This window comes from Gilliamella sp. W8136, assembly GCF_016101285.1.
In the GTDB taxonomy this organism is placed as follows: Bacteria; Pseudomonadota; Gammaproteobacteria; order Enterobacterales; family Orbaceae; genus Gilliamella; species Gilliamella apicola_N.
Genome location: NZ_JACFQU010000005.1, coordinates 1 through 57,671 on the forward strand (window position 1 = coordinate 1; position 57,671 = coordinate 57,671).

49 protein-coding genes and 1 pseudogene are annotated in these 57,671 nt (G+C 33.7%); 19 read left to right on the top strand and 31 right to left on the bottom strand.

The window, feature by feature from the left end; translation table 11 throughout:
* Nucleotides 1–107: 107 nt before the first annotated feature.
* Nucleotides 108–314 carry a hypothetical protein gene (locus H3T96_RS03880; RefSeq protein WP_144091707.1) on the bottom strand — a complete coding sequence of 69 codons (207 nt, stop codon included), beginning with the start codon at nt 312–314 and terminating at the stop codon, nt 108–110.
* A gap of 1,232 nt (nt 315–1,546) precedes the next feature.
* Here H3T96_RS03880 and H3T96_RS03885 point away from each other — a divergent pair.
* Nucleotides 1,547–2,977, top strand: coding sequence for a sodium:proton antiporter (locus H3T96_RS03885; protein ID WP_144091706.1), 1,431 nt, complete (start codon nt 1,547–1,549; stop codon nt 2,975–2,977).
* 22 nt (nt 2,978–2,999) lie between these two features.
* Here H3T96_RS03885 and H3T96_RS03890 read toward each other — a convergent pair.
* From H3T96_RS03890 to H3T96_RS03900, 3 genes and pseudogenes are all read right to left on the bottom strand, one after another.
* Nucleotides 3,000–3,164 (bottom strand): annotated as a pseudogene (locus tag H3T96_RS03890) (carbohydrate porin); the annotation flags it as partial.
* 228 nt (nt 3,165–3,392) lie between these two features.
* Nucleotides 3,393–4,742 carry an MFS transporter gene (locus tag H3T96_RS03895; RefSeq protein WP_144091704.1) on the bottom strand — a complete coding sequence of 450 codons (1,350 nt, stop codon included), beginning with the start codon at nt 4,740–4,742 and terminating at the stop codon, nt 3,393–3,395.
* Between the two features lie 28 nt (nt 4,743–4,770).
* Nucleotides 4,771–6,339, bottom strand: a complete 1,569-nt coding sequence (locus tag H3T96_RS03900; RefSeq protein WP_144091703.1) for a family 78 glycoside hydrolase catalytic domain — start codon at nt 6,337–6,339, stop codon at nt 4,771–4,773.
* Nucleotides 6,340–6,624: 285 nt separating this feature from the next.
* Between H3T96_RS03900 and H3T96_RS03905 the strand changes: the two genes are divergently transcribed.
* The 3 genes from H3T96_RS03905 to H3T96_RS03915 all read left to right on the top strand — a co-directional run bounded on the left by H3T96_RS03905 (nt 6,625) and on the right by H3T96_RS03915 (nt 9,363).
* Nucleotides 6,625–7,449 (top strand): helix-turn-helix domain-containing protein, encoded by an 825-nt coding sequence (locus H3T96_RS03905; RefSeq protein WP_144091702.1) that lies wholly within the window; start codon nt 6,625–6,627, stop codon nt 7,447–7,449.
* Between the two features lie 196 nt (nt 7,450–7,645).
* Entirely contained in the window at nt 7,646–8,470 is an 825-nt protein-coding gene (gene rhaS, locus H3T96_RS03910) for an HTH-type transcriptional activator RhaS (protein WP_186279232.1), read from the top strand.
* A gap of 29 nt (nt 8,471–8,499) precedes the next feature.
* The gene (locus H3T96_RS03915; protein WP_186279231.1) at nt 8,500–9,363 is read left to right on the top strand and encodes a helix-turn-helix domain-containing protein; all 864 of its coding nucleotides are present in this window, start codon (nt 8,500–8,502) and stop codon (nt 9,361–9,363) included.
* Between the two features lie 58 nt (nt 9,364–9,421).
* Here the strand turns inward: H3T96_RS03915 and rhaM are convergent, their stop codons facing one another.
* The 6 genes from rhaM to rhaB all read right to left on the bottom strand — a co-directional run bounded on the left by rhaM (nt 9,422) and on the right by rhaB (nt 15,621).
* Complete coding sequence (gene rhaM, locus H3T96_RS03920; RefSeq protein ID WP_144091699.1) at nt 9,422–9,736, bottom strand: L-rhamnose mutarotase; 315 nt, start codon at nt 9,734–9,736, stop codon at nt 9,422–9,424.
* 90 nt (nt 9,737–9,826) lie between these two features.
* The gene (gene fucO, locus H3T96_RS03925) at nt 9,827–10,981 is read right to left on the bottom strand and encodes a lactaldehyde reductase (RefSeq protein ID WP_144091698.1); all 1,155 of its coding nucleotides are present in this window, start codon (nt 10,979–10,981) and stop codon (nt 9,827–9,829) included.
* A 16-nt stretch (nt 10,982–10,997) separates the two neighbouring features.
* Nucleotides 10,998–12,032: an L-rhamnose/proton symporter RhaT gene (gene rhaT / locus H3T96_RS03930; protein WP_086327531.1), complete on the bottom strand. Its 1,035-nt coding sequence runs from the start codon at nt 12,030–12,032 to the stop codon at nt 10,998–11,000.
* A gap of 54 nt (nt 12,033–12,086) precedes the next feature.
* Complete coding sequence (gene rhaD, locus H3T96_RS03935; protein WP_086326293.1) at nt 12,087–12,911, bottom strand: rhamnulose-1-phosphate aldolase; 825 nt, start codon at nt 12,909–12,911, stop codon at nt 12,087–12,089.
* Nucleotides 12,912–12,925: 14 nt separating this feature from the next.
* The gene (locus H3T96_RS03940; RefSeq protein ID WP_144091697.1) at nt 12,926–14,176 is read right to left on the bottom strand and encodes an L-rhamnose isomerase; all 1,251 of its coding nucleotides are present in this window, start codon (nt 14,174–14,176) and stop codon (nt 12,926–12,928) included.
* Between the two features lie 38 nt (nt 14,177–14,214).
* The gene (gene rhaB, locus H3T96_RS03945) at nt 14,215–15,621 is read right to left on the bottom strand and encodes a rhamnulokinase (protein ID WP_144091696.1); all 1,407 of its coding nucleotides are present in this window, start codon (nt 15,619–15,621) and stop codon (nt 14,215–14,217) included.
* 207 nt (nt 15,622–15,828) lie between these two features.
* Here rhaB and asd point away from each other — a divergent pair, with 207 nt between their 5' ends.
* Both asd and mscM read left to right on the top strand, forming a co-directional pair.
* Entirely contained in the window at nt 15,829–16,677 is an 849-nt protein-coding gene (gene asd, locus H3T96_RS03950; RefSeq protein ID WP_144091695.1) for an archaetidylserine decarboxylase, read from the top strand.
* A gap of 4 nt (nt 16,678–16,681) precedes the next feature.
* The gene (gene mscM / locus H3T96_RS03955; protein ID WP_144091694.1) at nt 16,682–19,300 is read left to right on the top strand and encodes a miniconductance mechanosensitive channel MscM; all 2,619 of its coding nucleotides are present in this window, start codon (nt 16,682–16,684) and stop codon (nt 19,298–19,300) included.
* Here mscM and H3T96_RS03960 read toward each other — a convergent pair.
* Nucleotides 19,297–19,827 carry a DedA family protein gene (locus H3T96_RS03960; protein WP_086326288.1) on the bottom strand — a complete coding sequence of 177 codons (531 nt, stop codon included), beginning with the start codon at nt 19,825–19,827 and terminating at the stop codon, nt 19,297–19,299. The two genes, mscM and H3T96_RS03960, sit on opposite strands and share 4 nt — an antisense overlap.
* A 192-nt stretch (nt 19,828–20,019) precedes the next feature.
* Between H3T96_RS03960 and fdhD the strand changes: the two genes are divergently transcribed.
* The 4 genes from fdhD (at nt 20,020) to H3T96_RS03980 (ending at nt 24,463) form a co-directional block, all read left to right on the top strand.
* A complete protein-coding gene (gene fdhD, locus H3T96_RS03965) occupies nt 20,020–20,829 on the top strand; it encodes a formate dehydrogenase accessory sulfurtransferase FdhD (protein WP_144091693.1) in 810 nt (269 codons plus the stop codon).
* 429 nt (nt 20,830–21,258) lie between these two features.
* On the top strand, nt 21,259–22,077 hold the full coding sequence (locus H3T96_RS03970) for a purine-nucleoside phosphorylase (RefSeq protein WP_144091692.1): 819 nt from the start codon (nt 21,259–21,261) through the stop codon (nt 22,075–22,077).
* A gap of 61 nt (nt 22,078–22,138) precedes the next feature.
* Entirely contained in the window at nt 22,139–23,380 is a 1,242-nt protein-coding gene (locus H3T96_RS03975; RefSeq protein ID WP_144091691.1) for a nucleoside permease, read from the top strand.
* A 183-nt stretch (nt 23,381–23,563) separates the two neighbouring features.
* Nucleotides 23,564–24,463 carry a DMT family transporter gene (locus tag H3T96_RS03980; RefSeq protein ID WP_144091690.1) on the top strand — a complete coding sequence of 300 codons (900 nt, stop codon included), beginning with the start codon at nt 23,564–23,566 and terminating at the stop codon, nt 24,461–24,463.
* Between the two features lie 85 nt (nt 24,464–24,548).
* Here the strand turns inward: H3T96_RS03980 and dsdC are convergent, their stop codons facing one another.
* The gene (dsdC, locus tag H3T96_RS03985; RefSeq protein ID WP_144091689.1) at nt 24,549–25,484 is read right to left on the bottom strand and encodes a DNA-binding transcriptional regulator DsdC; all 936 of its coding nucleotides are present in this window, start codon (nt 25,482–25,484) and stop codon (nt 24,549–24,551) included.
* Nucleotides 25,485–25,717: 233 nt separating this feature from the next.
* Here dsdC and dsdX point away from each other — a divergent pair, with 233 nt between their 5' ends.
* The 3 genes from dsdX (at nt 25,718) to H3T96_RS04000 (ending at nt 29,109) form a co-directional block, all read left to right on the top strand.
* Nucleotides 25,718–27,055 carry a D-serine transporter DsdX gene (dsdX, locus tag H3T96_RS03990; protein ID WP_144091688.1) on the top strand — a complete coding sequence of 446 codons (1,338 nt, stop codon included), beginning with the start codon at nt 25,718–25,720 and terminating at the stop codon, nt 27,053–27,055.
* Nucleotides 27,056–27,076: 21 nt separating this feature from the next.
* Nucleotides 27,077–28,408: a D-serine ammonia-lyase gene (gene dsdA / locus H3T96_RS03995; protein WP_144091687.1), complete on the top strand. Its 1,332-nt coding sequence runs from the start codon at nt 27,077–27,079 to the stop codon at nt 28,406–28,408.
* Between the two features lie 221 nt (nt 28,409–28,629).
* Nucleotides 28,630–29,109 (top strand): hypothetical protein, encoded by a 480-nt coding sequence (locus H3T96_RS04000; RefSeq protein ID WP_039128532.1) that lies wholly within the window; start codon nt 28,630–28,632, stop codon nt 29,107–29,109.
* Nucleotides 29,110–29,402: 293 nt separating this feature from the next.
* Here H3T96_RS04000 and amtB read toward each other — a convergent pair whose 3' ends face one another.
* The 9 genes from amtB to H3T96_RS04045 all read right to left on the bottom strand — a co-directional run bounded on the left by amtB (nt 29,403) and on the right by H3T96_RS04045 (nt 39,865).
* A complete protein-coding gene (amtB, locus tag H3T96_RS04005) occupies nt 29,403–30,686 on the bottom strand; it encodes an ammonium transporter AmtB (RefSeq protein WP_144091686.1) in 1,284 nt (427 codons plus the stop codon).
* A 20-nt stretch (nt 30,687–30,706) separates the two neighbouring features.
* Nucleotides 30,707–31,045, bottom strand: coding sequence for a P-II family nitrogen regulator (gene glnK / locus H3T96_RS04010; protein WP_144091685.1), 339 nt, complete (start codon nt 31,043–31,045; stop codon nt 30,707–30,709).
* Nucleotides 31,046–31,535: 490 nt separating this feature from the next.
* Nucleotides 31,536–33,026: a dGTPase gene (dgt, locus tag H3T96_RS04015; protein ID WP_198248590.1), complete on the bottom strand. Its 1,491-nt coding sequence runs from the start codon at nt 33,024–33,026 to the stop codon at nt 31,536–31,538.
* A 21-nt stretch (nt 33,027–33,047) separates the two neighbouring features.
* Nucleotides 33,048–34,115 (bottom strand): 5-(carboxyamino)imidazole ribonucleotide synthase, encoded by a 1,068-nt coding sequence (gene purK / locus H3T96_RS04020; RefSeq protein WP_144091715.1) that lies wholly within the window; start codon nt 34,113–34,115, stop codon nt 33,048–33,050.
* Nucleotides 34,116–34,122: 7 nt separating this feature from the next.
* The gene (gene purE, locus H3T96_RS04025) at nt 34,123–34,623 is read right to left on the bottom strand and encodes a 5-(carboxyamino)imidazole ribonucleotide mutase (RefSeq protein ID WP_086326574.1); all 501 of its coding nucleotides are present in this window, start codon (nt 34,621–34,623) and stop codon (nt 34,123–34,125) included.
* Nucleotides 34,624–34,834: 211 nt separating this feature from the next.
* Nucleotides 34,835–35,185, bottom strand: a complete 351-nt coding sequence (locus tag H3T96_RS04030) for a RidA family protein (RefSeq protein WP_144091683.1) — start codon at nt 35,183–35,185, stop codon at nt 34,835–34,837.
* 25 nt (nt 35,186–35,210) lie between these two features.
* A complete protein-coding gene (uvrB, locus tag H3T96_RS04035) occupies nt 35,211–37,214 on the bottom strand; it encodes an excinuclease ABC subunit UvrB (RefSeq protein WP_086308959.1) in 2,004 nt (667 codons plus the stop codon).
* Nucleotides 37,215–37,609: 395 nt separating this feature from the next.
* Nucleotides 37,610–39,070: a molybdate ABC transporter ATP-binding protein ModF gene (gene modF / locus H3T96_RS04040; RefSeq protein WP_144091682.1), complete on the bottom strand. Its 1,461-nt coding sequence runs from the start codon at nt 39,068–39,070 to the stop codon at nt 37,610–37,612.
* Between the two features lie 15 nt (nt 39,071–39,085).
* Nucleotides 39,086–39,865 carry a TOBE domain-containing protein gene (locus H3T96_RS04045; protein WP_144091681.1) on the bottom strand — a complete coding sequence of 260 codons (780 nt, stop codon included), beginning with the start codon at nt 39,863–39,865 and terminating at the stop codon, nt 39,086–39,088.
* A gap of 370 nt (nt 39,866–40,235) precedes the next feature.
* Here H3T96_RS04045 and modA point away from each other — a divergent pair, with 370 nt between their 5' ends.
* Genes modA through modC form a run of 3 tightly spaced genes read left to right on the top strand, consistent with a single transcriptional unit; the run spans nt 40,236 to nt 42,389 of the window.
* Nucleotides 40,236–41,000 carry a molybdate ABC transporter substrate-binding protein gene (modA, locus tag H3T96_RS04050; RefSeq protein WP_186279230.1) on the top strand — a complete coding sequence of 255 codons (765 nt, stop codon included), beginning with the start codon at nt 40,236–40,238 and terminating at the stop codon, nt 40,998–41,000.
* Nucleotides 41,001–41,012: 12 nt separating this feature from the next.
* Nucleotides 41,013–41,705 (top strand): molybdate ABC transporter permease subunit, encoded by a 693-nt coding sequence (gene modB / locus H3T96_RS04055; RefSeq protein ID WP_144091679.1) that lies wholly within the window; start codon nt 41,013–41,015, stop codon nt 41,703–41,705.
* On the top strand, nt 41,706–42,389 hold the full coding sequence (gene modC, locus H3T96_RS04060) for a molybdenum ABC transporter ATP-binding protein (protein ID WP_144091678.1): 684 nt from the start codon (nt 41,706–41,708) through the stop codon (nt 42,387–42,389).
* On the opposite strand, the gene H3T96_RS04065 is transcribed toward modC, so the two are convergent.
* The 4 genes from H3T96_RS04065 to H3T96_RS04080 form a co-directional block, all read right to left on the bottom strand.
* Nucleotides 42,368–43,120, bottom strand: a complete 753-nt coding sequence (locus H3T96_RS04065; RefSeq protein ID WP_198248591.1) for a UDP-2,3-diacylglucosamine diphosphatase — start codon at nt 43,118–43,120, stop codon at nt 42,368–42,370. The genes modC and H3T96_RS04065 overlap by 22 nt on opposite strands.
* Nucleotides 43,113–43,604, bottom strand: coding sequence for a peptidylprolyl isomerase B (ppiB, locus tag H3T96_RS04070; RefSeq protein WP_086327286.1), 492 nt, complete (start codon nt 43,602–43,604; stop codon nt 43,113–43,115). The genes H3T96_RS04065 and ppiB overlap by 8 nt, the downstream gene beginning before the upstream one ends.
* Nucleotides 43,605–43,675: 71 nt before the next feature.
* On the bottom strand, nt 43,676–44,527 hold the full coding sequence (gene folD, locus H3T96_RS04075; RefSeq protein ID WP_144091677.1) for a bifunctional methylenetetrahydrofolate dehydrogenase/methenyltetrahydrofolate cyclohydrolase FolD: 852 nt from the start codon (nt 44,525–44,527) through the stop codon (nt 43,676–43,678).
* A gap of 69 nt (nt 44,528–44,596) precedes the next feature.
* Nucleotides 44,597–45,286 carry a DUF2884 family protein gene (locus H3T96_RS04080; protein ID WP_144091676.1) on the bottom strand — a complete coding sequence of 230 codons (690 nt, stop codon included), beginning with the start codon at nt 45,284–45,286 and terminating at the stop codon, nt 44,597–44,599.
* 707 nt (nt 45,287–45,993) lie between these two features.
* Between H3T96_RS04080 and H3T96_RS04085 the strand changes: the two genes are divergently transcribed.
* Entirely contained in the window at nt 45,994–46,260 is a 267-nt protein-coding gene (locus H3T96_RS04085; protein ID WP_025314989.1) for a GrxA family glutaredoxin, read from the top strand.
* 53 nt (nt 46,261–46,313) lie between these two features.
* On the opposite strand, the gene tsaB is transcribed toward H3T96_RS04085, so the two are convergent.
* From tsaB to H3T96_RS04105, 4 genes are all read right to left on the bottom strand, one after another.
* Entirely contained in the window at nt 46,314–46,994 is a 681-nt protein-coding gene (tsaB, locus tag H3T96_RS04090; protein WP_144091675.1) for a tRNA (adenosine(37)-N6)-threonylcarbamoyltransferase complex dimerization subunit type 1 TsaB, read from the bottom strand.
* A 29-nt stretch (nt 46,995–47,023) separates the two neighbouring features.
* Nucleotides 47,024–48,928 (bottom strand): ATP-dependent DNA helicase, encoded by a 1,905-nt coding sequence (locus H3T96_RS04095; RefSeq protein WP_144091674.1) that lies wholly within the window; start codon nt 48,926–48,928, stop codon nt 47,024–47,026.
* Nucleotides 48,929–49,218: 290 nt separating this feature from the next.
* Nucleotides 49,219–50,193, bottom strand: a complete 975-nt coding sequence (locus H3T96_RS04100) for a glycosyltransferase family 8 protein (RefSeq protein WP_186279229.1) — start codon at nt 50,191–50,193, stop codon at nt 49,219–49,221.
* Between the two features lie 47 nt (nt 50,194–50,240).
* Complete coding sequence (locus H3T96_RS04105) at nt 50,241–51,218, bottom strand: glycosyltransferase family 8 protein (protein ID WP_144091672.1); 978 nt, start codon at nt 51,216–51,218, stop codon at nt 50,241–50,243.
* A 153-nt stretch (nt 51,219–51,371) separates the two neighbouring features.
* Here H3T96_RS04105 and H3T96_RS04110 point away from each other — a divergent pair, with 153 nt between their 5' ends.
* Together H3T96_RS04110 and H3T96_RS04115 are read left to right on the top strand one after the other, a co-directional pair.
* Complete coding sequence (locus H3T96_RS04110) at nt 51,372–52,328, top strand: glycosyltransferase family 8 protein (RefSeq protein ID WP_144091671.1); 957 nt, start codon at nt 51,372–51,374, stop codon at nt 52,326–52,328.
* 340 nt (nt 52,329–52,668) lie between these two features.
* Nucleotides 52,669–53,949 carry a phosphoethanolamine transferase gene (locus H3T96_RS04115; protein ID WP_186279228.1) on the top strand — a complete coding sequence of 427 codons (1,281 nt, stop codon included), beginning with the start codon at nt 52,669–52,671 and terminating at the stop codon, nt 53,947–53,949.
* Nucleotides 53,950–54,055: 106 nt separating this feature from the next.
* Here the strand turns inward: H3T96_RS04115 and msbA (H3T96_RS04120) are convergent, their stop codons facing one another.
* Both msbA (H3T96_RS04120) and msbA (H3T96_RS04125) read right to left on the bottom strand, forming a co-directional pair.
* Entirely contained in the window at nt 54,056–55,822 is a 1,767-nt protein-coding gene (msbA, locus tag H3T96_RS04120) for a lipid A ABC transporter ATP-binding protein/permease MsbA (protein ID WP_222102791.1), read from the bottom strand.
* 13 nt (nt 55,823–55,835) lie between these two features.
* Nucleotides 55,836–57,572 (bottom strand): lipid A export permease/ATP-binding protein MsbA, encoded by a 1,737-nt coding sequence (msbA, locus tag H3T96_RS04125; protein WP_144091669.1) that lies wholly within the window; start codon nt 57,570–57,572, stop codon nt 55,836–55,838.
* Between the last annotated feature and the right edge of the window lie 99 nt (nt 57,573–57,671).

Consider the following 57,671-nt stretch of genomic DNA (forward strand, 5'->3'; position numbering starts at 1 on the left):
CTTCGGATAATGCCCTATAATAGGTATCTTGGTTTAATTCTTCATCACCAACCGGAAAAATGAATTTCGTTGTTTTTTTCATGGACATTCTATTATTCCTTTATAGATTATCCTGAAAAATTTGTAGAGCTAAATGAGGTATGCTTTTTTGATAATCGTGCACCTTCTTTATTATTGTGATTTGATTTTGGTGACACTATAAAATGATAACGAGTTTCATCTTTATGAAGGGCTATTTGATTTACACCATTAACTGACTCATGATTTAAACCATCACTCAACTGATTCATCAGTTTTGTTAATCCTTTATGCATGTTATCCTCGATATATTTCATGTTTATAGCAAATACAAATATGTTTTACTTAACTATTTTATTGTTATTAATAATTATTTGGCATTATTCTTACCTAACCAATTTATAATTAATATAAATGTTGCTAATAGGTAGTTGAGTATAAAAGTTATACAGATCTAAAAACAATCTAATGCAGGGTATAAAATACCCTATTTAGGGTATTTTGCAATCTTTTTTTAAAATTATCTAAATTAAAATTAAACGTATAACTTACTGATATAATTAATTAATCAACATAAGATAATTAAAATTTTTTGCCTAACAATTATCAAAGAAGAATTAACAAAATTTTGCTTTTTTAGATTTTTTATTAAGTATTTTGTAAAGAATTTTTATTAAAAGTTATATATACAAAATCATTTTTACTCAAACATACCTATTTTCTGAAAAATTTTGAAAAAATAATTAGCTACACATTAATAAGAATAATTTTTTAAACTGTCGATAGGGTAGTGAATTGGATTTTAGTGTGTTTAAATTATTGAATTGAAATTAATTTAAAAAATCAATTAAGTTAATAAGTTATAATTAATTTTGTAAAAAATATTCAGATGTCTATGTCATTTCATTTTAAAAGTGTATTAAATTTAAATTATAAGTGTGAATTACAATAGCAAAAAGTGAGTAGAACTTTGCTTTTACACATTCTCTATATTTATTTTGTTCAGTGCTTTTTTAAATGATTAGCCTAAAAAAGAAATTTTTTAAACAGTCGATAGGGTAGTGAATTAGATTTTAGTATGTTTAAATTATTGAATTGAAATTAATTTAAAAATAAATCAAATCAATAAATTATAATTAATTTTGTAAAAAATCTTCAGATGTCTATATCATTTCGTTATTAAAAGCGTACTGTGCATAAAAAATGAGTACGAATGCTAGTAAGTAGTGAAAAGGTAAAACTTTGCATAAATTTGATCCGCTTTTGAATATTAAATTCATATAAAAAATTGAAACGGTATAGACTCCTGAATATTTTTTACAAATGCTGAGAGAGTATTTTTCATTATTTTGTCGATAAAACATTCACTAAGGGATTATTACCCTAATAATCCAATTTAGCATACAAATCTATCTAACTTTTTATTTCAACGTTTAACCAGTTGTTGCCTAAAGTTTTATTAATAGCTTGATTGGTAAACGTTGAATATTTCGGCTATAATTCTTTGCTTTAGCGCCTGTAATAGCATATGAAAACCCATTTTAATTTATCATTACTATCATCTATTTTATTAATCTTAATGCCGTTTGATATCTATGCAGCGGATTTTAGTGGTCATGATCTGTCAATTTATTGGGGAGTCCCCTTTGTCGGGATTTTGCTTTCAATCGCGTTAATGCCGCTGTTTTTACCACGGCTTTGGCATCATCATTATGGTAAAGTCACATTAGGCTGGACGCTGATGTTTTTATTGTCTGCATTAGTAACGTTTGGCTGGCAAACAACGTTAAATCTAACAACACATGCCATTATTGCTGAATTTATCCCTTTTATTTTATTACTGCTGGCGCTATTTACAGTTTCTGGTGGGATTTTAATTAAAAGCGATGCAATAAGTACCCCAAAATTAAATGTTGGTTTGCTGGCAATAGGAACTCTGCTTGCATCAGTAATGGGTACAACAGGTGCAGCCATGCTAATGATTCGGCCTTTAATTAGAGCTAATCGTGATCGTCAACATGCCGTGCACATTGTTATTTTTTTCATCTTTTTAGTCGCCAATATTGGAGGCGGTCTTACACCGCTGGGTGATCCTCCTTTATTTATTGGTTTTTTAAAAGGCGTCGATTTTGGTTGGACAGTTCAACATATGCTGTTGCCTGTTTTGCTGACATCGAGCTTGTTATTGGCTATTTTTTATGTGATTGATCACAAATATTTTAGTCGGCAATATGGTGAATTACCCGTAATGGGCAAGACCTTATCACACAACAAATCAATTAAAATTTATGGGATTAAGAATATATTTTTATTGGTAGCAATTATTGCTGGTGTACTTATGTCGGGCATTTGGCAATCATCCGTTAATTTTGAATTTTTAGAAGTTCATATTGCATTACCTAATTTAGTTCGCGACATCATTTTTGTGATAATCACCATTACATCAGTGCTCATTACCCCAAAGCAAGTAAGAGCAGGAAATGAATTTAATTGGGATCCAATTATTGAGGTTGCCAAGCTATTTTTAGGAATTTTTATCACTATCGTTCCTGTTCTGGCTATTTTAAGAGAGGGTCATGACGGTGCATTGGCACCAGTAGTTGCTTTGGTAAGTGATTCGCAAAACACCCCAATTAATAGTATGTATTTTTGGCTTTCAGGTTTGTTGTCAGGATTTTTAGATAATGCGCCCACTTATTTAGTCTTTTTTAATTTAGCCTCTGGCGATGCTACACTCTTAATGACTACGCTTGAAAAAACTTTACTTGCAATTTCAATGGGGTCTGTGTTTATGGGAGCACTTAGCTATATCGGTAATGCCCCTAACTTTATGGTTAAAAGTATTGCAACCCAAAGCAAAATCATTATGCCTAGCTTTTTTGGTTATATGAAATGGTCAATTGGTATTTTGATTCCTGTATTTATAATAGATAATTTAATCTTTTTTGTGCTGTTCTAAATTAAGTTTGCCAATCATCTTTTTAACCAAAATAAAAGCTAGCATTATCTAAATTCACTTTACCACTGAGATCGACCTGTGGTTGTATTGGAAAAGCAGCATAAGAGTGATTGGCTAACTCACATTTACCGTCTAAACTAATTGAGATTCGACTATTCACTCTCCACCGATCGCCATCTTTGACATCTAAATCGTTTTTACTGTCGTTTTAATGGATGGTTGATGTTTTTTCTTGTAGTATCAATATTGAATTCACCCTCACCCTTTAACTTAAGTGCACCTTGTTCTGTCTACCATTCAAATAATTCACGTGTTGAAAGTAAATATAAACATCAGCCTACAACGACAATTTTTAGCTACATAGATCTCTCCTTTTAAATTATCAAAATACCCTTTAGTACGCTTACTTATCTTCTTATTCACTTTCATTTAATCGTTTGGCATCAAGTTCTGCACAGATGGACGCATAAATGTCATCAAGTTTGTAAAATTTACCAATCCAAACCATAGAAGCTATGATTAAAATTACAGGTAGATAGAGGTAGCAAAGCTTGATGGCAAAAAGTGCACTTGGTACTTGTTCTGCATTAGCGATATAACCACCAGAAGAGAGTAAAAAGCCTGTAATTGCACCCGCACCTGCCATCGCAACCTTACCTAAAAAACCGTTAATAGAGGTTAAGATACCGGCAGTATTAATGCCTGTTTTCCAGACGCCATAATCAACAGGATCGGCTTGCATTGAAAAATAGATCGCTAAACGTTGACCCGCTCCAATCGATAAAATCACCGCACCAATTATTAAGCCAAGATGATTAATGCCTGATAGCATCATAATCCCCATTCCGACTAAATTAATGGTGCTAGCGAATAGGTAAATATGGCGTTTTTTAAGACGATTAGCTAAGAAAGGAACGGTGAGCGTTCCAAGTAATGGTACAAAAGTTGATATACCTGCAATAATGGCGGTTAATTCAGTGCTTTGGACATAATAATTGAAAAAATAAACTAACGTGCCCGTTTGTAAAAAGAATGCTCCCCACATGAGAAAGATATTGAAAGCAAATACTTTCCAAGGGGTATTATTTCTTAGACCTTGCCATGCTCGTGTTAGCGTCATTTTATCTTGGGTTATTGAGATTTTTTCTTCAACATTTTTAAAACTGACGATTAAAAAGAAAGTTGCAATGCCACCAAAAATGATTGCAGTATATAAAAAACCATGATTTTGATTACCATTACCTAGCGTTGCAACTAAAGGTAATGTTGCCACGGCAACAATGGTTGATCCTAACGATCCTAATAAAATTCTTACTGAGGATAAGGTTGTACGTTCTAAAGAATCGGCCGTTAAAAACGGTAACATTGCACTAAAAGGGATATTAACAATGGTGTAGATAAATGACAGACACAAGTAGGTTACAAATGCATAGATAAGTTTTCCTGTGGTACCAAAATCGGGCACATAAAATACCAATACACATAGTATTCCAAAAGGAATTGCGCCGATTAATAACCATGGACGACACCGTCCCCAACGGGTTGATGTATTATCAATGATAAGCCCCATTAATACATCAGCGACACCATCAACCAATCGCGTAACTAAAAACATAATACCAACATAGTAAGCAGGAAGTTCCATTACATCGGTATAAAAATACATAAGATACAATGAAATTAATTGCCATACTAAGTTACAGGATAAATCAGCAATCCCATAACCAATTCGTTGTTGCCAAAGTTTAAATATTGAATGCATCATTTTAAGATCCTTTAATAATATTGATTGGTTAAAGAGAGTATTGACGAATAAACCAAGCAGGTGTACAGCTCCATGCATGGCAGTAACTGTTAATTATTTTGTTTCCGTAAGGTGAATAATTGAGATCGTTGGGATCAAAAAGTTCCCAAAAAGTGTCAGCGCCATATTCAACCATTTTTCCCCAATAGGCTTTAATTTCGTCTATCGCCTGTTTTTTCATACCAACTTTTAATAAAGCTAAAATATAGTGATGACGTAAGTAAGGTGTATTCATACCAATATCGGGAGGAGTTAATAGCAACTTATTCATCAATTTTTGCTGATGGTTACGATCTCCTACATCAGCAAGAATCATCCAAATTTGCGTTGCATAGCTAACTTGACGTTGCGCTCCACTTATGTAAAATCCTGATTTGTCATCCCATAGTTGGTCGGCAGCGTGTTTAACAAAATCCAATTTTTGTTGTAAATTTGAGGATATTTCTGGTTGAAAGGTTTGGGATAGCTTTATCGCTTTGTCTAAACAATAGATTAAAACACCTTGTGAAGCACCTTGTTTATTGAGTTTTTCATGCCAATCAATAAATGACCACCAGTCATCACTATCAACTACTAGCCCATATTCATCACAACGTTTTAGCGCGATGTCGATCTGTTGTAAGGCTATAGGCCATAACTCTTTGACTGTATTATGATCACTTGTTGCCATGAAATAGTCATATAAGACATCAATGTAAAACAGCGAATAATCAAATAAGAACGTATCATCAGCAATTATTTGTGGTTTGACAAAAATATTGGCCGAAACCATTCCATCTTCTCGCCTATGGCTTGCAAACAAATATAAGCAACGGCGAACAAGGTCATGTTGTTTAAATGTAACATTGTTGACTAAAGCTTGAAGTCGTAGGTCTCCTAACCACAATCGTCTATCTCGTTTAGGGCCATCTTCAAACACTTCTTGCATACAGTTTCGCAATGTGTGCACTGATACTTGATCTATTTTAGCCAGTTGAGGATCTTGTGTTTGACATTCAATACAGTATTTAGGTGCTGAACTTACCGTTTTAAACTCGAGATCTTTAAACGTCAAATTGTATTTAGGCGATAGTGAAACAATCTCTATTTTCAAATAGCGAAAACAGTAACGTCTGGATAAGGTTATTTGTGCAGGTAGCACATCAATGTATTCGTCGTGTTCTTGTAACCAACTTTTACTTAACCATCCTTGATATTGACTAAATGGCTCTGCAAGTTCACCTAAAGTTTCCGCAAAGGTGAACTTGATATGTGCAGGAGCATCGGGAGGACTGCCTACCGCATCACACAAAAAAGATAAATACCCAACACCATGTTGTCCAAAATCAATAATATAACTTTCGCCAGTTTGAAAGCTTTGATTGAAATAAACTGTCGCAGGGCTAATGACCTTAGCCGACCATCCATGAACCGCTTTAGGATCATTGACTAATGTGATGATATTTTGCGCTTTGATGATTGTTTGATGAATTGTGGGTAATAAATTTTCGGCTTTAGAAATAAACGTTATGTCTCGAATCATAACAAGATCATCATTTTTTTGCATCGCTTGTGACATAGTCTTCTCCTTTAAAATATCTATTTTTAGGAGTATAGCTATGCGGTGCTTAAGGCAGCTACTTTGACACTGCCAGATTAGCGGTATAAATGGCAGTAGCAAAAAGATCATTAAGAGTCAGTTCACATTTTTAGAATTATTATTTTTAAACGGAAAGTTAATTACATTATTGTATGAGGAGTGAAAGTGAAAATAATTTTAACAATCATTACAGCTACACCTTTTTTAACTCAGCATTTTCACTCAGCATAATTAGAATTAATTAAAAGAAGTTAGGTAAGCATTATGAACCATTTAAAAATCATTACTTATTTTAATTCTGAATTAGATAAATTAGCACTGTATAAAAGTGATCCAGAAGGTAATAGTTTTGAGCATAACCATGAGTTTGATGAGCTGGTCATTGTAGAGCAAGGCCATGGACTGCACGTTATTAATGGTAAACCTTTATTTATTCAACAAGGTGATGTGTTTTTAGTACGTTGCCATGATTATCATTTCTATGATGATCTAGGCACTTTAAAACTGACAAATATCTTGATTAATCCTCGTCGAAAATTTATGTTTTTAAATAAGATAGAAATATTATTGAATCGAATTTCCGCAAGTGATTTAAATACTTATGTTTGGTTAGCACCTAGCCTAAGAAAAGAGTGTAATGCAGTTATCGATCAAATGTTCGATTTGCAAAACTCATTAGAGTATCGTGAATTTTTATTTTTTAAATTAATTACCATTATTGATCAATCAAAACGGCAGGCACAAAAAAATAACACACGTTATAAGCTTCACCTTCTGCTTAATCATTTACAAGAAAACTGCTTTGATGAATATGATTGGCATACTATTGCTCAACATTTTCATTTAACGCTTAGAACAATGTTCAGGCATATTAAACAAGCAACAGGTTTAACACCAGAAAACTACATCAAACGACTTAGATTATTATCTGCACGCTCAAAAATTCGTGAAAGTGATATGACCATTACTGAAATATCTTTACTTTGCGGTTTTATCAATAGTACTCATTTTACAACGCTATATAAAAAAACATTTGGTATTACACCAAGTGAAGAAAGGAAAATCGGTAAGCAAAATTCATTAGATTAAGCGAATAATTAATAGCTCAACTTGTAAGTCTAATAGGTTGTCAAAAGTGTGAGTCTTCGCACAAATTTGATAAAAAGTCCAAACTTCCTATAAATTACAGCCAAAAAAAGATTTTCCATGTCCAGATATTAAAGGTCAGATAAGATTTTACTTTTAGAATATAGATATAATGATTAGTAAAACGATGAGGTCATCTATGATTCAGAAGCTGCTTGATAAGGATTTTTTTGTTTCTAGTGAGCAAAACATCACCCTTGAACCTCGAGCACCACAACCCGTATATCCTGAACATACTCATAATTTTAATGAAATTGTTATTGTTACAAAGGGTTCGGGTAAACATATTTTAAATGGTCAGCTTTTTGACCTTTATCCAGGCATGATGTTTTATATTCATGCAAGTGATTGCCATTTATACGAAAACGTTAATAATCTACATTTAACAAATATCTTATATAAACAGCCCGATAAATTCAATTTCATCAATGGCATTGGCGAATTAATACCTACTCAAAATTCTAGCCAATCGCACTATTTTGTGGACAAAAAATGTAACCAACATGTGCAAACCATTTTGAATCAACTCAATCAAGTTAATGAACAGTCAAATCCTATTCAGGAAAGCCTTTTTTTACAGCTACTTTTGTTATTTAAACAAAATCAGTATGTGAATCATGGATCAGGCTCGACAGATACTCGAGTTAAACAGTTATTACACTGGCTACAAATTCATTTTAAAGAAACCATTGATTGGGATAAGATCACTCAACAATTTTCATTGTCACTGCGCTCTTTTCATCGCCACATGAAAAACCAATTAGGTATTACTCCTCAAAAATATTTAATAAAATTACGTTTAGCAGAGGCCTATAACCAATTAATATATACTAGTAAATCAATTACCGAAATTGCTCAGGAATGTGGATTTAATGATAGCGCCTACTTTTCAACATGTTTTAAACAAGAGTTTAAAGTTGGTCCACAAATATTACGTAATGATCCAGAAAAACGTTATCATTAATGGCTATACACGGACGTCAGGAACAGGTTATGAATAAACATTTACGTTTATATAAACAGGACTATTTTATTTCAGAAATAAATACTGTTACTGTCGAAAAAAGAGATGATCAACAGCCTTTTCCTTTGCATAATCATGATTTCCATGAAATTGTCATTGTCTGTTCGGGTAATGGTTTGCATCATTGGAATGATTATATTTATCCTATTACCAGTGGCGATATTTTATATATTAATCCTAAAGATCTTCATGGTTATGAATCAGTAAATAATCTTAAATTGTTTAATATATTATATTTGCGAGAAACGCTTTTTTTATCAACAATAATTGAAAAATATCTTCCTAAACATAATGCTAAACATACGGAACGCGTTTGGCGTATTAATCCTTCATTTATTAAGCAGCTCTCGCCGTTAGTTGATCAATTAACCTTAGAATCAAAAAAAAATAATTTAGCTTCAGTGCATTTGTCCGAAGCGTTATTTTTACAGTTATTGATTTTGTTAGATAGAATCAAGCAAGTTCCTAATGAACAATCCCCTACAGCAACTCATCAGTTGGATCTGCTCTTTACAACACTGCATAACAATATTGGCAGTTCATTTAATTTAGAGATGTTTTGCAAACAAAATCATATTGCTAAACGTTCGATTAGTCGTTTATTTAAAAGCCAAACTGGCATGACCATTAATGAGTATCTGCAAAAACGTCGTTTATGTAATGCGATGTCATTACTGCGAAATACTCAATACTCGATCAGTATGATTTCATCAGAATGTGGTTATGATGATAGTAACTATTTTTCTGTAGTTTTTAAAAAAGAGACGCAACAAACACCATCCCAATATCGAGCAAAATTCAAAGATAAGATTAATAAAAATATAAATTTATAGAATTAAAATAGATTGTTAAAGTCAACTCTCTTTTAAATCAGTAAAAGAGAGCAACACATTAATTGAGGTAAAATACGGGTAATAACTCTTCACTTATTGGGCTATTATCGACATTACTTGGCATAATATCTTGCATAAATGCCCACCATTTTTGACAAGCTTGAGTTTTAGCAACCGCATCCCAACGCTCTTGGGATTCAATTTCTACATATGCGAAAAGTAAACTGCGTTTAGTATCCAAAAAGATCGAATAGTTGTGCGCACCGTGAGCTTTGAGTTCTGTGACCAACTCCGGAAATATTTCATCGTGTCTTTTTTTATATTCCGCATGTTTATCTGGATGTACTTGCATGATTGTCGCTTTTCTTAACATGATCACTCCTTTTAATCTTATTTATAAATAACAAGATAGATTAAATAAATATCATCTAACCTATCTCGACGTTATTAACGGATGAATGTTTTATTCATATATAGCATGATAAAGTTGTTCAATTTCACTAACATTTGTATCACGAGGATTACCGCCCGTGCATACATCATCAAAAGCAGCTTTTGCAAGTGCAGGGATGTCTTCACGTTTCACACCAATTGCTTTCAAATTAGCTGGAATACCCACATCTTGATTAAGTTGTTTTACGGCATCAATAGCGGCTTGTCTGGCTTTCTCAATGCTCATACTTTCAGTGCCAACAACCCCCATTGCCTTAGCAATATCACGGAATTTATCAGCAGTAAAATCAGCATTGTAAGCCATGATATGAGGGAGCAAAACTGCATTTGCCACACCATGCGGTGTACTATAAAATGCGCCTAGAGGATGAGCCATACCATGGACAAGGCCTAAACCAACGTTTGAAAAGCCCATGCCAGCAATATATTGCCCAAGTGCCATCTCTTCCCCCCCTTTTTCGACGCCTTTAACCGAATCACGCAGTGAACGTGAAATGATTTCAATCGCTTTTAGATGGAACATGTCAGAGAGTTCCCATGCACCTTTAGTAATATATCCTTCGATAGCATGAGTTAACGCATCAACCCCCGTTGCTGCTTTTAAACTTGCAGGCATGCTCGCCATCATATCGGAATCAATAATGGCTACTGCCGGAATGTCATGCGGATCAACACAAACAAATTTGCGTTTTTTCTCTTCATCTGTGATAACGTAATTGATCGTTACTTCAGCAGCAGTTCCGGCTGTGGTTGGTATGGCGATGGTTGGAACCGCTGGTTTTTTAGTTGGTGCAACGCCTTCCAAACTGCGGACATCGGAATATTCAGGATTATTAATAATGATACCAATTGCTTTAGCAGTATCTTGTGGTGAACCGCCACCAATTGCAATTAAATAATCAGCACCTGATTGTTTGAAAATTTCAACGCCCTTTTGCACTACACCAATCGTTGGGTTAGGTATGACATCATCAAAAATTTGATAACTCAAACCATTGTCATCCAATAATTTTGTAACTTTGGTCGCAACATTGAATTTAATAAGATCTTTGTCCGTTACAACCAAAGATTTTTTAAAACCTCGTTTTTTAACTTCATCCACAATGTGAACAATTGAACCTGCGCCAAAATATGACGTTTCATTTAGAATCATACGATAAGACATAATTTTTTCCTTCAAATTAATTTGCCATGCCTAAACCAACAATATTGGCAGCAACAATAATCACCAAACAACCAATGCAAAGAACTCTTACTGGTTTTGTACCGGTACCAAGCCACTCTTTTAATACTAATCCAACGATGCCACCACATAATACATAAAAACTCATATGTAACATCCAACTCATAAAACCATATTCGGTTGGGATATTGGCATGTCCCCATGCATAAAAGAAGAATTGGAAATACCACATTGCACCGCCCAATATGGCAAAAAGTACATTACTGATGAGTAACGATTTTGCAACAGAAATATCTTGTTTGAATGACAGATCTTTTTTAATACAGAGGCGTGTAATACAGAAACCAAGATTAACAATCGCTCCGCCACCCATAATGACAACATAACTTGGTAGTGCAACATAAAGGTTATCAACACCTAATTCAGCCGCTTTTGTGTGCATAGGTACAGCTGCACTCATGGCAAATGACATACCGGCTGAAAAAATACCACACATAATAGCCAGCAATAACCCTTTTTTAAGGTTAAAATCGACGACTTGTACTCCAAGGGTTTTCTCTTTTAAAAGTCCAGCATAAGTAACAATACCAACCCCGACAACTGCGACAGCAACGCCTAATAATGTCATCTTACCGCCAGTCGAAGCAACCAGTTCCCCAAATTTTCCTTGTAAAATCGGCGTCATCAAAGTACCAACAATTAAGGTAATACCAATTGCGATACCGATTCCCATCGACATACCCAAATAACGCATGGTAAGGCCATAGCCGACATTACCCACTCCCCACATTGCGCCAAATAGAAAAACGGGTATCAATATTTGTGAACCAAATGAACCATAATAAGCCCAAAAATCGGGTAATAAAAAGTAGCTAATAGACCATGGTAAAATAATCCAAGAAAACAGACCGGCTATTGACCACATCGTTTCCCATGACCAGTTTTGCACTTTTTTTAATGGTGCATAAAAACAAGCAGCAGAAGTGGCACCCACAAAGTGCCAAAAGATGCCTAGAAAAATCGAACTACCCATATTTGTATCCTTATATCTAAACAATATTAATTAGGCTATTTTTACTAAGCTTATTTATTGTTTTAAAGCATCCTCTAAAGGAGTGACATCAAACCGTTGAGCAAGTAGCCTAAATTGCTCTGTCGTAATGGTTTGTCTCTTGCCGCCCATCGATAATACTTTAACTAATACTTCCGCTGATTTTTCAGCCGTATCAATTAAGCCAAAGGCTTCATCTAACGTTTGTCCTGTGCCAAAAACGCCATGAAATGCCCAAAGTACTAAAGTGTGTTTTGCCATTTCTTGCGCGGTTGCATAACCAATTTCATCTTTGCCCGGCACCATCCAAGGCACCACTCCAACGCCGTCAGGAAAGACCACCAAGCATTCAGTACTCATTTCCCATAACAAGCGGGTAATGACCGCAGTATCAAGTTCAAGCACATAGGTTAACGCAATTAAATTGGTCGCATGGCAGTGCATAATGACACGATCTTTACCCTGACTTTTCTCAATTCGGACAATATGTGATTGCAAATGTGCTGCCAATTCTGAAGTTGGCAATCCACCATTAATCAACCCCCACATGATGTAATAGCCTTTGCCTTGTTCGTCAATTTTTACAACCGCTAAAGTATCAGCGGGATCTAAAATCACATTACGAAAGAATTTACCCGAACCTGTAACAATAAAGTATTGATTGGCCAATTTGCTTACATCTTGAGTAAGCGTTACATGACGTGGGTTTTGATAAAAATCGTTTTTGAAAGATATGATATCGCTTTCCAATAATCGCAGACTTACATTACCGCCATTACGTTCATCCCAACCTTTTAACCACATGTCATAGGTCGCTTTAATCATGCCTTGTACAAACCATGAAGATTGTATTTGTTGCATAGTTATCACCTTTATTATCGTTGACTTAATACGTGTTGTTCATACTGACGAACTTCGTCTAACCATGCTTGCCCTACTGGGACATCATTAAGTTGACAATATTTGTCCCAAACCGCTTGCCAAGGCAGTGATTTTTGTTCTTCTAATAATGCTAAACGGGAAGTAAAATCACGGTTATGTTCATATTGTTTGAGTTTATCTGTCGGTTCTAATAGAGCTTTTAATAGACATTTTTTCATATTGCGAGTACCAATTACCCAAGCAGCAATTCGGTTGATGGAGGCATCAAAAAAGTCTAAGCCGATATGAACACGATCGAACAATTTATTACGAATGATCTCACTAGCAATATTTTGAGTTTCATCATCAAATAACACGACATGATCGCTGTCCCAACGTACCGGACGGCTGACGTGTAGTAAAAGATGTTCAACAAATGGCATAACAGCCGAAATCTTATCTGAAATAACTTCTGTTGGATGGAAATGGCCAGCATCTAAACATAATGCCGTTTTACGAGAGGTGGCATAAGCTAAATAAAATTCGTTTGAGCCCGCAGTATATGATTCTAAACCAATACCAAATAATTTACTTTCGACTGCATCAATGTGATATTTTGGATCGATTTTTTCACTAATAATCTCATCAATAGATTCGACTAGACGTTGTCTTGGTCCAAATTTGTCAACGGTAATATCTTTCATGCCATCTGGTAACCAGATGTTCATAATTGATGGCGTACCTAACTCTTTACCAAAGTATTCTGATACTTTACGACACGCTTTGCCATGATCGATCCAAAATTGACGGATTTGGTCGTTAGTGTGAGTTAACGTCCCGTCACTACTTAATGGATGCGAAAAGTAAGTAGGATTGAAGTCTAAACCAATTTGCTGTTTTTTTGCCCATTTCACCCAATTAGCAAAATGTTCGGGTTTGATCTCATTACGATCAACTTTGTGATCGGCTTCTAGGTAACAGGCATGTAAGTTCAGACGTTTAGGTCCAGGAATTAAACTAAATGCTTTATCTAAATCTAAGCGGAGTTCATCAGCACTACGAGCTTTGCCAGGATAATTTCCAGTTGCTTGAATACCTCCGGTTAATTCGCCCTCTTGCTTTTCAAAACCAGCCACATCATCACCTTGCCAGCAATGTACTGAAATTGGCAAGCGAGCCATAGCGGCAATGGCGGCATCAGTGTCTACACCTATTTCAGCAAATCTTGATTTGGCAATTTGATATGCATTTTCAACTACATTCATGGAATACTCCTTTATAAAATATATAATTTTTTTATTAATTAACTATTGTTTGGATAGTAGTATTTGGTATCAAAATTTTGAGCGATGATCTGACGCAAAGTTTTGACATTTTTAATAGCGCCTAACGAAATCAATTGATAACCCACGTTCCCGAGTGCTGAAGATTCAATTGGCCCAGCCGTAACATTGATTTGACAAAGATTGGCACATAACTGATTTAAAAAAGTGTTTTGGCTGCCACCTCCAACGATATGTAACGTATTGATTTCTTCATTTGTGATCGTTGCCAATTCTTTAATTACATCACGATATAAATGAGCCAAACTGTCAAAAACACATCGTACTAACTCCGATAAACGTTCAGGCGCATGACCGTAATTCTCTAAACAAACCTGTTTAATGGTTTCTGTCATTGATTGAGGATTTAAAAAACGAGAATCATTTGGGTTGATAATGTAGGCAAATGGGGATTCTTGTTGTGCTAATTGAATTAATGAGGTGATATCCTTAACTTCGTATTCAGCGCAGATTCGTTGGAATAACCAAAGTCCCATTATGTTTTTTAATACCCGATAATGCCCATCAACGCCACCTTCGTTGGTAATATTGGCGTTTAATGCTTGTTGCCCAGTAAACGATTGTTTTGATTCAATCCCCATTAATGACCACGTACCAGAACATAAATAGGCACTATTTTTATCAGTAATGGGTGCGGCAATAACTGCACTAGCCGTATCATGGCTAGCAATGGCTATGACAGGAATTTGATCGCCTGTTGGTGCCCGCCACATTCCAACTTGATTACCAGGTTGAGTAATTTCACCAAACCATTTACGCGGAACACCTAAATAGTTGAGCAAGTCATCATCCCAGTCATGAGTAGCAACATTAACTAATTGAGTGGTAGAGGCGTTAGTGTATTCGCGATTTAATTGGCCAGTTAACCTATAAATTAGATAATCCGGGATCATCACTAAATCGGTTATTTGTGATAACCAAACGGGATGTTCAATCATCATCGCTTTGAGTTGATAAAGCGTATTAAAAGTAAGAAATTGGATACCTGTTTTTTGATAAATCGTTTCTGTGCCCAAATCTGATTGCACAAGTGACATGATATTATCTGTTCGGTGATCACGATAAGCGTAAGTGGGGCCAACTACGTGTCCATTTTTATCAAGCAAAACATAATCAACCCCCCAAGTATCAATGCCAATACTATCAATTTTGATATTTTGCTGAATAATTTTATTTAGACCGATTAATATTTGTTGTTCCAGATAAACTAAATCCCAACAAAAATGATTACCTATCGCTTTAAATCCATTATTAAATCGGTGAATCTCTTCAAGCGTTATTTTTTGATTTTGCTGTTGATAGCATGACAGCATTACCCGACCACTGGATGCCCCTAAGTCTATTGCTACAATATATCTATCTTCCATTAACACTGCCCTTAGTTTTATTAATGGTAATAGTTTAGATAGAAGTAAATATGGAGACTTTTAATTGATTGCCATTGTTTAATAGATATTGGCAAAATTTTTAAACTAAGTGTGATCTATCACACAAATTGCCGATTTTAAGGGTTTTATACATTCCAATAAATTATTGGTATAATGATTCTTTTATACAAAATTTGAGAGTAATCCATGTCAAATCAGTTAAAAGCAATTATTCAGTATCTTCTTCCTAAACAGTTATTAACCTCGTTATTTGGTTGGCTGGCTAAAAAGCAATTAGGTAAAGTTACTACTTGGATAATTCAGGGCTTTATGAAACTGTATAAAATAGATCTAAGTGAAGCAAAATTAGAAAATGCCGAAGACTATAAAACTTTCAATGATTTTTTTGCACGTAAACTAAAAGAAGATGCACGCCCAATTGATAGCGCGGTTAACTCTATCGTTATGCCTGCTGATGGGACTATTAGCCAATTTGGTACGATTCAAGATAATTTATTATTACAAGCAAAAGGACATTATTATTCTTTAGAATCACTCCTTGCTTGCCATTCCGATATGATTAAATTCTTTAAAAATGGCTCTTATGCAACCACCTACCTTTCACCAAAAAATTATCACCGTTTTCACATGCCTTGTGATGGGGTTTTACGTGAAATGATTTATGTACCGGGTTCACTCTTTTCTGTGAGTCAAGCAACTACTGAATGTATACCAAATATTTTTGCTCGCAATGAACGCGTAATCTGTTTATTTGAAACCGATTTCGGACCAATGGCACAGATTTTAGTTGGTGCAACCATCGTTGGCAGTATTGAAGTACAATGGGAAAGCTGTATTACTCCACCACGTGAAGGCATAATGAAACGTTGGGTCTATTCAGGTGAAGTAAAATTAGTTAAAGGACAAGATATGGGATGTTTTAAACTCGGTTCAACCGTCATTACCTTGTTTGCATCTAACACAATTGAATTTGATAGCCACTTAAAAGTTGGTAATACAACACGTGTTGGTCAAAAATTAGCTGAAAGGATATAGCTTTATGTGGATGCGTAGTATTTTATATTGTGCTTTATTGCTGTTTACATCAATAACATTAGCTGAACAAACAGCCATCACCATTGATAATGAAGAAGAACTGTCACAAACAGTCAATCAATTAAGTGATAAAAATGATGAACTCCGTCAAAATTTAGAACTTCAAAAAACACATTTAACCAGCATTACTAATGAACAAAATAATATTACTACGCAAATATCACATGTTCAAAATACATTATCAACCCTTGCTGAACAAGGAGAATGGTTAAGCTTTTCAACGGCACTTGGCGAAACACTTCGCCAACAATTGTTAAATCTACCAGAAAAACCAAAATCACAACCACTTGATGCAGAAATAGCGGAAGCGAAAGTTCAGCAATTAAATTACAGTACTCATTTAAAGGCTTTAGAGAACTATCCTACATTATCAAACCCACTTAATAGTTCAAAACTTGCCAGCCAGTATCGCCGATCAATTCGAGAACAAAGCGAATTGCTTAAAACGTTAATTTCAGGTACAGATACCACTATTTTGGAATTAACAAAATTAAAAATATCCAATAAGCAATTAACCAATGCCATCGATGAAGTCAATGATGCTGCCCATCGTTATTTTTTCTGGGTTGCCGATGTAAATCCAATTTCGTTGGAATATCCAGTAAATTTAGCTAAAGATGTGGTGTATGTTCTTTTTTCTATTGATACCCTAACTCAACTGTATAATGCCAGTTGTGAAATATTATCTTCACCTAAATTACTATTCTTATTAACCTTATCCATGATATTTGTTTTCGCACATTTCAAAATGCGAGCTAAATATTATGCATTTTTAAACAAATCCGCTGCGCGCGTGGGTAAAGTGACACAAGACAGTTATTCATTAACGTTAAAAGTGGTTGTTTACTCATTAATCATGGCATTACCTGTACCCATTTTATGGGCTGTGTTTGGTTATGCATTACAACAAATTAATTGGGATTATCCAGTAGCCATAGCTCTAGGCTATGGTGTTAATGCTGCAGCGCCGATTTTATGGGTCTTTATAATCACGGCTCATTTTGCGGAAGAATCAGGACTCTTTATTACCCATTTTGGCTGGTCAAAAGCTAACGTCCGTGAAGCAATGAAATATTATAAACTTTCAGTTTGGTTAGTGATCCCCCTTGTAATGATTGTAATGAGTTTTGATCAGTTTAGTAACCGCCAATTTGCTGCTACTATTGGTCGTAGTGCCTTTATTATTTTGTGTTTTGCATTGGTATTTATGAGCAACTCAATTCACCGAGCGGGTGTTCCATTGTATATAGATAAAAAAGGCTCAGGTGATAATCTCTTAAGCCATATTCTATGGTTTATCTTATTGAGTGCTCCGTGGTTAGCCATTATTGCCGCCTTTTTAGGATATTTATCAACGGCTCAAGTTCTATTAGGTCGCCTTGAGGCTTCTGTTTTTATTTGGTTTGGTTTATTAGTTATCTATTTTATGATTCGTCGTTGGATGTGGATCCAAAAACGTCGCATCGAATTTGAACGAGCAAAACAGCGCCGACTAGAACGTATGCAACGCGCTAGAGGTCATGAGGAAGAGTTAACAATTAATGACAATATGGATGAGCCTGTCATAGATTTAGATGCCATTAGTGCTCAATCATTACAATTAGTAAGATCGATTATTATGCTGATAGCATTAATCAGTATGATATTACTTTGGTCAGAATTGCACTCAGCGTTTGCCTTTATGAACAATATTAAACTCTGGGGCACGAGTGTCATAATAAATGGCACCGAAGTTGAACAGTACATTACTTTAGGTGCTGTTTGTATTGCCATTTTAGTTATGACCATTACCGTTCAATTAGTAAAAAATCTGCCAGCACTACTTGAATTAGGTATTCTTCAACATTTAGATTTAGCCCCAGGCACGGGGTATGCCATCTCAACCGTATCAAAATATATCGTTTTGATGATAGGCAGTATGATTGCGTTTTCGTTTATCGGTATTGATTGGGCAAAAATTCAGTGGCTTATTGCGGCATTAGGTGTCGGTTTAGGATTTGGTTTACAAGAGATATTTGCAAACTTTATTTCAGGTTTAATTATCTTATTTGAAAAACCTGTGCGGATTGGCGATACCGTTACCATTCGGGATTTAACGGGAAATATCACCAAAATCAATACACGTGCCATTACCATTGTCGATTGGGATCGCAAAGAAATTGTTATGCCCAATAAGGCGTTTATTACCGAGCAACTAGTCAATTGGTCATTATCCGATTCAATAACCCGAATTGTATTAACCATTCCAGCAACCATTGATGCGGATAGCGATCTGGTGATCAAATTGCTACAGCAGGCTTGTGAAGAGTGTGAATATGTACTTAAAGATCCTGAACCACAAGTGTTTTTAGTGGACATTCAAGAAGGTATTCAGTTGTTTGAAATACGCGTATTTGCAGCAGAAATGGGACACCGTATGCGGCTACGCAGTGCAATTCATAAGTTGATATTAGAAGCTTACCGTGAACATAATTTACAATTACCATTCCCACCTTTACAAACCAATTTGGAAGCGCTTGGTCGCAAAAGTGGGCGTCGTAGTTATAATGTTGGTACGATTTAACCAAATAGGGTTTCTAACCAAGGTACACCAAATGCACCGGGAGCCAAAAGCACAAATGCCCAAATTGGTGCTGAAGCGATATTAGCTAAATTAAATTTGCTTGCTGGCATATGCATCGTGCCAGCAATGAGCGGTACAAATGCACGTAATGGACCAAAAAACCGACCGATAAAGACGCCTAACGTACCATAACGTTGAAAGAATTGTTCGGCTCGAAAGATAAGTTTTGGGTGTTTGTTTAATGGCCATGAGGCAATCACTTGTTGATGGTAGTGCTTACCTAACCAATAAGATACCCAATCCCCTAAAACTGCTCCAGTTGAAGCAGCAATCATCACAGGAAAAAACGATATTGCACCACCGCCAACTAAGGCGCCTGCCCCCAATAATATGGCAGTTGCTGGCACGAGTAAGGAAATAACAGCCATTGACTCACCAAAAGCCAGTAAAAATATAATTGGCAATGCCCACATTTGATGTGTCTGAATAAATTGCATTATTATGTGTGTAATTTCTTGTAATGACATAGTTTGACTTGATAAATTAGCAATTGATAATAGTTTTTTATTCTACCATAATATTAAACGTATAGGATTTGAACGCATCAATTATTGGCTGCTTTTATAATAATAAGTATATTGATTTACTCATTATTAACATAAATAAGCTGATCATAAAAAAACCTATTTGTTAACTATTAAAATAGCCAGAGTTCAATTATGACGATCGGAACCACTTCATTGGAAGTAACCAAATTCAGTAACAGTACATTACAAAACCCACAAGCGGATAAAGTAGCTATCGAAAAACCCGTTGCCTTAGTTTATAACGGAATTTCCCATGTTGTTATGATGGCAACACCTAAAGATCTTGACTATTTTGCTATTGGTTTTTCATTAACTGAAAACATAATTGAATCAGTTAATGATATTTATGGCATTGATATCATTGAAAGATCGCAAGGAATTGAAGTTAATATTGAATTATCATCAAGACGTTTTGCTCAATTAAAAGAAAAACGTCGTAATTTAACTGGCAGAACAGGATGCGGAATTTGTGGTACTGAGCAAATTGAGCAAGTTTGTCAAAGTATTTCACCGCTTCAAATAAAAGATACAATCGAATTATCCAATTTTAGCGATTCTCTTTCATACTTAAATCAAGTTCAATTGGTTGGCAAGCAAACTGGCTGTACCCATGCTGCTGTCTGGCTTGATTTGAATGGGCAATTTTTAGCAGGCTTTGAGGATATCGGTAGGCATGTTGCATTAGATAAATTACTCGGTTATCGAGCAAAACAGCAACAATTGAGTAATCGAGAACAGAAAGGCGTTATTCTAGTTTCTAGCCGCGCCAGCTACGAAATGGTTCAAAAAACAGCTATCTGTGGAATCGAAATTCTTTTAGCTGTTTCTGCCGCAACGTCAATGGCCATTGATAACGCCAAACAAAATAACTTAACGTTGATGGGTTTTTTTCGAGGTGATAAAGGGGTTATTTATTCCGATTGCGGGCGTATTTTAGGATGAGATTAAATTTAATCTGAACTCAGCGTTATCAAATAACCATACGATACTGAAAAAGTATTTTTTTTACATATTATCAATGCGATGCATTCCAAAATAGTATATTAAAAAATAATAAAACTATTTTTATCTCATAATTAAATGAAAGATAAATTAATAAGCATCTTTCTTTATTCCATGAAGATCAGCATAATATACAATTATGAATAACAAATACTTTGTTTTTCTTGTAGATTTTTAGGTGTTCTTTTTCTGTAAATGAAAAATAGGGTTATTTATATCGATTATTCTCTATTATTGAATAATATAATATTGATAACACTGTTTCTCAAAACTAACAATAATTGTCAGTTTTGAGACATCTAAGTTTTTTGTGATTATGTTTAATCACCAATTTTTTTGTTTTTTTCGATAATTTGAAAGGGTACAGTCATGCATCAAACATCTGATATACAGCAAGCAGTTAAATTTATTCAACAACATACCGATAAAAAACCAACGATTGGGATTATTCTTGGTTCAGGTTTAGGCCCTTTTGCCGATACGCTTGAAGATGCGGTTCACATTCCTTATGACACAATTCCTCATTTTGCGAAATCTGCCGCAGTTGGACATGCTAACGAATTAGTTATTGGTCAAAGTGGCGATAAAACTGTAATCGCGATGAAAGGTCGTTTTCACTACTATGAAGGGTTTTCATTAGATCAGGTTACTTTTCCAGTTCGTGTAATGAAAATGCTCGGCGTTGAAAAGCTGATTATTACTAATGCTTGCGGTGCTGTGAATACGAGCTTTAAACCAGGCGATTTGATGCTCATCACCGATCATATCAATCTAACAGCTAATAATCCATTAATTGGACCAAATAATCCAGAACTTGGCGTTCGCTTTTTAGATGTAAGCGAAGTTTATAATAAACAATTACGTACAATCGTGTCTGATGTAGCAAACGAACTAAATATTACATTACAACAAGGTGTTTATGCATGGTGGACAGGACCAACCTATGAAACGCCGGCCGAAGTGAGAATGATTCGAGTTTTAGGAGCGGATGCAGTGGGTATGTCAACAGTACCTGAAGCAATTATTGCTCATCATTCAGGTATTAAAACCATTGGTATCTCTTGTTTAACTAACATGGCATGCGGCATATTAGATCAACCTTTAGGTCACGAAGAAGTAATTGAAACAGCAGAGCGTGTTAAATCAACATTTTTACAGCTAATCACTAAAACAATAGCGCGTTTTTAATCAATACTTTTTATTATTTAATATGTTATAAAAAAAGTTCACATTATTTTAGGAATAAATAATGAACATTAAAGATAGATTGAAAATAATGATGTTTTTCCAATATTTTATTTGGGGAAGCTGGTTAGTGACTTTCGGCGGTTATCTGTTCAACACGTTGCACTTTTCAGGCGCCGAAGTAGGAATGATTTTTAGTACAAAAGGTTTAGCCGCATTAATAATGCCATGTATTATTGGCATTATTGCAGACAAATTTTTACAACCTAAATATTTGTATATGCTTTGCCATTGCATTTGTGCTATTGCTCTGTTTTATGCTGCATCAGTCAATAATTCGATCATGCTATTTTGGGTGATGTTATGTAATGCATTTGCTTTTATGCCAACCATTGCATTATCAAATTCAATCAGTTACCACTGTCTGGATGAGGAAAAATTAGATACCGTCGCTGTTTTTCCTAAAATTAGGGTATTTGGTACTATTGGTTTTATTGTTGCAATGTGGATGATTAGCTTACTGAAATACGAATTGAGCAACGCTCAGCTTTATGTAGCGAGCGTGGCATCAGTTTTGCTAGCGGTGTATAGCGCCACGTTACCTAACATAAACATGAATAAATCACAGCAACAGTCTTGGAGTTCCCGTTTAGGCTTAGATGCATTTGTGCTATTTAAGAATCCCACTATGGTTGTTTTTTTTCTATTTGCGATGTTACTTGGCGCAATCTTGCAAATCACTAATACATTTGGTGGTGCATTTTTACATGATTTTGGTAAAATTCCAGAGTTCAAAAATAGCTTAATTGTACAGTATCCAGCAATTTTGTTATCTGTTTCACAAATGGCAGAAGTGGCATTTATTTTGACCATTCCATTCTTTCTTAAGAAATTTGGCATCAAAAAAGTCATTATGATAAGCTTAATCGCTTGGACACTCAGATTCGGTCTGTTTGCTTTTGGTGATCCGACACCGTTTGGTTTTGTACTGTTAATGCTGTCGATGATTGTGTATGGCTGTGCCTTTGACTTCTTCAATATTTCGGGTTCTATTTTTATCGAAAAAGAAGTAAGCCCGAATATCCGAGCGAGTGCACAAGGATTATATATGACCATGGTGAATGGCATTGGTGCTTATTTAGGGTCAATATTGAGTGGTTTTGTTGTTGATATGTGCACGCATGACGGTGTTAAAGATTGGCAAACTATTTGGATCATTTTTGCATCTTATGCACTGGTATTAGGAGTAGTTTTTTATTTTACATTTAACTACCGCCACAGTAAGTTAGAGCCTGTTGGGCAATAATTTACTGATCAAAATTACTGGTCAAACTAATGAGCTAAACCTAATAACGTTCATTCAGTTCTGATTCGTTTAGTATTCTTTATACTAATTATTAAATAATTTAAGAGTCACAGGGGATATCCCCTGTGAGCTCTAATTGTGTGTGTTAAATAAAATATTTTGTTAGAGTAATGAGATTTAAATATGAAAGAGAAATTTTTGGGTGGTTTATTAGTTTTTTTAGGGGCATGTAGCTTTGGGGTGCTCTCATCTATTGTAAAAACCGCTTATAAAGATGGCTACACACTTGGCGAAGTGACGGGTGTTCAATGCTTTTTAGGTATGATAATGTTGTGGTTGATTCATTTTCTGGTTAAAACACTGAATAAATCTAAACCTGATTTAACCCCAAAACCTCAATTAACTAAAAAATGGAAAGCCTGTGCCGTCGGTATTTTTCCTGGATTAGTGGGTATTTGTTATTATCAATGCGTACAATTAGTTCCCGCTTCAATTGCTATTATCTTATTGATGCAATACCTTTGGATCAGTATCATTATTGATTTTGTTATCTTTAAAAATAAACCAACTAACATTCAAATTTTAACCGTAATAGCAATTATTTTTGGTAGCTGTTTAGCTGCGGGTATTTTTAATGAAGACATTAAATTGAATTTAACTGGCTGTCTGTTTGGTTTTTTAGCCGCATTGATGTACTCATTATTCATCACAACCAGTAGTAATATTGGTAATGATTTACCGAAATTAGAAAAAAGTGCATTGATGATAACGGGCGCTTGCATTGTGACATTTTTAATTTTTCCGCCTATGTTTTTCTTTAAATTCGATATCAGTGATAAACTTTATCAGTTAGGCTTTTTATTAGCTTTGTTCGGTACCGTTTTGCCTCCATTTTTATTTGCCGTGGGTATGCCTAAAATAGGAATTTCATTAAGTGCGATACTATCAGCAGCAGAATTACCCGTGGCGGTTACCTGTTCTTATCTTTATTTAAAAGAATTAGTGTTTTTTAACCAATGGATTGGCGTCATAATTATCCTATTGGCCATTGCACTATCAAATATAAAACATTTAAAAAAATAGGTAATTTATGAGTGAGTGCGGTTCACTACCGCACTTTTAGTAAAGGAGAATATATTAATTAATCTTATATCTTAATAAAAAAGTCTTAGACATAATTTTTTAACCATTTAATAAATAAATCAGCTTTAGGGTTATACCGCTCTTTTGGTGTACAGATGTAATAATGTTGAGAGCATTTCATTTCCATCCCTTTAAATGGGGTAATTAGTAAGCCTGAATCAAGATAATTTTTAATGACTTGTTTTCTTCCCATCGCGATACCTGCATGATTTATTGCGGCTATTGCAGCCAGATCGGAACGGTCAAAACATATATTTTGCATCTCATTAAAATCATAAGATAAGGAAAAATGTTTTGCCCAACTTTCCCATTCATCAAAACTTGAATCATATCCCCACGCTTGAGTATCATGTAATACAAAACATTTTGATAAATTCTCAATTTTATTATATAAATCATTTTTCTGTGCATAATAAGGACTGCAAACGGGAATAACAGTTTCACTTAATAAATGTTCACAGATTAAATCATCATAAGTCTGATCATCATAATAAATGGCTAGATCAACCCGATGCCGATTGAAATTGATAATTTCGTTACCCGATACAATGTTTAATGATATATAAGGATAGTGCCTAGCAAAGAGTGATAATTTTGGAATTAACCAATTTTGAGCAAAAGAAGGTCTCGAAAAGATTGTCAAAGTACCAAAAGCTTCTTGGTTTTTAATTTCCAAAATTTCTTGATTCAAAATATTTAGGGACTTTTTGACTACTTTAAATAAATTCATACCTTCATGGGTCAAGGCTATTCGCCGATGATATCGCTGAAATAATTTAAATGAAAGTTCATCTTCCAGTTTATTAATTTGATGACTTACAGCACTTGGGCTAATACATAGTTCTTCAGCAGCTAATGCAAATGATAAATGACGAGCAACTGACTCAAACGTATGCAGCTTAGAGAGCTGATAGCGATTAATAACATGATTTTTATTTAAAAATCTATTTTCATCATACATAATAATTCTCCTTAACCAGTCCATTAGTATCTTATTTCATGTATAAACATTCCAAAGCTTACACTTCTAAATAATTATTTACACGAAATTTATTGAAATATTAGCATTTTTTGATTTTAATCACACTTATAGATGAATTTAATTCAGGCTAAAACCATTATTGATCATTTGTCAAATTATCACCAAAAACTTCTAATAAAGCTAGCAATTAATGAAAAAAAATGGAGGGTAATATGGATTCGCAGTTGTGGATTATCAGTGTATTAATCACCAGTATTATCCTTATAGTAATCTCGATCATAAAATTTAAACTCCATCCGTTTTTAGCGTTATTACTTGCTAGCTTTTATGTGGGTGCGTTAATGAAAATGCCACCACTAAAAATGATTGCAGCAATCGAAGACGGTATTGGTAGTACATTAGGTTTTTTAGCTGCGGTAATTGGTTTAGGCACTATTCTTGGCAAAATGATGGAAATTTCAGGTGCAGCCGAACGCATAGGGCTAACATTACAAAAATGTCGATGGTTATCACCACAAGTTATTATGGTGCTAGTAGGTCTGATTTGCGGTATTACCCTGTTTGTCGAAGTGGGTGTTGTTTTATTAATTCCATTAGCTTTTTCAATTGCTAAAAAAACTCAAACTTCTCTTTTAATGCTAGCTATTCCGCTCTGTACGGCATTAATGGCCGTTCATTGTATTGTTCCACCTCATCCTGCTGCACTGTTTGTGACAAATGCGTTGGGGGCTGATGTGGGAACTGTAATCGTTTACGGATTAGGTATCGGATTATTAGCATCACTAATTGGTGGACCTATCTTTTTAAAATGCATTAACAATAAAATCCCTTTTAAGACCGTACCTGAAGAGTTTTCAGATATGAAAGTGAGACCGGAAGAAGAACTTCCTTCTTTAGGTACCACATTATTCACAATATTACTGCCGATTGTTTTGATGCTATTAAAAACAGTAGCAGTCTTTGTTATGGATAAAAATTGTTTTAGTTACTCAGTGTTAGAATTTTTCGGTAATCCTATTACAGCAATGTTTATTGGGGCCTTTGTTGCTTACTATATGTTGGGCATTCGACGCAATATGGTTATGTCCATTTTGTTATTTAAGACCGAGGAGTGCTTTTCCTCCATTGCGAATATTCTGTTAATCATTGGTGCAGGTGGAGCATTTAACGGTATTTTAAAAAATAGTGGGTTAAGTGATGGTTTAGCTGGCATTTTTTCCCATTTAGATATGCACCCAATTTTATTGGCATGGTTAGTGGCAATCATTTTACATGCAGCGGTAGGATCGGCAACAGTGGCAATGATGGGTGCAACAGCCATCGTTTCACCAATGTTACCTCGTTACCCTGACGTAAGTCCAGAAATCATCACATTAGCAATCGGTTCGGGAGCCATTGGATGCACAATTGTTACAGACTCTTTATTTTGGTTAGTTAAGCAATATTGTGGCGCAACATTAAATGAAATATTTAACTACTATACATCAGCCACCTTTATTGCATCATTAGTCGCATTATCAGGTACTTTTTTACTATCTTATATTATTTAAAATATATTACAGGAATAAATTATGATCCCTAAAGATGTTGAAAAGTTAATACAAAAATATCCTTTAGTCGCTAATTTAATACAACTAAAAGAAACAGCTTGGTTTAACCCAAATATAACGAGCTTGACAGATGGTTTATCTTATGTAACACTGACTAAGCAAGATGTTAAGGATGCAAGTAATCGATTAGCAAGATTTGCGCCTTACTTATGTAAAGCATTTCCCGAAACAGCAGTAACGAAAGGAATAATTGAGTCCGAGGTTGTTGCGATTCCCAATATGAAAGCGGTTCTTGAAAACCGTTATCAACACAAGATCACAGGAAGTCTGTTCCTCAAGAAAGATAGCCATTTACCTATTTCCGGTTCCATAAAAGCTCGCGGTGGTGTGTATGAAGTACTGACCCACGCTGAAAAGCTAGCTATTGAAAATGGCTTATTAACCGAAAAGGATGACTACACCAAATTATTTTCTGACAGATTCACCCAATTTTTTAGTCGATATAGTATTGCAGTAGGTTCAACAGGTAACTTAGGCCTATCTATTGGTATTATGAGTGCCAAATTAGGTTTTAAAGTTAATGTTCACATGTCTAGTGATGCTCGCGAATGGAAAAAACAGAAATTACGTTCACACGGTGTAAATGTTATCGAATACCAACAAGACTATAGTGTTGCCGTTGAAAAAGGCCGCAAAGCTGCAGAGTCTGATCCTAATTGCTTTTTTATCGATGATGAAAACTCAAAAACCTTATTTTTAGGTTATGCAGTAGCCGGCGAACGCCTTAAAAAACAGTTTACTGAAATGAACATAAAAGTGGATAAACAACATCCATTGTTTGTTTACCTTCCTTGCGGAGTGGGTGGTGGACCGGGAGGCGTTGCTTTTGGATTAAAACTTGCATTTGGTGATGATGTACACTGTATTTTTGCTGAACCAACTCATTCACCTTGTATGTTTTTAGGTGTTTACACTGGATTACATGATCATATTTCTGTTCAAGATATTGGTCTTGATAATATCACCGCTGCTGACGGTTTAGCCGTAGGCAGACCTTCTGGATTTGTAGGACGAGCAATGGAAAGATTAATTGATGGTTATTACACCATTAATGATCAAGAGATGTACGATTTACTCGGTTTATTAAATCAACAACAACAAATTCAATTAGAACCCTCAGCTTTAGCGGGAATGCTTGGTTTATTACATGTTGAAAAAAATTCAACATATTTAGAAAGAATTAATGTTTCATCAGAAATTTTAACAAATGCGACACACTTAGTCTGGGCAACAGGTGGTGGCATGGTTCCAAAGGAGGAAATGGGAAAATATCTTAGCCTATCAAAAATATAAAATGCATTAATATTATAAATGGTCAATTTTATGGTGATTTATTTTTTTCAAAATTAGAACATCATGAAAGTTAATAAGGAATTGGAATTAGAACTTGGCAGTTTTAGTTTATTTTTATACTAAAACATTACATTGACATCTTTACAACATAGTAACAATCGTTTTTTTAATTGTCCTATACATTGTTATATTATTGTCCTGAATAAAAAGGAAGTTATAGAATGAAGACACATAAAAAACCATTATTTACCCTAGTACAGAGCAGTGAATCAATACCTGAAACAAATACTTTAAGTTTTCTAGACTCTAAATTAAATTATCCTGATAGTATTAATGAAATTATTGCATTGCGCATTAAAGAGCTTAAATTACATCATGGTGAATATAAAGATAAGGAATTCAACTGTAAACACCATAATGATAGCAATAAAGAATTTCGTTTTATATTTGGTGAAAATTTTGAATCAGAACATCATAAAAAACAAATTGGTATTTTAAAAGATGAATTAGCATTAGCTAAAGAATCAAATAAAGTCAAACAATTACTTGGTAGCCGTTTAAAACAAATGGCGAAGATTTACCCTTGTGTTGAGATCGATCTAAATAATATCAATGTGATACCGACAAAAATCAAAGAACACCTTTTTGCTCCACCACTCATATTAACGGATGATAATGCCATTATGCTTTGGGATGATTAATCCGTTAATATTAAATAATATAAAAAAATCTACAGCAGTTATGCTGTAGATTTTATTTATATCGTTTTGTTAATCTTATCAATAATTTTATATGTTCAACTTTTTTATCCACATTAACCCTAAAGATAAGTAAACAAAACAAGTATTGTTTATGAAGATAAAAGGTTAGTTCTAAGAAGATAAATAAAGCAGACAAATATCCTAACAAATAGAAATCAAAAGTTTACCGCGTTTTGTCGGTAAACTTTTTAATAAAGAGATTTTATTTCTATAAACTATGTCGTTAGTTTAGCTCAACTGTTAAAAGCACTTTCACCATGACTGTTAATATCAAGGCCTTCTCGTTCATGTTCTTCACTAACGCGTAAACCAACACAAATATCCGCAATTTTATAAGCTACAAAAGCGATAACAGATGTCCAAATAACACAGGTAATCACACTCATTAATTGGATTCCAACTTGAGTCGTCATGTCTATTCCATCAGCATAGCCTAATCCACCTAATGATTTTGAAGCAAAGATACCCGTCAATAAGCAACCAACGATACCACAGACCCCATGTACTCCAAATACGTCACAAGTATCATCAATTTTTAAGATTCTTTTTAGTGAAGAGACGCCCCAAACACCCGCAAAACCACAAATAAGACCAATTAGCATTGCGCCCCCTACCCCGACAAATCCTGCTGCCGGTGTGATTCCAACTAATCCAGCTATTACACCTGATGCGGCACCTAAACATGACGGTTTTCCTCGTAAAACCCATTCGGCAAATGACCAAGATAAAACTGCTGCTGCTGTTGCTGCGACAGTATTAATAAACGCTAATCCCGCAATTTCATCAGCATGAGTTGAAGAGCCTGCATTAAATCCAAACCAACCAATGTAAAGAATTGCCGCGCCAAGATAAACATAAGGAAGATTAAATGGTTTTAATGGCTCTCGATTATAACCGATTCGATTTTTAAGTAGATAAGCCCCCATCAAACCAGCAACCGCAGCGTTAATATGAACAACCGTGCCACCCGCAAAATCTAAAGCACCTTCATCACCTAAAATACCACCACCCCATACCATATGGGCCATTGGTATGTATGAGAATGTAAACCATAACACCATAAAGATGAGTACAGCAGAAAAGCGTATTCTTTCAGCAAAAGCACCCAGTATTAAACAGCATGTAATACAAGCGAAAGATCCTTGAAACGCAACCCAAATGAGTTCATAAATGGAACCATTAACATCCGTTATATCAATACCAACTAAGAGCAAATGTTCGAAATCACCAAAAAACCAATTTCCCTCACCAAAAGTAAGCGTGTAACCATAAACGATCCATAACACAGAAATCAGTGAAAAAGTAACTAATACTTGTGATAACATAGATAACACGTTTTTAGATCGTAATAAACCACCATAGAATAATGCAATACCAGGAATAGACATAAATAGTACTAATGCAGTACAAATCATCATAAAACCATTATCCGCATTATCCGCGTGTTCTAGAACAACATCTGCAAAGGCGCAAGTAGGAAAAATAAGACACAATGGTAAAATACATTTCTTCAACATAATAATATCCTTAATTATGATTACAAAGCTGATTCATCCGTTTCACCGGTACGAATACGAACGACATGCTCAAGTGAAGTTACAAAAATCTTACCGTCACCAATTTTGCCAGTATAAGCAGCTTTAGAAATAGTACTAATAACTTCATCAAGTTGTTCATCATTGATTGCTAAATCTATTTTCACTTTAGGTAAAAAATTAACGTTGTATTCTGCTCCGCGATAGAGTTCTGCGTGCCCTTTTTGTCGCCCGAAACCTTTAACTTCAGTCACGGTTAATCCAGTGATCCCTATATTTGATAATGACTCTCTGACTTCTTCTAACTTGAAAGGCTTAATAACTACTGTGACTAATTTCATCAATTTTTCCTCATGAATATGGTATATGATGAAATATGCAAACTCTATGCCACAAAACTATGCTTACGCTGCTGATGTATCGTACCTATAAAATTCAAATAAAAATTATTAAAACTGCAAAGTCGATTTGTTTTTACTGTTATTAAATAGGTTTACAATAAGTTACAAATGTTCTTTTATTCGAAGTTGTATGCAATAAAGGACGCTTTAATTTCAATGCTATTTAAGTAAAATACTGGGTAATTAAAATACTACTTAATTAACCTACGAAATATTTAAAGTAGTAAGCGATTAATCAGTAGTATTGTGTTGAAAATTATCCGAATTGATATTAATTGAGCTAGAGTTATTATTAATATACCAATGTTGAAGTGTTAATTTACTCTCTTTTAAAATTCTAATTAACAGAAATAGGTGTATTATTTTATTATGCACAACGATAGTGCTTATGCTTCTATTTGGTGCTCTATCCGATAAAATGATAATAGGATTAAAAAGTTACCATCAATTTACGGTATTCATCATAAGCAAAGTGATCAGTCATACCGCTAATGTAATCTTGCAACAATCGACAACGGTAATAAAATTCCCAATAGGCAAATTTGGGATCTTTTTTTCCAATCAAGTTCGTTGCCTGTAGATAAGCATCACAATGTTTGGCAGAAAGTTTATGATAAAGTCTGGTTTCAATTGGGTATTGATGATGATTGTTTTCTTCAGCAAGTTTGAAAAATTCATTAGTCGGCATGTTTAGCAACGGACTGTAAATATCTAATAATCCACTGATAATACGATAACCTTGCAATTCTATATTTTCTACTGATTCATGATTAAAAACATGTTCGACACCCACTCTTTTAAATATTTTTAATAATTGATATTCGGCGCCATGATCTTCCAATAATGCATGATTAAACGAACCATGATAGATGTCTTCAATATTTTCAACAAAGCGTTCAGCAGCATGGTAAACAAGTTTACTAATGGTATTCACTCGTAGATACATAAAAAATTGCCCAATAGCAATTGAGTTAAATTTTTTTTGCTCCAGATTAACGTATGGACGTTTTACTACTTTGTCAAATAAATCACCCTCTTTAATATTCCCCCAAGCTTTTTCTAAATAGTGATAGAGCTGTTGAACCGTAAAGAGTTTCTTTTCTACTGCATCTTCAAGATCCGCTATACAATAAGAGATATCGTCCGCAGCTTCCATAATATAAGTGAGTGGATAACGATGAAATGGCTGAATTTCCAGTTGGTTAGATAATTTTTTTATAAACGGCTCTTCAGACAAATAATAACCAGGTTTTTTCATTAAATAAGAAAACTCTGTAGGTATATCTTCTTTGGGCAAATAAGCAGGTTTAGTGTACTTTAATATTGAGGCGACTTGTGAATAAGTGAGATTTAATCTTTGGATACTATGCACTAACCTTATGGCTTGAGCATTACCTTCAAAGTTGGATAAATCACGACGAATTTTAATTTTTAGTTTTTTAATCGTCTCATCATCCGACTCTTGGGGTTGAAGTACGGAATATTTTGGTTGAACATCCACACCTAACTGTTTAACAAACCAGTGATTTATTGCTTTTTCACCAAAATGGCCAAATGGCGGATTGCCAATATCATGCATTAAGCAAGCCATTTCAACTAAACTTTCAATCGAGGTAACAATATTATCAAACCCATAGGTTTTAAGTTTTTTTGATTTGCTTAGTCGATGGATGATTTCTTTAACAATATATCGACCGACTTGTTGAACTTCCATTGAGTGAGTAAGACGAGTTCTAACAACAGAGTTTCTTTCTAGAGGAAAGACTTGTGTTTTTTGTTGCAAACGTCTTATCGCAGCGGAATTGATTATTCTTCCTCGATCACTCTCAAACTGGCGAACGATTGAATAGGGATCAGTTAAAACCTCGTATGCTTTACTTGCATCACGTTGATAATTGATTTTTTTTGAAAAGTCTACCATATTCAATCCTTTGTATTTAAACTACAACAATTGTTTTTTTGCCCATTCAATCGATGATTGATACTCATCCGGTAAAAGTGGTGTTAAAAGAGATAAAGAGTGTTTCAATTTCTCTGGTTGATTGTGAGTTAAATTTAGATGCCCAACTTTACGACCTGCTCTAACTTCTTTTTCATACCAATGTAGATGAACTAAATCAACAGACAACCAATTTAGGTTTAATTGAGTCCCAACAAGGTTGATCATAACCGATGGCGCAAATACATTCGGTTGTGGGAGTGGTAATGCCAATATCGCCCGCAAATGTAACTCAAATTGACTAATAGAAGCTCCATTTTGTGTCCAATGTCCACTATTATGTACCCTTGGCGCTAATTCATTAATCAATAAGTTATCGCCCATGACAAAACATTCCATTGCCATTACACCAATATAATTAAGTTTATCCATAATAGCTTTTAGCATTTTTTCTGCTTTAGCTTGTAATATTGGGTATTGGTTAGGGATAGCGACACTCATTTTTAAAATACCGTCTTGATGCAAATTATTCGTCAGCGGATAAAAAACAGTTTCACCTTTTCCGTTACGTGCTCCAACTAAGGAGATCTCTTTTTCAAAAGCGATAGCCTGTTCTACAATCGCATTATGGTATATATCATCAGGTACGGTTATATCGCTTTGATTAGTGATACGCCATTGTCCTCGACCATCGTATCCTCCAGTTCGACGTTTGACAATTAACAATTCACCAAGCTCTGCAAATAATTTTGTCCAATTTTGCGGATCCTCTAATAATGACCATTTAGCAGTAGGTAAACCTAGTTCATCAAATAGCTGTTTTTGGGTTAGTCGATCAGCAATAATCGGAAAAATATCTCGATTAATGAAATGAGAATGATTAGCTAAAATTTGAGTAAAAGGGGTATCTGGCCAGCGTTCAATCTCGGCTGTAATGACCGATTGTTGGTATGGGATAGTTGTTGGATCAACATCTAAACCAACAGGAAATACATGAACGCCTAATGGTTCACCTGCTTGTTTTAACATCCGGCCTAATTGACCATTCCCTAAAACACAAACTGATTTAATCGTCATTTTAAGCATCTACTCTTGGATCGGGATTATTTAATACTTCATCTGTTTGACTTAATCGCCAAGTGGTTAAACGTTGATAGAGCTCTTGGTTATGTAAAGCAAGAATTTGCGCTGCTAATAGTGCTGCGTTGGCTGCACCTGCTTTACCAATAGCCAGTGTTCCAACAGGTATACCTTTTGGCATCTGTACAATAGAATAGAGACTATCAACACCGTTTAAGGCTGCACTTTGAACAGGTACACCTAATACTGGTACTAAGGTTTTCGCCGCTAACATACCAGGCAAATGCGCCGCACCACCTGCTCCGGCAATAATGACATCAAAACCTCGTTGTTTGGCTTCTTGTGCAAATTGAAATAATTTATCTGGAGTTCGATGAGCGGAAACAATTTCGACATGATAATTGATAGCTAAAGCGTCAAGAATATCGGCAGCATGTTGCATGGTTGCCCAATCACTTTTGGAGCCCATTACAATGGCAATTTTAGGTTGAATATGCATATAAAATTATATGTGTATATAAATTATTATGTTGTTGAAGTATACACCAAATTTTATCTTATGGGGATAAGAATAACCATGATTTGAAATATCAAAGTTAAAAAATTCGACCATTTTACTCATAGAAAAAGATTTTATTTCTGAAGATTTAAGTAGGTAAACAGACCGTTTAAAAGGGATCCGCCATCTTTAATGGCGGAATTGTGGAACTTTATTTTTTTATAGCGGCAATGATTTTTATTTCGACTAAGTAATCAGGGTTCATTAAGCCAGCCTGTACGGTACACCGCACAGGCGCGGATCCTTTAGCAACCCACTCGTCCCAAGCTTTATTCATCGCTCCAAAATCACTTTTATTTACTAAAAATATCGTCACATCTAAAATATGACTTTTGTCACTGTCGGCACTGACTAAAATTTTATCGATTTCTGCTAGGGCACTTTTAGTCTGCTCATAAGCGTCATGGATTAAATTGCTTGGCACACTAGTGTAATATATAACATTATTGTGAATCACTGCTTCTGACCAACGATCTTGTGGGTCAATTCGAATAATTGTCATCATGATTTCCTTGTTCGATGATTAACTAAGATACTTTAATAAAATCTGCACGTAATTTTTTGATCTCGTCACGTAATACACCCGCTTTTTCAAACTCCAGATTTTGCGCAGCTTCGTACATCATTGCTTCAAGCTCTTTAACTCTTGCTTGTACATCTTTAACCGACACATAATTATACGGTTTATTTGGTTCAAACGCCTGTATTTTAGCTGTTGCTTTTTTAGTGCTCAATCCTGCGTCCAAAATATCTTTAATTTCTTTGCGTACTGATTTAGGTGTTATACCGTGATTAGTATTAAAATCCTGCTGCTTTTTACGGCGTCGAGCCGTTTCGTCAATCGTTTTCTGCATTGCGGGGGTAATTTTATCAGCATATAAAATTGCTTTCCCATTCACATTACGCGCTGCTCGACCAACGGTTTGAATCAATGAACTCTCAGAACGCAAAAAGCCTTCCCGATCAGCATCTAAAATGGCAACCAGTGAGACTTCAGGAATATCTAATCCTTCACGCAATAAGTTAATGCCCACTAATACATCGACTTTACCAAGACGTAAGTCACGAATTATTTCCATTCGTTCAACGGTATTGATATCTGAATGTAAATATTTAACATTCACATTATGTTCAGATAAATAATCCGTTAAGTTTTCTGACATTCGTTTAGTCAATGTAGTGACCAAAACTCGCTCATCCTTATTAATACGGAGTTTAATTTCCGATAAGAGATCATCCACTTGTGTCGCAACGGGTCTAACTTCGATAATGGGATCCAATAAACCTGTTGGCCTCACGACTTGTTCAATGATTTCGCCCCCAGATTTTTCAATTTCATAGGTCGCGGGTGTTGCCGATACGTATATCGTTTGTGGCATAATATTTTCGAATTCAGAAAACTTTAAAGGTCTATTATCTAACGCCGATGGTAAACGAAATCCATACTCAACCAGATTCAGTTTACGTGATCGGTCACCATTGTACATGGCTCCAAGCTGTGGAATGGCCACATGCGATTCGTCAATAAACAGTAACCCATCTGCTGGTAAATAATCAAATAACGTTGCAGGTGGATCGCCTGGATTACGCTGTGATAGAAAACGCGAATAATTTTCGATCCCCGAACAATAACCAAGCTCTGTCATCATCTCAATATCAAAGAGTGTACGTTGCGTTAATCGTTGCTCTTCTAAAAGGCGATTATTATCAAGAAGTACCTTTTGACGCTCTTTTAGTTCCTGCTTAATTTGTGCTATCGCATTGTCCATAATGTTTCTAGGTGTCACGTAGTGAGTTTTTGGATAGATGGTAATACGTGATACTTCATTCACAGCACTCCCCGTTAAAGGATCGAACATCACAATCCGATCAACTTCATCATCAAACAGCTCAACGCGCACCGCAAGTTCATCTGAGTCAGCAGGAAAAATATCAATCACATCGCCACGAACCCGAAACGTACCTCGGCTAAAACCAATTTCATTACGCGTATATTGTAGTTCAGCAAGACGGGTTAGGATTGCTCGTTGATCGGTTATCGTACCTTTAGTTAAATGCAATATCATTGACATATAGGTCTCAGGCGCACCTAATCCATAGATAGCGGACACGGAGGCAACGATCACAACATCACGACGTTCAAGTAATGATTTGGTTGCGGACAAACGCATTTGTTCAATGTGTTCATTAATCGATGCATCTTTTTCAATAAATGTATCGGTTGAAGGCACATAAGACTCTGGCTGATAATAGTCATAATAAGAAACAAAATACTCAACAGCGTTCTCAGGGAAAAAAGCTTTCATTTCACCGTATAATTGAGCTGCCAATGTTTTGTTTGGCGCAAGAATAATTGTCGGGCGATTATGATGGGCAATAACGTTTGCCATAGTGAACGTTTTACCCGATCCAGTTACACCTAATAATGTTTGATGTGCAATTCCATCATCAAGATTTTGATTAATCCTTTTTATTGCTTCTGGTTGATCCCCAGCAGGTTTGAATTCGGAACACAATTTAAATTTTTTCATTACATCGTAACCTAATATTTTACCTATTAATAAAAATTATCCCCAAAAAGGCTTGACCTTTTAAAATCTTATATTTTTTGTTCAGTTAACAAAAACGCTTATCAGATTAGTTCGGAAACAGCAGCTTGATTTAATATAACACATTGATAAATAACAATAATGTAAATCATGACTAACATGTGACCAAACCAACTTAAAACCTGATAGCTATTGGCTTCTGAGCTGTTTTCAATAAACTACTCACAGAGTTATCCACAGGCAACGGGGATAACTCTCTAAGTATAATTGCTATAAACTTTTTTCAAAGATCAAGCAAAAAATCCTTAATAAAAACACCTTTTTTTTTAAGGTTATTCCTATTTTTTAAATCGATTTTAATAGTTAAAAACTAATAACTAATTCAGTACTTCAAATTTATATTGATAGCTATGATCGAAGTTAGGCACAAATATTAATCGATGAGTGATGCATTTTGGAGCATCTTCCACATGATGAGATACAAATAACAGTTGTGTGTGCCCTTCCTCTATTAAGCGATCTATCCAACATTTTACTAACTCTCGATTAAGATGATCTAACCCTTGTAAAGGCTCATCTAAAATAAGTAGTGTTGGATGTTTAACCAATGCTCTTGCTATCAATATTAATCTTTGCTGTCCCCATGATAATGATTGAAAAGGCTTATCAGCATGATCTTTCAGACCCAATAGATGTAACCATTCATCAGCTAATTTCGCTTGCCTATCACTAGCGGCTTGATATACCCCAATCGAATCAAAATATCCAGAAATTAACACAGCTTTAACGCTGGAACTTACACGATAATCGAGATGCAAACTGCTGCTTACATAACCAATGTGCCGTTTAATATCCCAAATGGTTTCTCCGGAACCACGTCTGCGACCAAATAAAGTAAGATCATTACAATAACCTTGTGGATGATCCCCTGTTATTAAGCTCAATAGCGTGGATTTTCCTGCACCATTCGGCCCGACAATTTGCCAATTCTCATTGGCTTTTACCTGCCATGTTAATCCATTAATGATAAATTTATCATCGTATTGAATATAAACATTATTTAAGCTTACACGTTCTAATTGATCGGCTAATTGAATTGGTGGTTCGTCTGCTTCGGGTAACGGCATATTGGGCAGGTTTTCTAAATCTGCTAGTTGCTTAACTATTTCATCGTTTAATATGGTTGCTTTAGTTCCAAATTTCAATAGCTGACAATCTACAAGAAGACCAATATTTTCAATAAAGGTTGGAATTTCATTAAATCTATTCAAAACCAATACTATTGAAATGCCTTGTTTGGCTAATTGACCCAGTTTTTCTGCTAAATTTTCCCGCGATAAGATATCTAAACCATCAAACGGTTCGTCTAATATTAATAATTGAGGATTTAACATTAACATTCGACAGATGAGTGTTTTACGCGTTTCACCTGTGGAAAGATATTTAAATCGCCGATTTAACAGATGACTTATTCCAAATTGTTCTGCAAGTTTGAGACAAAGTTTTTCGTCTTTATTATTTTCTTGAATAATTTGTTGAGTGGTTAATCCTGTATCATTTTCACCTTCACTAAGCATATCGGTATTATTGCGTTGCCATTCCTCTTCAATTAACTTTTGTAACTGTTCAAACGAAATATAGGCTACGGATTCAAATTGATTAATCACTCGACCCGATAATAATTTTTGTTCGCCCGCAAGTGCTTTAGCTAGTACAGACTTTCCACTGCCATTACGGCCAACAAAAGCAATACTTTGTCCTGGACTGATAGTGAGTGATTCAATGGTGAAAACTTTATAGTCACTAATCTTGTAGTGAGCATTTTCAATGGTTAACATAATGACCTCGTTTTACTAAACTAATGTGGCAACAATAATATGCTGAGGATGAATTGATATTGTTAGCGGTTTATCTTTGTATAAATCATACTGCTTGACTTCTTGGGTTAATTTACTTGCATAAAGTTTTATACCCGATGGCAATGTAAATTCAATTTCAGTCCATTCACCATCGGTTTTTATGGTTTCAACCTTAACTGATAAACTATTTTCATTGGCATCATTTAACTCAATTAAGGGGGCTTTGATTAGCAGAAGTACCGTTTTATCCACACTTAGCTTTAATCTTTCAATACTTTGTTGAGTGATGTAACCTTTTAATTCTGTTTGGTTATCGCTTAATTTAACCGTAACATATCCGGCAACATGGTTTGTTTCAATGTGTTTAACACTACCATACAATTGATTTCGAGCACTGGTTTGTAATGATAATCTTGCGGTAGCTTTTAAAATATCATCTAGAGGTACATTATCATCATTTAATATATTAAAAGCGTTATGTTGTAAGTGGGTTAAAAGATCGTAAAGTTGAATAAATCTTACTGCATAGGAACTTAATTTAGTACCACCACCATTTTTACCACCAGTTGCGGTAATTAAAAAAGGCTTGGTTGTCAGTCTATTAATTTCACTTATTGCATCCCAAGCCGTTTTATAACTCAACCCTATTTGTTTGGCAGCTTGGCTTAATGAACCTGTTTTTTCAATGGCTTTGAGTAAAGCAATACGCCTTGGATCAATAAAGAGTTGTTGGTTCAAATTGAGTGTTAACAAAATATCGGGCGAGAGGATCATTTGTATACCTTGATAAACTTTAAAATAGCTCTATTAAAAAACAATTTAGGTATTGTAGACCCTTTTATTGCTTCCTACAAAATTTGTGAGAAATAATTCTTTCTTTGGCAAAGAAAATTGATAAATCAATTAGATAAATTCTATCCTAACAACCTTATTACCTAAGTGATACAAAATTAGATTTTTGCTAATGTATTTGTTTATTATCAATACGCTCGATTACATCGATATGTTTTATTTTATATAACGAAATGTTACTATGTTTTACACTATGATTCAGTTTTCATATTTTCTAAATAAAAAACATTGAGCATTAGTAAAATAATCATAACGTACATTATTAACTAATTACGATCAATTATCTTTGGTAGTGAGGAATAGAATGAAAAAAATCTCTATATTAATTTTTGCTTTAACGACTTTAATATTCACTTTTACAGCACAGGCACTTGAAAAAGTTACGGTATTTGCAGCTGCGTCATTAACGAATGCGATGCAAGATATCGCTTCAGAATATAAAGCAGATCATAAAAATGTTGAAGTCGTTTTTTCATTTGCTTCATCTTCGGTTTTAGCCAAGCAAATTCAACAAGGTGCTCCTGCCGATATTTTTATGTCGGCCGACCAAAAATGGATGACCTACCTTATTGAAAATAAATTAATTAAAGATAAAGAAGATTTACTCAAAAATGCATTAGTTTTGATTGCACCGGCACAATCAAAACTAGACAAAGTTGACATTAACATGAATACCAATTGGAATGAGATCCTTCCTAAAGGAGAAAGGATAGCAATAGGTGATCCCGATCATGTTCCAGCGGGGCTTTATGCTAAAGAGTCATTAACTCATTTAGGTGTATTTGACAAACTTGCACCACAATTTGCCCCTGCGAGTAATGTTCGTGATGCATTGATGTTGGTTGAACGTAATGAAGCAGCACTGGGTATTGTTTATAGTACTGATGCAAAAGTAAGTGATAAAGTAAAAATTGTTGGTATCTTTCCTACCGAAACTTTTACTTCTATTGAGTATCCCATTACTTTATTAAAACCAGAAGCAAACGATTTTTACCAATATTTAAAATCACCACAAGCAAAAATGATTTTTGAAAAATACGGATTTGTAACAAAATAGCAACGAATTATTATGATAATGACCGTATATGAATGGCAAACATTGCTACTTAGTCTAAAAATAGCTGGAGCAGCCATTTTATTTAGTTTGCCTATTGGTATTTTAACCGCTTGGATTTTAGCCAGATGTCAATTTTATGGGAAATCGCTTTTTGATAGCATTATACATTTGCCTTTAGTTTTACCGCCGGTAGTACTTGGTTATTTATTGCTATTAACGATGGGGCGTAACGGTATCATCGGTAATTGGTTAAACCACTATTTGAATATTAGCTTTAGTTTTAACTGGCAAGGTGCTGCATTAGCTTCTGCTGTGGTGGCTTTTCCATTACTGGTTCGCTCAATTCGTTTAGCAATAGAATCGATTGATTCACGTTTGGAAAATGTCGCACGGACATTAGGTGCAAACCCTTTACGAGTCTTTATGACAATCACACTGCCTTTGGCTTTTCCTGGTATTTTAATGGGCACAGTGCTAGGTTTCGCGCGTTGTCTTGGCGAATTTGGGGCTACTATTACATTTGTATCGAATATTCAAGGTGAAACGAGAACCCTCCCCCTGGCAATGTATACATTATTGCAAATGCCTAATGGAGAAAATGCAGCTTTAAGACTTTGCATTATTTCAATTGCGCTATCGTTGGTTGCGCTATTTTTATCAGAAATGTTAAACCGCTGGCATAAAAGGAAATTATTGGAACAATAAATGATGATAAATATAGATGTTATTAAACAATTGGCCACTTTTTCCTTTGAATTCAAGCAAACCATTCCCTGTCAAGGTGTGACAGCTATTTTAGGTGTTTCAGGTGCGGGAAAATCAACATTAATAAACTTAATAAATGGTTTGATTAAACCGGATCAAGGCAAAATTTCACTCAATAATGTGACATTAGTTGCCACTAAACAAAATATCTTTGTTCCCCCAGAACAAAGGAATATTGGTACTGTTTTTCAAGATGCTTTACTTTTTCCTCACTTGAGAGTATTAAAGAATCTCACTTATGGTGCAAAGAAGATTAATCAACAAAAATTCAATGAAATTATTGAAGTACTCAACGTTAACCACTTATTAAAACGCTACCCGGCGATGTTATCTGGTGGTGAAAAACAACGAGTGGCAATTGGTCGGGCGTTATTAACCAATCCCCAATTATTATTAATGGATGAGCCATTATCGGCATTAGATATGCCAAGAAAAAAAGAGCTATTAAGCTACATTGATATATTAGTTAACGAGTTAAAAATGCCGATCATTTATGTCACTCATAATATTAATGAAGTTAAACGTATAGCGAACTATGTGGTTATTTTAGAACAGGGAAAATTACTGGCTCATGGGGAAACTCAAAACATTTTACAAAGTGATTATTTAAAAGAGTGGTTATAAAGCTGCAACGTATCACAATTACTGTCTTGTTTAATGTAAGATACGCCATCATGCCAAGCACCTAATACCAATCGACTAGCAGGTTTACCATCAATTAAAAATTGATGTGTCGCTGGCTTATGTGTATGACCATGTACCATAATATTGGCATTATATTTACTCATCATCTTTTCAACAGCTTGTTGATTCACATCCATAATACTTTCTGATTTAATTTGATTGTGTAAACTACTCTTTTGTCGCAATTTGCCTGCAATCTTTAAACGAATAAACAGCGGAAGTTTCAAGAAAAGTTTTTGTAACCATTTTTTATGCATGATCTTACGAAATTTTTGATACTGTGGATCATCCGTGCATAATAAGTCACCATGTAAAAAGAGGATATTACTATATGAATTAGGTAAACAGTTAATATCCGCTAAAATCGTCATATTACATGATTTAGCATATCTTTCGCCTAATAGGAAATCGCGGTTACCATGAACAAAATAGGTTTTAATTTGACGTTCTGTTAGTGATCGCAACGCAAGTGAAATTTGTTGATGTAACTTTGAATCCACATCATCACCTATCCAGTAGTCAAATAAATCACCAAGAATATAGAGTTCACAGCAATCAGGTAGGCTCTCTAAGAAAGATAAAAAGCCTGCGGTTATATTAAAATAACCTGAAGCAGGCTCATTATCCGTTAGATGAATATCGGCAATAAAATAACGAATTGAATTATTCAACCGTTACACTCTTAATGATTACATCTTCAACAGGCACATCTGAATGCATACCACTGCGCCCTGTTTTTACTTCTTTAATTTTATCAACCACGTCCATACCATCAACCACTTGCGCAAAAACACAATAACCATAACCATTAATGTCTGATGAACGATAATTTAAATAATCATTATCAACGACATTAATAAAAAATTGCGCAGTAGCAGAATGAGGATCGGATGTGCGAGCCATGGCTAAAGTACCACGATTATTTTTCAAGCCATTATCCGCTTCGTTTTTGATCGGAGCCTTGGTTTTTTTCTGCTTCATACCAGGTTCAAAACCACCGCCTTGAATCATAAAATTATTAATGACGCGATGGAAGATCGTATTGTTGTAGAAACCTTCTTGGCAATATTCAACAAAATTTTTAACTGTTTCTGGCGCTTTATCGTCAAAAGTATCAATTTTTATATCACCTAAAGAAGTGTGAAATATAATCATAAAATGTTCCTTATTATTTGCATTTTTTAACTTACACTTACAAATCAAAAACTAAAAGAATGATTCTCTATTTATTTGCCAAATTTTTCACATGCTTCAAGCGTGTTACTCATTAACATTGCAACCGTCATAGGACCAACACCACCAGGAACTGGAGTTATCCAACCTGCACGTTCAACGGCGGTTTCAAATTCAACATCCCCAGCGAGTTTACCGTCGGGTAATCGATTGATACCGACATCAATCACAATAGCCCCTGGTTTGATCCATTCACCTTTAACATAATTGGCAATACCAACGCCTGCAACAACAATATCAGCATTGCTGACATGTTTAGCTAAATCCACGGTACGACTATGAGTAATCGTTGTTGTGCAACCTAGTAATAAAAGCTCAAGTGCCATAGGGCGACCAACAATACTTGAAGCTCCCACAACGGTGGCATTTAATCCAGCTAAATTAATACCCGTTGATTCTAACATTTTAACCACACCATAAGGGGTACATGGACGTAAAAGCGGATCTCGTTGTAGTAAATGACCAATATTATAGGGATGAAAACCATCAACATCTTTACTAGGATGTATACGTTCAAGGACTTTAGTTTTATCAATATTATCTGGTAAAGGAAGCTGAACTAAAATACCATGGACATCATCACGTTGATTAAGTTTATCAATAAGAGTTAATAACTCTTCTGTTGTGGAAGTGGGAAAATCATAAGAAAAAGAAGCAAATCCGACATCATCACAGGCCTTTTGCTTATTTCTAACATAAATTTTTGAGGCTGGATCTGACCCCACCTGCACTACAGCAAGCCCTGGAACAGATAATCCTTTTTCAATTCGTTGTTTTACCTTATTAGCAATATCATCTCTGATTTGCTTCGCTAAAAATTTTCCATCAATAATATTGGCTGTCATAAACTTGTGCATCTTCAACTGGATTGATAATAGTGAGTTATTTTCGCAAAAGTTTTTATTAATGTCTATTCACTTATAAGTTGATTGGTTAAGTTGAGTTAATATTTGTTGATATTGACCATCAATATCAGTGATAACGGAACAAATATGAGCATCAAAAGCTTTTAGTTTAGGCTTCTGAGCTTTCCATTCATTTTTTGAGATCTGTTTTATTGCGCCATAATTTTTAAAAAAATCAAAATTTATAATGCTACCCCCTACTACATTATAAAAAATATGCGTACCTATATCCTCACCATCTTTTTTTAAATTATTAAAATTTTGGTAATAAAATTGAGTATTACCACTTTCTGATGTTATAGATTTATGGAGTAATTTGACTAATCTTTTATATAATTTATTTAACTCACGATGCAGTTCATTATCGTTACCTAATTTATTTTTTATCGCATTTTCAAATGTTATTTTAACTTCTGATAAAAGGCTTAATGCTTCTTGTTCCAATTTTGGTAATTGTCGTCGCAAATCTGTCTGTAATTTTTGGGTTTGTTTTTCGAGGGGAGGTTGCAGTAAAACGGTTTTTTCATTAAATACTACTTCTCCGTTAGATTTGATCATTAAATCATTTTTTTTATTGAAAATATGAACACTTTCTTTGGTTATTGCGATGTTATAGCTTGGTTTAACTGGGCACTCTTTTTGAGCGGCAAATAATGTGGCGGGAAAAATGATTACCATCAATAATAATTTCTTTAACATATCTGTATCCAGTTTTTTTATTAAAATAAATTATAGCGGTTGATTCTCAATTAATATAATAAAAAATCTTTATTATGTCATTACAGTTTATCTGTAGTTTATTAGAGTATTTTTTAAGTGTAAGTAGCAATAAACTTGTTAATAAAAGATATTATTCATCTATTCTTATCAAGGTTGCTTAAATTACTTATCTAAAGCATTTTTTATTTAACCATTTTTAAAGATATTTTTAGATCGTCATAGAGTGTGCGTTACAATCTCTCACCAAACGAACCCAATACAGTTGATGAATGAAGTTGCCAAGCATATATATCTAATTTATACTGAAACGTATAGTTAACCTGAAACTTTTTTACAACAATTAAAAATTTTTTGAAGATTCAACTCCACTCATTAGTTTTATTTTAGTTGTACCGTTTTGATAATTTTTTTTAACCAATAGGTTATGTACTATTTCATTTTTATAAAAGTCTAATAATAGGATATAAAAAATTTCAGGTTACGGAACGTTATAATGAATTAACCCAATAAATACTACGAAAAAAAGAAACATATTAAAGTTATCTCTTTTACAGACGATCTTTATAATGAACTCATAGTATCAATAGATATAATCTATTAAAACAACTATATTTAACTGCTTTTTTTTCTAAAAAGGTCAAGTATAGTATCTATATATTCAAAAAATAATTTATCAGAGGTGAAAAATGTATACTGTAATTTTTGGTCGTCAAGGTTGTCCATATTGTGTTCGAGCTAAAGAGTTAGCTGAAAAACTGTCTAAAGAACGTGATGATTTTTCTTATCGTTATATCGATATTAATGCTGAAGGCATTACTAAAGAAGATCTTTCTAAAAGTGTTGGCAAACCAGTAGAAACAGTTCCTCAAATTTTTATTGATGAAAAGCCAATTGGCGGTTGCACTGATTTTGAAGCTTATGCTAAGGAGCATTTAGGACTATTTAGCGAGTAAGCGATCATAGTTTTTTGAGATTCATTTAGCCACCATTAGGTGGCTTTTTGTTTTTAACGGCCAGACAGTTTTTGCCATGTAACTTCATTACGCAAATAGGTTGGCTCAGCATTTTCAACACTAACCCATTCATTTTTTTGCCACTTCTTATTGGCTATGACAATTAAATCCTGAGCATGTGGTAACAAAATATCGCTTGTGTGAATATTTTTCAGCATATCTGGATAAGTTTGCCATCCAGTACCAGCACTATAACTATCATTACGAATATCTTGAACTTTATCAATTACTTTTTCTGGCGCAATGACACACTCTGGAATAATTGCTTGCCAATGGTCATCAATGTATTGATATTGACCTAAATAGACTTCATTCATTCTGGCATCTATCGCAGGAATAACATTTGTTATCTGTTTGGTACGATATACCCCCTGAGCTAATGTCATTAAGGTTGAAACCCCTATCATTGGTTTATCAATACCGAGTGCTAATCCTTGCGCTACACCTATACCAATTCTAACACCAGTAAAACTACCAGGACCTGCCCCAAAGGCTACAGCATCTACCTGAGAAAGTGAGCAATCCGATTGTTTTAAAAGATTGTCAATCATAGGTAAGATCTGCTTAGTATGATCACGGGCAGAAATTTTAAAATCATATGTGATTTCATTACAATAGAGTAATGCAACAGAGCAAGCTTCTGTAGCGGTATCAATGGCTAAAATAGTACTCATTTTTTTCCCAAAATAATTTATTTTTGTAATTAACTTTTAGCTAATAAAAAATTTATCACCTTATTTATATCACGTGTCCTTGGCGAAGGTGGCAAGCTATTAATAAATGTTGCACCATAAGCTCGCATCACTAATCGATTATCACAAATGATAATTGCACCTCGATCGTTATGGTGGCGTATCAATCGCCCAACACCTTGTTTTAATGTAATTACAGCTTCAGGTAATTGAACTTCATTAAATGCATCGCCCCCTTGCATTTGACAATCTTCCATACGGGCTTTAATTAGAGGATCATCTGGCGACGTAAAAGGTAATTTATCTATGATAACACATGAGAGGGTGTCTCCCCTAACATCAATACCTTCCCAAAAGCTACTGGTCGCAATCAGTAATGCATTACCTTTATGAATAAATTGCTCCAACAATTTAACTTTACTGGTTTCGCCTTGAACCAATACCGGCAAAGTAGTTAATTCTCGAAATTGTTTGGCTAGTGCATTCATCATTGCATAGGAAGTGCATAAAAAGAAACAACGCCCTTGATTAGCTTCAATAACAGGCAAAAGAATATCGATTAATTTCTGTGCATTCCCTTGTTCATTTGGTGAAGGAATATAGCGTGGAACACACATAATAGTTTGATTTTCATAATCAAATGGACTTTCTAGAATGAGCGACTCTGCATTATCTAAGCCTAAACGTTTAGTAAAATAGTCCAATCGATTATCAACCGATAGTGTTGCAGAAGTAAAAATCCAACTTCCATCACGTTCAGCAATCAATTGAGTGAATTTGTCAGCTACTGATAATGGAGTCAAAGCAAAAACAAAATAGTTATTAGTGCTTTCATACCAATAACTAAAGCCTGTTATATTTGTCTGCTGTAATCGACTCAAAAGAGCATGGTATTGATTTATTCTTTCAAAACAATTATCTAAAGTTGATGATCGTCCCACAGCTAGTAATAAAACTTCATGACAAAAGTTTAAAGCATCAACCAGATAAGATAACTCATTTTTTACTGCTTTTTGATTGAATAAATAGCGTAAGTTCCCTTTTGGTGATTGTTGGCTGATGACTAATCGTAGATCTTGTGTGCATTTTTGAAGTTTATCCGCACATTGCTGTAATTGTGCCATATCTTTTACTTCAGTGCGATAAACAAGATTGATCTCTTTAGCCAGATCGAACAATTGCCGACTGGTTAACTGTTGGCCAAAGTAGTGACAAGCTAGATCGGGTAACTGGTGCGCTTCATCAAAAATCATGACATCCGCTTTAGGAATAAGTTCTCCAAACCCCGTGTCTTTTACCACTACATCCGCTAAAAAAAGATGATGATTCACCACGACAACATCTGCGTTCAATGCTCGCTTACGCGCTTTGACAACATAGCAATCATTGTAATGTTCGCAGTCACTCCCTAAACAATTATCGTTAGTACTGGTTAAAATTGACCAAACAGGATTGTCTTCAGTTACAGTTGTACATTTACTAATATCACCATCTTTAGTTTTAATTGACCAATTTTTAACTCGAACAAGATCGACGCGTAAATCTTTATCAAGATCGCCTGCGCCTGCATATTGATGATACAACCGCTCTAAACAAAGATAATTAGCTCGCCCCTTAAGGAGTGATATTTTTCCTGTGTAATTAAGGGCTTTTTTTATAATAGGTAGATCTTTACTAAAGAGTTGTTCTTGTAAATTTTTCGATCCCGTTGAAAGAATTGTTTTTTTCTCACTACGCAAAGCTGGCACTAAATAAGCAAATGTTTTGCCTGTTCCGGTTCCCGCTTCCACCACCAGAGAATGTTGGTCTTTTATCGATTCAGAAACTTTAATCGCCATATTGCGCTGAGGCTCTCTTGCCACAAATCCATCAATAGCTTTAGCAAGCAAGCCGTTCTCTGAAAAATCATCAATCACTTAAAATGCACCAAATTAATAGATAAGCCCAATATGTATTTAACACTGGAAAATTTATTTAAGAAATAAGTTAATGTTTGAAAAAATAAAATAATTATATATTTGAGATGAAATTATTGTCATGTGATTGAACAATTAACTATCATAATAATTATCTATACTATAACAATAACGAAAGCAAAAATATATACAAGAATATTCATGGTAAAGAAAAAGCTTAGTTAGAAATAGATTAATTTTTCAAATCAATAAACAAAATAAGCTCAAAAATTAGGATTATTCAACTACTATCACTTTTTCAATTTAGTTTTTAAATAAAAAATATAGTGCTTTATTCCTGATAGATATTTTTTTTGCTTAAACATTAGCTTTGAATAAGCTCGAATTGAAGAGGTTTTGTTATCATTATACAAAGGTAATAACATACCTTTCCAAGGTGAATTAACAAAATAATGATCAAAAAAATCAGTTCTATAAGGTTGATGCCAAGGTTTATTTTTAGTTATATAGTGTATTATTTTAGTCGTTTTATCAACTTTAGCGTCCTCATTTCCATTTACAGTCAAAGCCGTTAGATTATTAAAATCAGAAGGCAGTAGTAATGTATTTTCTTTCATAACAATATTTAAAACATCTTGATCAGCAAATGTATATACGTTTCCATCATTAATAAGTTCAAAAGTTTTTTCTGTTAATTTATTTTCATTCCACAATAATGTATTAAAATAAATTACGCCAGCATTAAAATATTCACCATTAGGAATACCATACTTTTTACCTTGGCCATTTTGCATATACTCCGCATCTGGTACTACCGCTGCTATTTTATTATTTAAATCAATATTGAAAAGGAAATCTAAACTACCAACACATAAGGTATCACAATCTAAATATAAAACTCTGCTTGTTATTTTTTGTAAAACTTCAGGAACAATAAATCTCAAACATGTTGCAATTGATATTCCTAAAACTAATGTGTCAGAATTTACTGAAAAATTACTATCTATTTCATAACAAGTTATGGAGCAATCAAGTTGTTTGGCTATTGTTTCAAAATTAGATAAATTTTGTTTCGAAAGATTATTAGTAAATAAATGAAAATTAATCTCAATATTTGGGTTATTTTCAATAACAGACGTTAAAGATAAACCAGCTGGCATTGCATAATTATCATCGAAACAATAAGCAATATGATAACCTTCGTTTATCTGTGCTTTTTTATTCAAAGCTAATGTATTTTTTATAAATTTATCACTATAGTTCATATCATTTTCCATACAACTAAAACCATTTTTCTATTTATTAGAATAAATTATTTTTTAAATGCTTTATGTTTTAAATATAAAATGTAATATTTAAAAGCTTTAAAATATTGATGTTTACTCGCTAACAATTTTGCATAACGTCTTGTGGTTGAAGGTGCATTTTCATTAGCCAATGATAATTTTTGATTAGCCCATGGCGAAGTAGCTATATAATGTTGATAAAGTGGTGTAATATAGAGCTGATACCAAGGTTTATTACCTGTTACATAATGGATGATAGCTGTATTGGCTTCAATGAGATTATCTTCATTACCACCAACGGTAAGCGCAGTAATGGTATTAAAATGTCTAGGTAAAAATACCGTTTGACCTTGCATTAAAATATTCAATACATCTTGATCAGCAAATTTATAGACTTTACCGCTGTTGATCATGTTAAATGCTTTTTCAGTTAGGTTGTGTTCAACCCACATATCCGTATTGATATAAATCATACCTGCATTAAAATATTCCCCATAAGGAATATCGCAAGCCGCACATTGCTTTTCTTGTGTTTTACCAATATCAGTGACAACGGCTGAAAACTTATTTGTTAAATCAGTGGAAACAAGTTCATCAAGATTATTGGTACATAGTACATCACAATCAAGATATAAAACACGAGAAGTCACTTTATTCAAGATTTGCGGAACAACGAATCGTAGACACGTTGAAGCAGAAACATGTAAAACTAAGGTATCAGGATTGATCGAAAATTCATTACTAATTTCATAACAAATTATCGAAGTATTTTCTTTATTTAACTGATTGAATCGCTCGATTTTTTCATTTGATACATTATTGGCAAACAAATGAAAAACCAGATTCTTATTAGGATTATTTACTATCACTGATGACATTGCAATACCTGCAGGCATTGCATAATTATCATCAAAACAAAATGCAATGTGTAAGGTTTCTAAAGCTGTCAGAGCGTTATTAAATAATGTTATAGTCTTACTGATAAAAAGATTTTCTGCTAACATGTTCTAGTAATACCGAGAATTTAAAGTTTGATTTATTGTAGCATAACCAATTATGATAAAAAAATTAACTATCAATTTCATATTTATATAACTATTTTGTAATAGATAAATAGCTATGATATATTAAAAAAATTGTATTGGTGAGTATTTGAAATGAATAATAGTATTATTAATATTGTATATTGTACAGATTCAAATTATTTTGAACATGTAGGTGTATCTATAACTTCAATTATACTTAATAATAAACACCATAATATTCATTTTCATGTTTTTCTATATGATGTATCAGAAGAAGAGAAAAACAAATTACAGGAAATCAGCAGTTCAATTACTCTTTATTCAATTCCTATTGATGAGTTGAATAAATACCCTGATATTCAAAACGACAAAATAACACATATCAATCGCTCAATGTATATTCGCTTATCTGTACCTCGATTATTGCCTGATTATGTTGATAAATTCATTTATTTAGATGGGGATATTTTATGCTTTGGCGATATTTCTTCAATTTTGAATGTTAATATTGACTCCGTAGTGTGTGCTGTTACAACCGATTCTTTAGATGCAGATAATATGTTACAAAATAAAAAACGTTTAAATTTAGCATCTGAAAAATATTTTAATTCTGGTTTTTTATACATAAATACCGAGAATTGGAAAAAGTTTGATACTGAAAATAAAGCTAATCAAATATTATTATCGCCCCAAAATTATAATTTATCATATCCTGATCAAGATGCTCTGAACATTGTTTTACAAAATCAAGTTACTTATATTGATGTAAAATGGAATTATTTATTTACTTGGATGAATGATCAAGAAAAAGAATCTTTTTTCCATAATAAACAAACATTACCTTATTTTGTGCATTTTACGGGTGCAAGAAAAATTTGGTACAAAGAGCATACCGGTATTGCCCAAAATATTTATTGTTTCTACAAACATTTTACTCCTTGGTGCAATCAATCATTAAAATCCTATAAAAATAAAATGCGCTCTGTAGATTATAGGATATATGCAAAGCAATTCTTAAAAAAAGGAAAAATAATTCAAGCAATTAAACATTACATAACTTATCTAATCAAATTGTTTGGAATAAAATAGCTTTTTAAAAATGTATAAGGGAATTATGTTCAATCAATTGAAAAAGATAGATTTTTACCATCAAAACAAACAAAAATTTCTTGTCGTTTTTTATTTTTTAATTATTTTGATAAGTTTTTACATCATAAACATTCAAAATTTGAAAAATTTTAGTTATACATTTCTTATATACTTGCTTTTTCTACTCATTAAAAACAAATGTGGCAGGATAAGAAACTCTGTATTCCTTGTATTCAACTTTATTTTAGGTATTGAATTATTTTTCAGTATTAAATATGGATACATTTCAGAATCACTTCTAAAATCGGCCTTGGAAAATGACTCCGAGCAAAGTGTTACAATGATTCTACAAGAACTCTTTCCTATCATAATTCCGGCAGTTCTATTTTCAATAATATTTACTTTTACCATCTATAATAAAATTCAACTCAATCTAAATAATAAATTTTTATATTGGGGTACAATTTTTATTTGTTGTTTTTTCTTTTTTAAAAATACGTTCTATTATTATTTATCAGATAAACGTCATGTTAGAGACTTTCAAATAGATCCTTTCTTTTCGCTGAATAAATCAATTCGAATGAAATATCCAATGGTAATTGGAAACACTTCTATATTATTAACTTCCTATTTTGGGTTTAAAGAAAAATATACTAATGTAATTGAACATGAAAGGTATAATCAATCAATAATAAATAATAAATCAATGCTTTATGGGAAATATAAAAATATTATCCTCATTTTAGGTGAATCCGCATATAGAGGTCGACATAGCATTTATGGATACGAAAAGAATACAACACCCAATATGAGTAAAATTTTCTCACAAAAAAATAGTTGTGTAATAGAGCAAGCGCATTCACCGGCTTCAATAACAAGAGATTCAATTCCAATGTTATTGTCATTTGCTAAACCGAATAATGAATTACCTTTATTAGAAGAAAAAAATATTATTGAAATGGCAAATATACAGAAATACCATACATCTTGGATTTCAAAAACACGAGAATCGGGCGCTCATAGTAGTAAATATTCAATAATTGCTAAGCTTAGCAATACATTTATTGAAAATTTGGAAGATGATCTTCAACTCCCAGAAAAATTAATAGAAACTAATTTTCAAAAAAATGAGAATAACTTTATTGTTCTTCATTTAGCTGGGAGTCATAAACCTTATAACCTTGGTTATGATCAGTTAGATTCGCAAGATTTACCTAATGGAGATAAATACGATTTAACTATTCATCATACAGATAGAGTAATAGAAAAAATTTATAAAACTTTAAAAGTGAATCTGGATAATTTCATTTTGATTTATACTCCTGACCATGGTGAAATTGTTGATTTAGGACATGGTTTATTAAGAAAATCAAAAAACTTTAGTAATCAATTTGAAGTGCCACTAATGATATATTCAACATACGATGATTTTCCTTGTAAAGAGATAGAAAATTACAGAAATAATGACAAAATGATAAATACTTCAAATATTGTCTATTTATTTAGTAAATTACTAGGTTATTCAGTAGATATTGATCAATCATTAATAATAAATGATTTAATACTATCTGTAGATGGACAACCTTATGAATATCAGAGTTTTATTAAAAAGTATCAATAATTTTTAGACTAAATAGACTTTTAATGAAACTCGTCATAAAAAGTCTATTTAATTTTAATTGTTTTAATTCAAAATATATAAATAAAATTGAGCAAATTAATATCGGCTAACTTAAATTGCTTTCATACAGTTTTGAATATAAGCCATTTTGTGATAATAGTTCTTGATGATTTCCTTGTTCAATAATTTCGCCACCATCAATAACAAGAATTTTATCCGCTTTTTCAATCGTCGATAATCGATGTGCAATAACAATTGATGTTCGCCCTTTTTGTAATTCTTCCAAAGCTTGTTGTATTGCTTTTTCCGATTCTGAATCAAGTGCGGATGTTGCTTCATCTAAAATTAATATTGGGTTATCACGCAATAAAGCTCTAGCGATAGCTATACGTTGACGTTGCCCTCCAGATAATAATATTCCATTTTCTCCAACTATAGTTTCGAATCCATTCTCAAGTTCTTTTATAAAATCATACGCATAAGCTTTTTTAGCTGCTTCTTCAATCTGACTTTGTGAATATTCACCTATTCGTCCATAAGCAATATTATTAGCTATGGTATCATTGAATAAATGAACATTTTGAGAAACTAAGCCAATTTGGTCTCGTAAACTATATAGAGTTAAATCCTGAATATTATGATTATCAATTAAAATTTCGCCTTCACTTATATCATAGAAACGAGTAATTAAACTTGCTATAGTCGTTTTGCCAGAACCTGAACGACCAACAAAGGCAATGGTTTTACCATGCTCCACTGTAAAATTAATATCCCTTAAAGCAGGTTCTTGTCTAGTTTCATATGTAAAAGAAACATGTTTAAATTCAATATTACCTTTTACTCGTTCAATAGTTAAATTACCATTGTCTTTCTCAATAGGTTGATCAAATATCGAAAATAAAGTTTGACATGCAGCCATTCCTTTTTGAAATTCAGCATTGACACTTGTTAAACTTTTGATTGGTTGCATTAAAGCAACTAGTGAAGAAAATACAACGGTAAACTGACCAGGAGTAATATTTAAGTCAGGATTACTCGCCATTAATAAAACGAAAGCAATGGCAAACGATATAATTAATTGAACAATTGGGGTTGATAAAGCAGATATAGACACTAAACGCATCGTATCTCTTCGAAATTTATTGCTTACTTTTGCAAAGTGATTCGATTCCTCGTCTTGAGCACCAAAAAGAATGATTTCTCTATGACCTTTTAACATTTGCTCAACAGACATAGTGACATTACCCATTGAGTTCTGCATGTTTTTGGCCATTTTTCGGAACTTTATTGACACAAATGAGATTAGACCAATAACAATAGGTGTAATAAAAATCAAAGATAAAGATAATTGCCAACTATTTATAAACATTGTATAAAATAAGCCACAAATAAATGCAGATTCACGTACAATAGTAATTAAAGCATCTGAGGAAGATGAGGCCACTTGATCAGTATCATACGTTATACGCGATAATAATCGTCCAGTAGAGTTCTTATCATAAAAACTCACTGGAGCATCAACAAAATGATTAAAAAGTCGTTGACGAATTTTAAGGACTATTTTAGTTGAAATTAAAGATAAAAAATAAGAGTATCCATAATTTGCAGCACCGCGAAGAAAAACTAAAGCAAAAATATAAATTGGTGCCATAAATAAAAAGTTCTGATCATTTTCAACAAACCCTTTATCTAGCAGAGGTTGCAGTAATCCAATAAGTGATGTATCAGCAAATGCACTTATAATTAATAATATTATTGCAAAAAAGAGTAGAAATTTATGTTTAGTTATATATGGCCATAACTTAGAGAACGTATGTAACGTTGAAAAGTCTCGATCAATATCATTATTTATCGTTTTATTATTTTTTTTCATAATATAATTTTAATTAAGAGTTAAATTGTAGTTGATACATTGAGGCATAAATACCTTTTTGGGATAACAAAGTTTGGTGAGTCCCATCCTCTACTAGCTGTCCTCCATCAATAACTAAAATACGATCTGCCTTTTCAATTGTTGATAATCTATGCGCAATGACGATTGAAGTTCTGTTTTTTTGCAAATGTTCAATTGCTTGTTGTACTAATCTTTCCGACTCATTATCTAACGCAGAAGTCGCTTCATCAAAAATAAGGATTGGGTTATTTCGTAATAAAACTCTTGCAATAGCAATTCGTTGACGTTGTCCTCCAGACAACAAAATTCCATTATCGCCAATCTCAGTATCAATTCCATTTTCTAATTTTTCAATAAATTCCATTGCATTAGCTTGTTTAGCAGCCTCAATAATATCTTGCTTGGTATACCTATTTTTAGCACCATAAGCAATATTATCTGCAATAGTTCCATTAAATAAGTGAACTTGCTGAGAAACATATCCAATTTGGTCACGTAATGATTTTAGAGTATATTGTTTGATATTGATAGAATCAATTAATATCTCCCCCTCAACAATATCATAAAATCTTGGTAATAAACTGGCTATTGTTGATTTGCCTGCGCCAGAGCGACCAACTAAAGCGACTGTTTCACCTTTCTTAATTTTTAAACTTACATCTTTTAAAGATGGCACACTATTGTTTGGATAGGTATAAGTTACATGACGAAAAACAATATTATCTTTAACATCTTTTAATTCAATTTTTCCATTATCTTCTTCTAGAGGATTGTCTAAAAGAGCAAATAGTGATTCACAAGCAACAGAACCTTTTTGTAACTCAAGGTGAACACTAGTTAATTCTCTTAATGGTCTCATCATAGCAACCATTGCAGAAAAAACAACAGTAAATGAGCCGGGTGTAATATCTAAAGTTTGATTTGCGACAAGAAATAATATTAAGCCTAAAGCAGCTGTAGCGACTAATTGGATAATCGGTGAGGATAATCCAGAAACTAAAACAATCTTCAATAAACCTCGCCTAAAAATTTCGTTTATAGTATAAAAGTTTTCTTTTTCATATTTTTGAGCATTATATACAAGGATTTCTTTATGCCCTTTAATCATTTCATCGGCTGTGGTTGTTATGGTACCAATACTTTTTTGCATAGAAATTAAAGCATGACGAAATTTTTTTGCAATAAATTGAGCAATAAAAATAACTATAGGCACAACAACAATTAATACAGAAGCTAACTTCCAATTGCCATAAAACATTACTATACCTAAACCAATAGCATATGCAATTTCTCTAACAAGTATAATCAAGGCATCCGATGATGCTTTCGATAATAATTGAGTATTATAAGTTATTACTGTTACCAGCTCTCCAATTGCGTTATTATTAAGAAAGCTAGTTGGGCTTTTAACTAAATGATCAAAAATTAATTGACGAAATTTAGTTACTACTTTACCAGATAGCCACGAAAGGCAATAAGTGGAGCAATAATTAGACAATCCACGTAATGTAATTAAACCAATAATACCAATTGAAAAAAGGACTAAAAGTCCATAATTTTTATCCATTAATCCATTATCTAATAGCGGTTTTGTTAGTGAAATTAATGTTGCATCAGTTGCGGCATTTAATAAAAGTGCAATAATAGCAGCTATTAAAGCTTTTTTATATGGAGAAATAAATGGCCACAATTGTTTAATTGTGTTTAACGAACTATGTTTATTTTTCATAAAAGGGAATTTTTTATCAAAGCACAAATTATACTATATAAACTATATTGTTTATCATTTTATTTCAATTCTTTTTCAACTAGATCTAATTTGTATTAT

What these genes read in the sequence shown, in the direction of transcription:
- H3T96_RS03880 (WP_144091707.1), bottom strand. Translation starts at nt 314, where the DNA reads ATGCATAAAGGATTAACAAAACTGATGAATCAGTTGAGTGATGGTTTA.
- H3T96_RS03885 (WP_144091706.1), top strand. Translation starts at nt 1,547, where the DNA reads ATGAAAACCCATTTTAATTTATCATTACTATCATCTATTTTATTAATC.
- H3T96_RS03895 (WP_144091704.1), bottom strand. Translation starts at nt 4,742, where the DNA reads ATGATGCATTCAATATTTAAACTTTGGCAACAACGAATTGGTTATGGG.
- H3T96_RS03900 (WP_144091703.1), bottom strand. Translation starts at nt 6,339, where the DNA reads ATGTCACAAGCGATGCAAAAAAATGATGATCTTGTTATGATTCGAGAC.
- H3T96_RS03905 (WP_144091702.1), top strand. Translation starts at nt 6,625, where the DNA reads ATGAACCATTTAAAAATCATTACTTATTTTAATTCTGAATTAGATAAA.
- rhaS (WP_186279232.1), top strand. Translation starts at nt 7,646, where the DNA reads ATGATTCAGAAGCTGCTTGATAAGGATTTTTTTGTTTCTAGTGAGCAA.
- H3T96_RS03915 (WP_186279231.1), top strand. Translation starts at nt 8,500, where the DNA reads ATGAATAAACATTTACGTTTATATAAACAGGACTATTTTATTTCAGAA.
- rhaM (WP_144091699.1), bottom strand. Translation starts at nt 9,736, where the DNA reads ATGTTAAGAAAAGCGACAATCATGCAAGTACATCCAGATAAACATGCG.
- fucO (WP_144091698.1), bottom strand. Translation starts at nt 10,981, where the DNA reads ATGTCTTATCGTATGATTCTAAATGAAACGTCATATTTTGGCGCAGGT.
- rhaT (WP_086327531.1), bottom strand. Translation starts at nt 12,032, where the DNA reads ATGGGTAGTTCGATTTTTCTAGGCATCTTTTGGCACTTTGTGGGTGCC.
- rhaD (WP_086326293.1), bottom strand. Translation starts at nt 12,911, where the DNA reads ATGCAACAAATACAATCTTCATGGTTTGTACAAGGCATGATTAAAGCG.
- H3T96_RS03940 (WP_144091697.1), bottom strand. Translation starts at nt 14,176, where the DNA reads ATGAATGTAGTTGAAAATGCATATCAAATTGCCAAATCAAGATTTGCT.
- rhaB (WP_144091696.1), bottom strand. Translation starts at nt 15,621, where the DNA reads ATGGAAGATAGATATATTGTAGCAATAGACTTAGGGGCATCCAGTGGT.
- asd (WP_144091695.1), top strand. Translation starts at nt 15,829, where the DNA reads ATGTCAAATCAGTTAAAAGCAATTATTCAGTATCTTCTTCCTAAACAG.
- mscM (WP_144091694.1), top strand. Translation starts at nt 16,682, where the DNA reads ATGTGGATGCGTAGTATTTTATATTGTGCTTTATTGCTGTTTACATCA.
- H3T96_RS03960 (WP_086326288.1), bottom strand. Translation starts at nt 19,827, where the DNA reads ATGTCATTACAAGAAATTACACACATAATAATGCAATTTATTCAGACA.
- fdhD (WP_144091693.1), top strand. Translation starts at nt 20,020, where the DNA reads ATGACGATCGGAACCACTTCATTGGAAGTAACCAAATTCAGTAACAGT.
- H3T96_RS03970 (WP_144091692.1), top strand. Translation starts at nt 21,259, where the DNA reads ATGCATCAAACATCTGATATACAGCAAGCAGTTAAATTTATTCAACAA.
- H3T96_RS03975 (WP_144091691.1), top strand. Translation starts at nt 22,139, where the DNA reads ATGAACATTAAAGATAGATTGAAAATAATGATGTTTTTCCAATATTTT.
- H3T96_RS03980 (WP_144091690.1), top strand. Translation starts at nt 23,564, where the DNA reads ATGAAAGAGAAATTTTTGGGTGGTTTATTAGTTTTTTTAGGGGCATGT.
- dsdC (WP_144091689.1), bottom strand. Translation starts at nt 25,484, where the DNA reads ATGTATGATGAAAATAGATTTTTAAATAAAAATCATGTTATTAATCGC.
- dsdX (WP_144091688.1), top strand. Translation starts at nt 25,718, where the DNA reads ATGGATTCGCAGTTGTGGATTATCAGTGTATTAATCACCAGTATTATC.
- dsdA (WP_144091687.1), top strand. Translation starts at nt 27,077, where the DNA reads ATGATCCCTAAAGATGTTGAAAAGTTAATACAAAAATATCCTTTAGTC.
- H3T96_RS04000 (WP_039128532.1), top strand. Translation starts at nt 28,630, where the DNA reads ATGAAGACACATAAAAAACCATTATTTACCCTAGTACAGAGCAGTGAA.
- amtB (WP_144091686.1), bottom strand. Translation starts at nt 30,686, where the DNA reads ATGTTGAAGAAATGTATTTTACCATTGTGTCTTATTTTTCCTACTTGC.
- glnK (WP_144091685.1), bottom strand. Translation starts at nt 31,045, where the DNA reads ATGAAATTAGTCACAGTAGTTATTAAGCCTTTCAAGTTAGAAGAAGTC.
- dgt (WP_198248590.1), bottom strand. Translation starts at nt 33,026, where the DNA reads ATGGTAGACTTTTCAAAAAAAATCAATTATCAACGTGATGCAAGTAAA.
- purE (WP_086326574.1), bottom strand. Translation starts at nt 34,623, where the DNA reads ATGCATATTCAACCTAAAATTGCCATTGTAATGGGCTCCAAAAGTGAT.
- H3T96_RS04030 (WP_144091683.1), bottom strand. Translation starts at nt 35,185, where the DNA reads ATGACAATTATTCGAATTGACCCACAAGATCGTTGGTCAGAAGCAGTG.
- uvrB (WP_086308959.1), bottom strand. Translation starts at nt 37,214, where the DNA reads ATGAAAAAATTTAAATTGTGTTCCGAATTCAAACCTGCTGGGGATCAA.
- modF (WP_144091682.1), bottom strand. Translation starts at nt 39,070, where the DNA reads ATGTTAACCATTGAAAATGCTCACTACAAGATTAGTGACTATAAAGTT.
- H3T96_RS04045 (WP_144091681.1), bottom strand. Translation starts at nt 39,865, where the DNA reads ATGATCCTCTCGCCCGATATTTTGTTAACACTCAATTTGAACCAACAA.
- modB (WP_144091679.1), top strand. Translation starts at nt 41,013, where the DNA reads ATGATAATGACCGTATATGAATGGCAAACATTGCTACTTAGTCTAAAA.
- modC (WP_144091678.1), top strand. Translation starts at nt 41,706, where the DNA reads ATGATGATAAATATAGATGTTATTAAACAATTGGCCACTTTTTCCTTT.
- ppiB (WP_086327286.1), bottom strand. Translation starts at nt 43,604, where the DNA reads ATGATTATATTTCACACTTCTTTAGGTGATATAAAAATTGATACTTTT.
- folD (WP_144091677.1), bottom strand. Translation starts at nt 44,527, where the DNA reads ATGACAGCCAATATTATTGATGGAAAATTTTTAGCGAAGCAAATCAGA.
- H3T96_RS04080 (WP_144091676.1), bottom strand. Translation starts at nt 45,286, where the DNA reads ATGTTAAAGAAATTATTATTGATGGTAATCATTTTTCCCGCCACATTA.
- H3T96_RS04085 (WP_025314989.1), top strand. Translation starts at nt 45,994, where the DNA reads ATGTATACTGTAATTTTTGGTCGTCAAGGTTGTCCATATTGTGTTCGA.
- tsaB (WP_144091675.1), bottom strand. Translation starts at nt 46,994, where the DNA reads ATGAGTACTATTTTAGCCATTGATACCGCTACAGAAGCTTGCTCTGTT.
- H3T96_RS04100 (WP_186279229.1), bottom strand. Translation starts at nt 50,193, where the DNA reads ATGAACTATAGTGATAAATTTATAAAAAATACATTAGCTTTGAATAAA.
- H3T96_RS04105 (WP_144091672.1), bottom strand. Translation starts at nt 51,218, where the DNA reads ATGTTAGCAGAAAATCTTTTTATCAGTAAGACTATAACATTATTTAAT.
- H3T96_RS04110 (WP_144091671.1), top strand. Translation starts at nt 51,372, where the DNA reads ATGAATAATAGTATTATTAATATTGTATATTGTACAGATTCAAATTAT.
- H3T96_RS04115 (WP_186279228.1), top strand. Translation starts at nt 52,669, where the DNA reads ATGATTCTACAAGAACTCTTTCCTATCATAATTCCGGCAGTTCTATTT.
- msbA (WP_222102791.1), bottom strand. Translation starts at nt 55,822, where the DNA reads ATGAAAAAAAATAATAAAACGATAAATAATGATATTGATCGAGACTTT.
- msbA (WP_144091669.1), bottom strand. Translation starts at nt 57,572, where the DNA reads ATGAAAAATAAACATAGTTCGTTAAACACAATTAAACAATTGTGGCCA.